Source organism: Pedobacter sp. AK017 (genome assembly GCF_014200825.1).
In the GTDB taxonomy this organism is placed as follows: domain Bacteria; phylum Bacteroidota; class Bacteroidia; order Sphingobacteriales; family Sphingobacteriaceae; genus Pedobacter; species Pedobacter heparinus.
In genome coordinates this window covers 1-57,671 of the sequence record NZ_JACHCW010000009.1, presented here as the reverse complement: position 1 = coordinate 57,671, position 57,671 = coordinate 1, and the positions used below count along the sequence as shown (strand labels likewise).

At 41.8% G+C, this 57,671-nt stretch carries 62 protein-coding genes and 1 pseudogene (1 of these 63 running past the window's edge); 31 read left to right on the top strand and 32 right to left on the bottom strand.

Annotated features, from left to right (window positions below; genetic code table 11):
* The 6 genes from HDC92_RS14090 to HDC92_RS14065 form a co-directional block, all read right to left on the bottom strand.
* Positions 1-1,919: the 5' portion of an efflux RND transporter permease subunit gene (locus tag HDC92_RS14090; protein WP_183875407.1), read on the bottom strand. The gene continues 19 nt to the left of window position 1, outside the view; the window shows 1,919 of its 1,938 coding nt (coding positions 1-1,919); its start codon is at positions 1,917-1,919; the stop codon falls past the left edge of the window.
* Positions 1,916-3,214 (bottom strand): efflux RND transporter permease subunit, encoded by a 1,299-nt coding sequence (locus tag HDC92_RS14085; RefSeq protein ID WP_015808861.1) that lies wholly within the window; start codon positions 3,212-3,214, stop codon positions 1,916-1,918. The genes HDC92_RS14090 and HDC92_RS14085 overlap by 4 nt, the downstream gene beginning before the upstream one ends.
* 37 nt (positions 3,215-3,251) lie before the next feature.
* Positions 3,252-3,602 (bottom strand): heavy-metal-associated domain-containing protein, encoded by a 351-nt coding sequence (locus HDC92_RS14080; protein ID WP_183875405.1) that lies wholly within the window; start codon positions 3,600-3,602, stop codon positions 3,252-3,254.
* Positions 3,603-3,700: 98 nt separating this feature from the next.
* The gene (locus HDC92_RS14075) at positions 3,701-4,099 is read right to left on the bottom strand and encodes an HYC_CC_PP family protein (protein WP_015808863.1); all 399 of its coding nucleotides are present in this window, start codon (positions 4,097-4,099) and stop codon (positions 3,701-3,703) included.
* A 98-nt stretch (positions 4,100-4,197) separates the two neighbouring features.
* A complete protein-coding gene (locus HDC92_RS14070) occupies positions 4,198-4,410 on the bottom strand; it encodes a heavy-metal-associated domain-containing protein (protein WP_015808864.1) in 213 nt (70 codons plus the stop codon).
* A 103-nt stretch (positions 4,411-4,513) separates the two neighbouring features.
* Positions 4,514-6,736 (bottom strand): heavy metal translocating P-type ATPase, encoded by a 2,223-nt coding sequence (locus HDC92_RS14065; protein ID WP_183875403.1) that lies wholly within the window; start codon positions 6,734-6,736, stop codon positions 4,514-4,516.
* 152 nt (positions 6,737-6,888) lie between these two features.
* On the opposite strand from HDC92_RS14065, the gene HDC92_RS14060 reads away from it, so the two are divergent.
* Positions 6,889-7,656: a methyltransferase domain-containing protein gene (locus tag HDC92_RS14060; RefSeq protein ID WP_183875400.1), complete on the top strand. Its 768-nt coding sequence runs from the start codon at positions 6,889-6,891 to the stop codon at positions 7,654-7,656.
* A gap of 138 nt (positions 7,657-7,794) precedes the next feature.
* Here HDC92_RS14060 and HDC92_RS14055 read toward each other — a convergent pair whose 3' ends face one another.
* Both HDC92_RS14055 and HDC92_RS14050 read right to left on the bottom strand, forming a co-directional pair.
* Positions 7,795-8,496 carry a LytR/AlgR family response regulator transcription factor gene (locus tag HDC92_RS14055; protein WP_183875398.1) on the bottom strand — a complete coding sequence of 234 codons (702 nt, stop codon included), beginning with the start codon at positions 8,494-8,496 and terminating at the stop codon, positions 7,795-7,797.
* Positions 8,483-9,235, bottom strand: coding sequence for a sensor histidine kinase (locus HDC92_RS14050; RefSeq protein WP_183875396.1), 753 nt, complete (start codon positions 9,233-9,235; stop codon positions 8,483-8,485). Before HDC92_RS14050 ends, HDC92_RS14055 begins: the two co-directional genes overlap by 14 nt.
* Before the next feature lie 479 nt (positions 9,236-9,714).
* On the opposite strand from HDC92_RS14050, the gene HDC92_RS14045 reads away from it, so the two are divergent.
* The 22 genes from HDC92_RS14045 (at position 9,715) to HDC92_RS13940 (ending at position 25,589) form a co-directional block, all read left to right on the top strand.
* Positions 9,715-11,559: a serine hydrolase domain-containing protein gene (locus HDC92_RS14045; protein WP_183875394.1), complete on the top strand. Its 1,845-nt coding sequence runs from the start codon at positions 9,715-9,717 to the stop codon at positions 11,557-11,559.
* Positions 11,560-11,639: 80 nt separating this feature from the next.
* A complete protein-coding gene (locus HDC92_RS14040) occupies positions 11,640-11,882 on the top strand; it encodes a hypothetical protein (protein WP_183875392.1) in 243 nt (80 codons plus the stop codon).
* Between the two features lie 292 nt (positions 11,883-12,174).
* Entirely contained in the window at positions 12,175-12,807 is a 633-nt protein-coding gene (locus HDC92_RS14035; RefSeq protein ID WP_183875390.1) for a Crp/Fnr family transcriptional regulator, read from the top strand.
* Positions 12,808-12,873: 66 nt separating this feature from the next.
* Positions 12,874-13,671, top strand: a complete 798-nt coding sequence (locus HDC92_RS14030) for a sulfite exporter TauE/SafE family protein (RefSeq protein ID WP_183875388.1) — start codon at positions 12,874-12,876, stop codon at positions 13,669-13,671.
* Between the two features lie 11 nt (positions 13,672-13,682).
* A complete protein-coding gene (locus tag HDC92_RS14025; protein WP_183875386.1) occupies positions 13,683-14,141 on the top strand; it encodes a methyltransferase family protein in 459 nt (152 codons plus the stop codon).
* A 41-nt stretch (positions 14,142-14,182) separates the two neighbouring features.
* Positions 14,183-14,758, top strand: coding sequence for a YeeE/YedE family protein (locus HDC92_RS14020; protein WP_255484531.1), 576 nt, complete (start codon positions 14,183-14,185; stop codon positions 14,756-14,758).
* Between the two features lie 2 nt (positions 14,759-14,760).
* Entirely contained in the window at positions 14,761-15,174 is a 414-nt protein-coding gene (locus HDC92_RS14015; protein ID WP_183875384.1) for a DUF6691 family protein, read from the top strand.
* Between the two features lie 9 nt (positions 15,175-15,183).
* The gene (locus tag HDC92_RS14010) at positions 15,184-15,657 is read left to right on the top strand and encodes a rhodanese-like domain-containing protein (RefSeq protein ID WP_183875382.1); all 474 of its coding nucleotides are present in this window, start codon (positions 15,184-15,186) and stop codon (positions 15,655-15,657) included.
* Positions 15,654-16,031 (top strand): DUF983 domain-containing protein, encoded by a 378-nt coding sequence (locus tag HDC92_RS14005; protein ID WP_183875380.1) that lies wholly within the window; start codon positions 15,654-15,656, stop codon positions 16,029-16,031. The genes HDC92_RS14010 and HDC92_RS14005 overlap by 4 nt, the downstream gene beginning before the upstream one ends.
* Positions 16,032-16,113: 82 nt before the next feature.
* Positions 16,114-16,326: a DUF2892 domain-containing protein gene (locus tag HDC92_RS14000; RefSeq protein ID WP_183875378.1), complete on the top strand. Its 213-nt coding sequence runs from the start codon at positions 16,114-16,116 to the stop codon at positions 16,324-16,326.
* 13 nt (positions 16,327-16,339) lie between these two features.
* Entirely contained in the window at positions 16,340-17,677 is a 1,338-nt protein-coding gene (locus HDC92_RS13995; RefSeq protein WP_183875376.1) for an MBL fold metallo-hydrolase, read from the top strand.
* Between the two features lie 87 nt (positions 17,678-17,764).
* Positions 17,765-18,226 (top strand): DsrE family protein, encoded by a 462-nt coding sequence (locus HDC92_RS13990; RefSeq protein WP_183875374.1) that lies wholly within the window; start codon positions 17,765-17,767, stop codon positions 18,224-18,226.
* Positions 18,227-18,236: 10 nt separating this feature from the next.
* On the top strand, positions 18,237-19,664 hold the full coding sequence (locus tag HDC92_RS13985; protein ID WP_183875372.1) for a bifunctional metallophosphatase/5'-nucleotidase: 1,428 nt from the start codon (positions 18,237-18,239) through the stop codon (positions 19,662-19,664).
* A 36-nt stretch (positions 19,665-19,700) separates the two neighbouring features.
* Positions 19,701-20,339, top strand: a complete 639-nt coding sequence (locus HDC92_RS13980) for a TlpA family protein disulfide reductase (RefSeq protein WP_183875370.1) — start codon at positions 19,701-19,703, stop codon at positions 20,337-20,339.
* Between the two features lie 43 nt (positions 20,340-20,382).
* On the top strand, positions 20,383-20,553 hold the full coding sequence (locus tag HDC92_RS25375) for a DUF202 domain-containing protein (protein WP_221270965.1): 171 nt from the start codon (positions 20,383-20,385) through the stop codon (positions 20,551-20,553).
* Between the two features lie 556 nt (positions 20,554-21,109).
* Positions 21,110-21,439 carry an ArsR/SmtB family transcription factor gene (locus HDC92_RS13970; protein WP_183875368.1) on the top strand — a complete coding sequence of 110 codons (330 nt, stop codon included), beginning with the start codon at positions 21,110-21,112 and terminating at the stop codon, positions 21,437-21,439.
* 38 nt (positions 21,440-21,477) lie between these two features.
* On the top strand, positions 21,478-22,047 hold the full coding sequence (locus HDC92_RS13965; RefSeq protein ID WP_183875366.1) for a DUF6428 family protein: 570 nt from the start codon (positions 21,478-21,480) through the stop codon (positions 22,045-22,047).
* 7 nt (positions 22,048-22,054) lie between these two features.
* On the top strand, positions 22,055-22,546 hold the full coding sequence (locus HDC92_RS13960) for a GNAT family N-acetyltransferase (protein ID WP_183875364.1): 492 nt from the start codon (positions 22,055-22,057) through the stop codon (positions 22,544-22,546).
* A gap of 9 nt (positions 22,547-22,555) precedes the next feature.
* Positions 22,556-22,975, top strand: coding sequence for an arsenate reductase ArsC (locus tag HDC92_RS13955; RefSeq protein ID WP_183875362.1), 420 nt, complete (start codon positions 22,556-22,558; stop codon positions 22,973-22,975).
* A 3-nt stretch (positions 22,976-22,978) separates the two neighbouring features.
* Positions 22,979-24,058 (top strand): ACR3 family arsenite efflux transporter, encoded by a 1,080-nt coding sequence (arsB, locus tag HDC92_RS13950; protein ID WP_183875361.1) that lies wholly within the window; start codon positions 22,979-22,981, stop codon positions 24,056-24,058.
* Positions 24,059-24,084: 26 nt separating this feature from the next.
* The gene (locus tag HDC92_RS13945) at positions 24,085-24,822 is read left to right on the top strand and encodes a metallophosphoesterase family protein (RefSeq protein WP_183875359.1); all 738 of its coding nucleotides are present in this window, start codon (positions 24,085-24,087) and stop codon (positions 24,820-24,822) included.
* Positions 24,823-25,418: 596 nt separating this feature from the next.
* Complete coding sequence (locus HDC92_RS13940) at positions 25,419-25,589, top strand: hypothetical protein (protein ID WP_183875357.1); 171 nt, start codon at positions 25,419-25,421, stop codon at positions 25,587-25,589.
* A gap of 83 nt (positions 25,590-25,672) precedes the next feature.
* Here HDC92_RS13940 and HDC92_RS13935 read toward each other — a convergent pair whose 3' ends face one another.
* From HDC92_RS13935 to HDC92_RS13920, 4 genes are read right to left on the bottom strand one after another with little or no spacing between them, the layout of a single operon-like run.
* Complete coding sequence (locus tag HDC92_RS13935) at positions 25,673-26,098, bottom strand: hypothetical protein (protein ID WP_183875355.1); 426 nt, start codon at positions 26,096-26,098, stop codon at positions 25,673-25,675.
* 27 nt (positions 26,099-26,125) lie between these two features.
* Positions 26,126-27,211 (bottom strand): tetratricopeptide repeat protein, encoded by a 1,086-nt coding sequence (locus HDC92_RS13930; protein ID WP_221270970.1) that lies wholly within the window; start codon positions 27,209-27,211, stop codon positions 26,126-26,128.
* A complete protein-coding gene (locus tag HDC92_RS13925; RefSeq protein ID WP_183875353.1) occupies positions 27,148-28,098 on the bottom strand; it encodes a DUF4365 domain-containing protein in 951 nt (316 codons plus the stop codon). Before HDC92_RS13925 ends, HDC92_RS13930 begins: the two co-directional genes overlap by 64 nt.
* Positions 28,099-28,113: 15 nt before the next feature.
* Positions 28,114-28,896: a DUF2971 domain-containing protein gene (locus HDC92_RS13920; protein ID WP_183875351.1), complete on the bottom strand. Its 783-nt coding sequence runs from the start codon at positions 28,894-28,896 to the stop codon at positions 28,114-28,116.
* Positions 28,897-29,472: 576 nt separating this feature from the next.
* On the opposite strand from HDC92_RS13920, the gene HDC92_RS13915 reads away from it, so the two are divergent.
* Entirely contained in the window at positions 29,473-31,188 is a 1,716-nt protein-coding gene (locus HDC92_RS13915; RefSeq protein ID WP_183875349.1) for a recombinase family protein, read from the top strand.
* 507 nt (positions 31,189-31,695) lie between these two features.
* Positions 31,696-32,394, top strand: a complete 699-nt coding sequence (locus tag HDC92_RS25165; RefSeq protein WP_255484530.1) for an HNH endonuclease — start codon at positions 31,696-31,698, stop codon at positions 32,392-32,394.
* A 355-nt stretch (positions 32,395-32,749) separates the two neighbouring features.
* On the opposite strand, the gene HDC92_RS13905 is transcribed toward HDC92_RS25165, so the two are convergent.
* Positions 32,750-33,781 (bottom strand): DUF932 domain-containing protein, encoded by a 1,032-nt coding sequence (locus HDC92_RS13905; RefSeq protein ID WP_183875347.1) that lies wholly within the window; start codon positions 33,779-33,781, stop codon positions 32,750-32,752.
* Positions 33,782-34,156: 375 nt separating this feature from the next.
* Entirely contained in the window at positions 34,157-34,672 is a 516-nt protein-coding gene (locus HDC92_RS13900) for a hypothetical protein (protein WP_183875345.1), read from the bottom strand.
* A gap of 482 nt (positions 34,673-35,154) precedes the next feature.
* Between HDC92_RS13900 and HDC92_RS13895 the strand changes: the two genes are divergently transcribed.
* From HDC92_RS13895 to HDC92_RS13870, 6 genes are read left to right on the top strand one after another with little or no spacing between them, the layout of a single operon-like run.
* Positions 35,155-36,009: a toll/interleukin-1 receptor domain-containing protein gene (locus tag HDC92_RS13895; protein ID WP_183875343.1), complete on the top strand. Its 855-nt coding sequence runs from the start codon at positions 35,155-35,157 to the stop codon at positions 36,007-36,009.
* A 7-nt stretch (positions 36,010-36,016) separates the two neighbouring features.
* The gene (locus HDC92_RS13890; RefSeq protein ID WP_183875341.1) at positions 36,017-37,057 is read left to right on the top strand and encodes a GTPase-associated system all-helical protein GASH; all 1,041 of its coding nucleotides are present in this window, start codon (positions 36,017-36,019) and stop codon (positions 37,055-37,057) included.
* A 1-nt stretch (position 37,058) separates the two neighbouring features.
* Positions 37,059-38,078, top strand: a complete 1,020-nt coding sequence (locus HDC92_RS13885) for a TRAFAC clade GTPase domain-containing protein (protein ID WP_183875339.1) — start codon at positions 37,059-37,061, stop codon at positions 38,076-38,078.
* 1 nt (position 38,079) lies between these two features.
* Positions 38,080-39,024, top strand: a complete 945-nt coding sequence (locus tag HDC92_RS13880) for a TRAFAC clade GTPase domain-containing protein (RefSeq protein WP_183875337.1) — start codon at positions 38,080-38,082, stop codon at positions 39,022-39,024.
* Positions 39,021-41,156 (top strand): hypothetical protein, encoded by a 2,136-nt coding sequence (locus HDC92_RS13875; RefSeq protein ID WP_183875335.1) that lies wholly within the window; start codon positions 39,021-39,023, stop codon positions 41,154-41,156. Before HDC92_RS13880 ends, HDC92_RS13875 begins: the two co-directional genes overlap by 4 nt.
* Positions 41,156-41,929 (top strand): DUF2971 domain-containing protein, encoded by a 774-nt coding sequence (locus HDC92_RS13870; protein ID WP_183875333.1) that lies wholly within the window; start codon positions 41,156-41,158, stop codon positions 41,927-41,929. The genes HDC92_RS13875 and HDC92_RS13870 overlap by 1 nt, the downstream gene beginning before the upstream one ends.
* A gap of 169 nt (positions 41,930-42,098) precedes the next feature.
* On the opposite strand, the gene HDC92_RS13865 is transcribed toward HDC92_RS13870, so the two are convergent.
* From HDC92_RS13865 to HDC92_RS13780, 18 genes and pseudogenes are all read right to left on the bottom strand, one after another.
* On the bottom strand, positions 42,099-43,094 hold the full coding sequence (locus tag HDC92_RS13865) for a hypothetical protein (protein ID WP_183875330.1): 996 nt from the start codon (positions 43,092-43,094) through the stop codon (positions 42,099-42,101).
* A 29-nt stretch (positions 43,095-43,123) separates the two neighbouring features.
* Positions 43,124-44,227 carry a conjugative transposon protein TraM gene (gene traM / locus HDC92_RS13860; RefSeq protein WP_183875328.1) on the bottom strand — a complete coding sequence of 368 codons (1,104 nt, stop codon included), beginning with the start codon at positions 44,225-44,227 and terminating at the stop codon, positions 43,124-43,126.
* A gap of 28 nt (positions 44,228-44,255) precedes the next feature.
* Positions 44,256-44,477, bottom strand: a complete 222-nt coding sequence (locus HDC92_RS13855; protein ID WP_183875326.1) for a hypothetical protein — start codon at positions 44,475-44,477, stop codon at positions 44,256-44,258.
* Positions 44,474-45,094: a conjugative transposon protein TraK gene (gene traK, locus HDC92_RS13850; protein WP_183875324.1), complete on the bottom strand. Its 621-nt coding sequence runs from the start codon at positions 45,092-45,094 to the stop codon at positions 44,474-44,476. The genes HDC92_RS13855 and traK overlap by 4 nt, the downstream gene beginning before the upstream one ends.
* Positions 45,095-45,096: 2 nt before the next feature.
* Positions 45,097-46,278 carry a conjugative transposon protein TraJ gene (gene traJ / locus HDC92_RS13845; protein WP_183875322.1) on the bottom strand — a complete coding sequence of 394 codons (1,182 nt, stop codon included), beginning with the start codon at positions 46,276-46,278 and terminating at the stop codon, positions 45,097-45,099.
* Between the two features lie 4 nt (positions 46,279-46,282).
* Positions 46,283-46,918, bottom strand: a complete 636-nt coding sequence (locus HDC92_RS13840; protein ID WP_183875320.1) for a TerB family tellurite resistance protein — start codon at positions 46,916-46,918, stop codon at positions 46,283-46,285.
* Positions 46,905-47,591, bottom strand: coding sequence for a hypothetical protein (locus tag HDC92_RS13835; protein ID WP_183875317.1), 687 nt, complete (start codon positions 47,589-47,591; stop codon positions 46,905-46,907). The genes HDC92_RS13840 and HDC92_RS13835 overlap by 14 nt, the downstream gene beginning before the upstream one ends.
* Positions 47,578-48,291 carry a conjugal transfer protein TraI gene (locus HDC92_RS13830; RefSeq protein ID WP_317618094.1) on the bottom strand — a complete coding sequence of 238 codons (714 nt, stop codon included), beginning with the start codon at positions 48,289-48,291 and terminating at the stop codon, positions 47,578-47,580. The genes HDC92_RS13835 and HDC92_RS13830 overlap by 14 nt, the downstream gene beginning before the upstream one ends.
* A gap of 8 nt (positions 48,292-48,299) precedes the next feature.
* The gene (locus HDC92_RS13825; RefSeq protein ID WP_183875315.1) at positions 48,300-48,683 is read right to left on the bottom strand and encodes a hypothetical protein; all 384 of its coding nucleotides are present in this window, start codon (positions 48,681-48,683) and stop codon (positions 48,300-48,302) included.
* An 86-nt stretch (positions 48,684-48,769) separates the two neighbouring features.
* Positions 48,770-51,244 carry a TraG family conjugative transposon ATPase gene (locus HDC92_RS13820; RefSeq protein ID WP_183875313.1) on the bottom strand — a complete coding sequence of 825 codons (2,475 nt, stop codon included), beginning with the start codon at positions 51,242-51,244 and terminating at the stop codon, positions 48,770-48,772.
* Positions 51,241-51,588: a DUF4133 domain-containing protein gene (locus tag HDC92_RS13815; RefSeq protein WP_183875311.1), complete on the bottom strand. Its 348-nt coding sequence runs from the start codon at positions 51,586-51,588 to the stop codon at positions 51,241-51,243. Before HDC92_RS13815 ends, HDC92_RS13820 begins: the two co-directional genes overlap by 4 nt.
* A gap of 147 nt (positions 51,589-51,735) precedes the next feature.
* A pseudogene (locus tag HDC92_RS13810) lies at positions 51,736-51,846 on the bottom strand (DUF4134 family protein); the annotation flags it as partial.
* Between the two features lie 68 nt (positions 51,847-51,914).
* The gene (ltrA, locus tag HDC92_RS13805) at positions 51,915-53,210 is read right to left on the bottom strand and encodes a group II intron reverse transcriptase/maturase (RefSeq protein WP_183875309.1); all 1,296 of its coding nucleotides are present in this window, start codon (positions 53,208-53,210) and stop codon (positions 51,915-51,917) included.
* Between the two features lie 519 nt (positions 53,211-53,729).
* On the bottom strand, positions 53,730-54,005 hold the full coding sequence (locus HDC92_RS13800; protein WP_183875307.1) for a DUF4134 family protein: 276 nt from the start codon (positions 54,003-54,005) through the stop codon (positions 53,730-53,732).
* A gap of 45 nt (positions 54,006-54,050) precedes the next feature.
* Complete coding sequence (locus tag HDC92_RS13795) at positions 54,051-54,527, bottom strand: hypothetical protein (protein WP_183875305.1); 477 nt, start codon at positions 54,525-54,527, stop codon at positions 54,051-54,053.
* A gap of 115 nt (positions 54,528-54,642) precedes the next feature.
* On the bottom strand, positions 54,643-55,536 hold the full coding sequence (locus HDC92_RS13790) for an RteC domain-containing protein (protein WP_183875303.1): 894 nt from the start codon (positions 55,534-55,536) through the stop codon (positions 54,643-54,645).
* Between the two features lie 234 nt (positions 55,537-55,770).
* Positions 55,771-56,352 carry a response regulator transcription factor gene (locus HDC92_RS13785; RefSeq protein ID WP_183875301.1) on the bottom strand — a complete coding sequence of 194 codons (582 nt, stop codon included), beginning with the start codon at positions 56,350-56,352 and terminating at the stop codon, positions 55,771-55,773.
* A gap of 538 nt (positions 56,353-56,890) precedes the next feature.
* Entirely contained in the window at positions 56,891-57,490 is a 600-nt protein-coding gene (locus tag HDC92_RS13780; protein WP_183875299.1) for a Crp/Fnr family transcriptional regulator, read from the bottom strand.
* Positions 57,491-57,671: the final 181 nt, after the last annotated feature.

The following is a 57,671-nucleotide window of genomic DNA, read 5'->3' as shown; positions in this document are numbered from 1 at the left end:
ACCTCCAGTTTTCCATATTTCCTCAATTCATACTCTTTTGACATTAAAAAGATGAGCGGGGTAACCAGTAAAATGTGTGTTGAAGAAGTAAGCACCCCACCTATCATTGGCAAAACAATAGGCTGCATGACATCTACCCCTACACCGGTTGCCCAAAGCACAGGCACCAGGCCAAATAGTGATACACAAACCGTCATCAGCTTTGGCCTTAACCTTTTTGCAGCACCATGGATCACATATTCCCTCAGATCTTCTTTAGTAATCGTTTCACCCGAGTTACCTTTGAGTTTGATCAGCTGCTGCATGGCATCATTCAGATAAATTACCATCACAATCCCGGTTTCCACAGCAATCCCAAACAGGGCAATAAAACCAACCGCCACACCAACGGATAAGTTTACACCCCAGAAATAGATCATATATGCCCCGCCTATCAGGGCAAAAGGGACAGTGATCAGACTTAAAAAAGCTTCTCTCACAGAGTGGAAAGCAAAATACAGTGAGAAAAAGATGATCACCAGCACTACAGGTGCAATCCACATCAGCGTTTGTTTCCCTCTGATCAGATTTTCATACTGCCCACTCCACTCCAGAAAATAACCTTCAGGCAGTACCCCTTTTTCTTTATTCAGCTTTTCCATGGCATCCTGAACGGTACTACCCAAATCCCTGTCACGCACATTAAACATCACTGCACCACGCAAAATTGCATTATCAGAGCTGATCATCGGTGGGCCATCCTCAAATTTCACCTCTGCTACGGCAGACAAAGGAACTTCGCCAAAACTGGGCGAAGTTATAGGGATACGCTGAATGCGTTCTACGCTGTTTCGGTATTCCTGTGCCAGGCGCACACTGATAGAAAAACGCTGCCTGCCCTCAATGGTATTGCCAATGGTCGCACCACCCAAAGCACTCTCTACCACCTGGTTTACATCATCTGCATTTAAGCCATAACGCGCCAGCTCATCTCTTTTAATATTGATAGACAAGTATTTACCTCCGGTGATTGGCTCTACAAAAAGATCGCTTACCCCGGGTGTACCTTCCAATGCAGTCTTTACCTTTTCAGATACTGCAGCTATGGTATCCAGGTTCTGGCCAAACACTTTGATCCCCACATCTGTACGGATGCCTGTAGCCAGCATATTGATACGGTTAATGATGGGCTGTGTCCAGCCATTTACCACGCCGGGTATCTGCAATTTGGCATCCAGTTCTGTAACGATGTCTTTTTTGGTAATACCTTTGCGCCATTCACTTTTTGGTTTCAGTGTAATAATGGTTTCAATCATGCTGATAGGCGAGTTATCCGTAGCAGTATTTGCCCGGCCGGCCTTTCCCAATACCTTATCTACCTCGGGTACCGATTTAATGATCTTATCCTGCACCTGCAAAATCCGCTTTGCTTCAGCATTGGATACATCCGGCAAGGTTACCGGCATAAACAGGATACTCTGCTCATCCAGTGGCGGAATAAACTCTGTACCCAGGTTTTTAAGTAGTGGGATGGTAATCAATAAAGCAATGACATTTACAGCTATGGTTGTTTTTCTCCATTTCAATACTGTTCTGATGATGGGTTCGTAGATCTTTTCCAGAAACCGGTTTACCGGATTAGCACTGTCTGGTTTAAATTTCCCCTTCATAAAGAAAGAAATGAGTACCGGTGCCAGGGTAATCACCAGCAGGGCATCCACAATCATGATAAATGTTTTGGTATAAGCCAGCGGATGAAACAGTTTACCTTCCTGCCCGGTTAACATAAAAACCGGTAAAAAAGAGGTAATGATGATGACGGTTGCAAAGAACACGCCCCTTGAAACCTGCTTGCTGGATTTCGTGATCACCGCAAGACGGTCTTCTTCAGTAATCCAGTCGGGCGATTTCTTAAATATATTTTTAAACCAGGTTATCATAATGTTGTCGTTTTATTTTGGTCCTTTTCCCACAATTCATATCGCTCTGCCAGATGTTTATACGCATTTTCACTCATGATAATGCCATTGTCAACAATTACCCCGATGGCCAGCGCAATACCTGTGAGTGACATGATGTTCGACGAAATACCGAAAGCATTGAGCAGAATAAAACTGGCTGCTATAGTAATCGGGATCTGTATAATGATACTCAAAGCACTGCGCCAGTGGAACAAAAAGATAAATACAATGAGCGATACAACGATCATCTCCTCTATCAGCGTATTTTTAATAGAGGCTACCGATTCCTTAATCAGCTCACCTCTGTCGTACACAATATCAAACTTTACCCCTTTAGGCAGCCCTTTTGCCACCTCATTCATTTTTGCCTTTACACGGTCTATCACCTCGGCAGCATTTTCGCCATAGCGCATCACCACAATACCACCGGCCCGCTCCCCTTCCCCATCCTGGTCAAATATGCCCAGCCGGGTTTCACCGGTCATCTGTACCGTAGCCAGATCAGCGATCTTTATGGGTGTACCATTCTGGTTCTTAACCGGAATATTGGCTATTTCATCCAATGATTTAAGATAGCCAGAGGTTTTGATGATATAGCCCATATCGCTCATCTCAAACTTCCGTCCTCCCGATTCATTGTTATTACTCCTTACAGCAGCAATTACCTGAGGTACAGAAAGTTTATAATACAAAAGCTTATTGGGATCTATGCTGATCTGGTACTGTTTCTGAAAACCGCCAAATGAAGCAATTTCACTTACACCAGGCACATTTTGCAGGGCAAATTTTACGTACCAGTCCTGTATGGCACGTTGTTCGCCCAAGTCCGTACCCGGAGCATCGAGGGTGTACCACAATACATGTCCTACACCTGTTCCATCAGGCCCCAGCTGTGGAGCAACCCCTTCCGGCAATGTTTTTGAGATTGTACTGATCCGCTCCATCACCCGCTCACGGGCCCAGTATACATCTACATCATCTTCAAAGATGACATAGATAAAGCTCATCCCAAACATGGAAGATCCTCTGACATATTTGATTTTAGGGATACCCTGCAGGTTGGTAACCAGCGGATAAGTAACCTGGTCTTCTATCAGCTGTGGCGACCGCCCCATCCATTCGGTAAACACAATGACCTGGTTTTCCGAAAGATCGGGAATGGCATCTATCGGGTTCTTTTGTACAGAGAATAGCCCCCATATAAACAGGCCTGCCGACAGCACCAACACAATAAAGCGATTACGCATCGACCATTCTATAATTTTATGTACCATTTATAATAATGTTATATAAATAACCCTCTTTCTTTTGTTAATGTGTTTCGCCTGCTTTACCTGTACGGTCGTACTGGCAGCAGTCGTCAAGCTTTTCGTAAGCTTCTTTTGGCGCTTTAAACTTAGGGGTATCGTAACCTGCTGCTGCAACTTTCTGCTGGATCTGATCGTTACTGATTTTTGTAGAGTCGTAACTTACTGTCAGCACTTTTGTAGTTTTGTTCCAGTCTGCCGTACTTATACCATTTACTTTAAGTGCAGTTTCGATCTTTTTTTTGCACATACCACAGTTACCTGCTACTTTGATTTTTTCTGTTTTAGATTGTGCAAATACAGCACTGCCAAGGAAAGTCAACACGACTACCGAAAGAATTCTAAATGAGTTCATAAGGATTGTTTTTAAGAAAAATTGTAAATAAATTTTGAGATTATGGCAAACCATAATCAGGACACGAACGTGTCATGCATTAACAAAGAAAGAGGGTATTATATTCTGTAGGTACAGTTTTTTAGGTAAACAGGGATACGCTCTCCCTCAGGCGGAGCATTGCTTAATGCTTCCCTGGTAATTTTTACAGGTACGGGCGCCTGTTGAACAGCAAACAATTCAGGCAGGGTGACTGCTGTTGAAAGCTGATCAAATTTATAAACGGTCTGGCTTACTTTTTGGGATTTTTCAACCTTAACCTGTTGTTCAACATCTTTGCAGCAGGATTTCTTTTTAGCTGCCGATTTTGGCATTCCACAAAAATCGCAAACCTTGCGGGATTGCTTTTCCAGTCCCCAGCTTACCAGTTCGCCCATGCAATAATGAAAGTGCACACTTGCCCCGCTGGATACACCCAGGTAAAAAATGGCAAGTATGGTAAGCAGTGTCCTTTTCATTATTCATCAAAGATTGAAAAAAGTACGGATATATTTTTATATAATTCCGTACTTTTTTTATATCGTCTTATAAGTTCTATTTTCGTTATAAGCGCAACTTACGCTTCTTTTGCTACGTAGCCTGCCTTTTTCAATGTATTTACCACGGTTTCGGCATCCAGGTTGTCACTTGCTTCAACAGTAAGGATCTTCTCCGGATTATCGGTATCAACTTCCCATTTGGCAATCTCCGGAATGTCGTTTAAAAAAGGGGTCACGGTTGCAATACATCCGCTGCATTTGATATTTGTTTTAAATTTTAGTGTTTCCATGATGTTTATTATTCTTAATTTATGTTATTGTAGTTGTTTGATATTCTTGTTAAGCACCATTTTTTTATCATTCCAGTAAGGTGCTCATCATCCTGAGTATAAATTATATCAGTTTTGCCAGCTTCAGCCGCAGGCTGTTTCCTACCACCGATACTGAACTAAGTGCCATTGCCGCACCGGCTATCATGGGGTTCAATAAGAACCCATTGATCGGATACAACAGTCCCGCAGCAATCGGAATGCCGATCAGGTTGTAAATAAATGCCCAGAATAAGTTCTGACGGATGGTTTTAACGGTAAGTTTTGATAAGCGTAAAGCTTTAGGTACCTGCTGCAGATCGGAAGATACCAATGTCATCTTAGCCACATCAATGGCAATATCCGAGCCTCTACCCATCGCAATCGAAACATCGGCCTGGGCCAATGCCTGGCTGTCGTTGATCCCATCCCCTATCATTGCGACTACTTTTCCTTTCGCCTGCAGCTCCTTTACGAAATCAGCTTTGTCCGATGGCAATACTTCGGCCTTAAAATGATCAATTCCCGACTGCCCGGCGACCGATGCCGCAGTTTGCTGGTTATCACCGGTAAGCATATATATTTCAATACCTGCGTCCTTTAAAGCTTTCACTGCTTTGGCTGAACCTGATTTGATCTGATCGGCAATAGCTACCATGGCCAGTACTTGTGTTGTATTGGTAAAATAAATGACCGTTTGTGCCAGCTGCTGCAGCTCATCAACTTTTGTCTGCAATGCTTCCGGCACCTGTATCTGCTGATCTTTTAAAATCTTATGGCTTCCTGCCCAGTATTTTTCTCCTTCAAATACTGCGCTAACACCTTTACCTGTCAGGCTTTCAAAATCAGTTACCGCAGACCCTTTTACACCATCTGTTTTCAGCTTACGCACAATGGCTTCGGCCAATGGATGTTCTGAAGCCTGTTCTAAAGCAATCAATACACTTTGCAACAGTTCTTTATCCTTTCCGTCTGCCCATTCCAAATGCGTTACTTCCGGCTTGCCTTCAGTAATGGTCCCTGTTTTATCTAAAATAATGGCATTTACTTTATGGCCCAGTTCCAGTGCTTCAGCATCTTTAATTAATATCCCGTGCTCTGCACCCTTGCCAATACCCACCATAATTGCCGTAGGTGTTGCCAGGCCCAACGCACAAGGGCAGGCAATAACCAATACGGTAACCATGGCAAGTAAGCCCTGTGTAAAAGCATGTTCGCCACCAAACAACAGCCATGCACCTAAGCTAATAATGGCAATTAAAATAACTATAGGTACAAATATGCCTGCAATTTTATCTACCAGCTTCTGTACGGGTGCTTTAGAACCCTGTGCATCCTGTACCAGTTTTATGATCTGGGCCAGCATGGTTTCACCACCTACTTTTTCTGCCTTAAATTTAAAACTACCTTTCTGATTAATGGTTCCGGAAAACACCTTATCGCCCACTTTTTTAGCTACTGCAACAGGTTCACCGGTAATCATGCTTTCATCAACATAAGAGCCTCCTTCATATACCTCGCCGTCTACAGGGATCTTTTCTCCCGCACGTACCAGTATCTGATCAGTAACATGTACATCGGCAACAGCAATTTCCTTTTCCCCGTCTTTTGTAATTACAATAACTGTTTTAGGCTGCAGGCCTATCAGCTTTTTAATCGCCGAAGAGGTATTTGATTTTGCCTTTTCTTCCAGCAGTTTTCCCAGCATGATGAATACAATTACCACTGCCGCAGCCTCAAAATATACATGTGGGTGTAAGCCCCTGCTGTGCCAGAATTCGGGATAGAAAGTGTTAAAAACGCTAAAAAGATAGGCAATACCGGTACTTAGGGCCACCAGGGTATCCATATTCGCTTTTCCGTATTTTGCCTGTTTCCAGGCATTAATAAAGAAATTTCTGCCAAAAATGAACAGCACCGGTGTGGTTAAGGCCAGCATATAATAATTACCATTAGGCATATCCATAAAGAACATACCGATGATCACCACAGGAATGGTAAGGATAAGCGACCAGACCATTCTTTTTTTAAGTGTGGTGTAATTGTTCTTTTGTGCCTCTTCCTGTAATGCTGCAGCACCTTCCTGCGCTACAATTAAATCGTAACCAATAGACTGAACTGCTTTTTGCATAGCATCCGGCTGTATCACATCAGGATGATAGCTCACCTGTACCGTTTGTGTAGCGTAATTAACAGCAGCTTTATCTACCCCTTCCTGGGCGGCTATCATAGATTCAATACTAACGGCACAGGCTGCACAGGTCATTCCAAGCACCGGCATCGAAATTGTTTCTACATTCTTGTTCATGTCGTATTTATTTAACTATACAAAGATAGTTCACATGGCGTGCGATATTTTTACAGGATTATGCGAATAGTTTACATAATTCTGCCTGGCATCATTAAATTACCATAGATTCTTTTTACTTTGTATTTCATACTGCCTTTAAAAGCAAGATTATGCCCTGGAACCCGGAAGTATACAACAAGTTTAAGCAGGAACGTTTTGCGCCATTTTACGACTTGCTGGCATTGATAAATGTAAGGCCAGGTCTAAATGTAATTGACTTGGGTTGTGGAACAGGTGAACTGACCCGTCAGCTTACAGATCACTTGCCAACTGCACAAGTACTGGGCATTGATGCTTCTTCAGAAATGCTGAAAGAAGCCAAAACCTTTAAAACTAACCAATTGAATTTTGAGCAGCGCAGTATTGAACAGCAGATTAAAGAGGGTCTAAAATACGATCTTGTTTTCTCCAATGCAGCTTTACAATGGCTGGAAAATCATGAGACCCTGATACCAACCATTATAACTATGCTGCAGCCAGGTGGACAGCTGGTGGTTCAGGTTCCTTCCAATCAGGATCATTTTACACATCGGTTTATACGTACACTGGCCCAACAGGAACCATACTGCTCTGCATTGAACGGCTGGATAAGAAGTGTTCCTGTCCTAAACATCGAATCCTACGCAAACCTACTCTTTGATCATGGCGGTTCAGAAATTATTGTTTTTGAAAAAGTATACCCCCATATTTTGAAGGATACTGCGGCATTGTTCGACTGGGTTTCGGGCACCGCACTCATTCCATACCTGGAAAAGTTACCTGAAAAGTTAAAAACAGATTTTATAGCAACATACAAAATAGGATTAGCCCATAATTTCCAGGAAGCACCAGTATTTTATCCATTTAAACGCATTTTAATGGTGGCTACTTTTAATTAACTATTATGTCCAATCCGGAGGCTGAGTTATGCAAACCATGCAAAATCTGACGGGCATAACCGTACAGGATGTTAAAGTGTAGCTTTTAACGCAACGAAATAGACAGAGATACAGTATTTTATGACTTTTCCAATGAAATTAATCTATTGCCCCAATTTTTTTTAAAAAACCTTCCCTAAAACTCCCACCCAGCGGGATTACATGTTTATCAACATAAATGCTGTTACCATCGATATGTTTAATTTTCTCTTTATTAATAATGAAAGAGCGGTGCACACGAATAAATTGTGCCGGCGGAAGTAACTTTTCAACTTCCGACAGGGCAAGCTTTGGTTTAACTACCCTGGAATCTCCGAATAGATGGGTATAGTTCTTCTTAGCTTCAGCAAAAATTATTTCTTCCAATTTCACTTGATAGGTTATGCCTTCTGCTCTAACCAAAATATACCCAATATCGTTAGGCATTTCTTGCTTTTCGGGCGTCAAATCCATTTTTACTCTATCAACCGCCTGAATAAACCGGTCTAACGAAAATGGTTTAACAAGATAGTCGCAGGCCGCGAGATCGAAAGCTGCTACGGCAAACTTCCGGTATGCTGTAGTAAAAATAACCCGTGGCACATTTTTAATGGTTTTTAAGAAACCGATCCCATCTAGCAAAGGCATATTGATGTCAAGGAAAATAAGGTCAATTTTTCGGTTCATTAAACATTCACGTGCCTCGAAAGCATTTTCACATACCGCAACAACCTCAAGCACACTTAAATAGCTACAATAATCTATCAGCAGATTCCTGGCAATGGGCTCATCATCAACAATTAAACATTTAATAGGCTGCATTTACAGGAGTCTTTAATTTCACAAAATAACGGCTATCCTTCCCACCATGTTCCAGATGATAAGCTTTGCCGTACAACAAATCTAATCTTTTTATCGTTGTAGCCAGCCCAATACCGGAAGGTTTATCTTCTGAAATTTCTGACTGGCCTGTCATTGTATTCTCAATCTCAAAATGAAGAAAGTCCACATCGGTCCATAGTTTCAAAAATATATTTATTGGACCATAGACCGCGCTTTTGGCATGTTTAAACGCATTTTCAACAAAAACAATCAACACCATGGGTACAATGTTGATGGTTGGATCATACGTTCCAATATTGACCTCCAGAACCAATCTACTCCCTATTCTTATCTTTTCCAGTGCAATAAAATTCTGGATACAATCTACTTCCTCCTTCAATTTAACAAATGGCTCATCCGAACTATATAAGGTGTAACTGAGTAAGTTAGAAAGCTTAAGCAGTAATTCCGGTACCTTCGTATGCTCTTCCCGCGACAAACCATACAGGTTATTTAACGTATTGAATAGGAAATGAGGACTAAGTTTACTGGTCAGTAAATTCAATTCTGTTTCTGCCTGATACTGAAGTATTCTGCTCTCATTAATTTGCTGTCGTGTCAGCATCCTGATGATCGCAATGATCGCACCTGCAAATAGATGAAGAATGACCAATAAGGTCGTAATGACCACGTATCCTGATACATCTGCCCCATCTTTATACCCAAGGAGATAAGCCATCCCAAATATACCTATCAAAGAAAAAAAGCTTGTTAGGAGACAAAAAAGTAGTACCAAAAACACCCATCTTATTTTCTTCGGAGACTGCTTTCCAAGCCACCTACCCGAATACAAACAAGCCACCATGAGCAGGTACACCAGAATTGCCTTTGGAGCCACCTGTTTATAATCCGGACTTTGTATTGTGATGACAGCTAGTATCAAAAACAAACCTGATAAAAACATCACATGTATCTTTATTCCCCGTTTAAAGATATTTGAGAATGTGTGTTTTCCTATTTCCATAGATCAAATATCCAACATTTAAATTAACTATTAGATCAACGAAGTTCAATGACCTTTAAAAAGTGATCAAAATAGTTATTCGGTGGACAAACGTTTCGTCCCATTTTTTTTATCATCTGCATCCCCTTTGGTCATATCCGTCCCCGTCTTCTCTTGATATAAGCCAATTAATTGATATTCGGATAAAAACAGCAATGAAAACTTTCTTCACCCTATTGATCTGCGTACTGAGCTGTATAAGCTCAAGCAGCCAGCCCAGACTCAGGCCCAATTCCATAGCCCAACTAACAGATTCCATTCGGAATATTGTTCGTAAACGGAACATCCCCGGTCTTATGCTGGGTATCGTTACCAAAGATAGTGTACTGTTCTCAGGTGGTTTTGGCTATGCAGACCTGAAAAACAAGAGGGCTGTAAACAGCAAAACCTTGTTTCGTATGGGTTCCATTACCAAGTCGTTCGTAGCCATAGCGATACTAAAGTTAGTAGAGCAAGGCAAGCTAAATCTCACCGACCGGCTAAGATATCTTGCCCCAGAGGTCCCATTTACAAACAACTGGGAAAACACGTACCCCGTAAGGTTGGTGAATCTACTCGAACATACCACAGGCTTTGATGATTTCAAATTCAATAAAATGTATACCCTTGAACGCCGGCAGTATAGCTCTGAAGAAATGATGTTAGAACAAAAGGCATCAATGGTCTGCCGCTGGAGACCTTCAGAGCGCTATACTTACAGCAATGTAAATTATGCTATCCTTGGCTATATCATTAGCAAGTTCAGTGGGACGGAATACGATCAATACCTAAAAGAAAGCATTCTACTCCCTTTAGGTATGACTGTATCCAATTTTAACACCTGGAGCAGGATGCCCTTTCTCGACACTAGGGAATATTCAAGTGCTTCAGGTCAGCTCAAAGAAGTGCCCTCAGTAACGTTATTGCCCGGTGCCGCAGCCTCCTTATGGTCTTCGGCAGATGAGATGAATATATTCCTGCAATCCCTGATCAACCTTGACAGTCGCTTACTATCAAAAAAAAACTTTGAACTTATGGAAAGTCCAACCAGTTCTATAGGAGCGACTGCCGGGTTAATGACGGGATATGCGTTGGGAAATGAAGATTTTGGGACAAACAGGGGGCATGATGGCACCATAGGCACCTGCAAATCCAGCTACAGATATAATAGGAAGTTGGGATATGGTTTCGTACTTTCATCGAATGCCAACGGTCTGGGAAGTATCGAAACCCTAATCAACCAGTATCTAATTGACAAATATTCCAACATTAAAAAATCAGAACCATTAACTAGCATCCCCTTAAATAAAAAAGAGCTTAGACCATACCTAGGTTATTACCAAAAAGAGGATCCTAGGTATAATTTACTGGCTTTTGCAGATCGACTGTTGCTGCTTAAGGTTGAGATCAAGAACGATACCTTACAATACAATATTTTAGGGCGAACGCACCAACTGATACAAACTGCTCCTTTGGTTTTCCGAGAAAGATGGGGGACACAGGCCGAGATCGCTTTTGCCATTAATGCCGAAGGTAAAAAAGTCATGATCGTCAATAAACATTACACCGAAAAGGTACCTCTATCAAAAGCATTTAGCTGGCTTATTATGATCATCCTGGCTCTGGTTTTTGGGTTATACGCTGTTTTTTCTGGGATAATTGCTATAGGTTATATCCTCATTAAAAGGCAAAAGCCTAAGTCACTACATTTTTTCATTCTACCCATGCTCAGCTTGGTTTTATTAAGTTGGGGCATTTATGCATTTATGCATATCTATAACAACAGTTACCTACTTTTTCAGCTTGGTGTACCCTCTGCAACATCAATTTCAATTTTTATGGGGTTAACCTTGTTTGGCATCTCTACCTTAATAAATGCCTTGGTACTTATTAAAAAATTAAAAACTATAACGAGCCGGTATAAACAAGGTATTCTTATCCTGACTGCCTTATCTTTACTGCTGATAGCTGGCATTTTGTTAGCAAATGGTTGGATAGGGCTTAGATTCTGGAAGTTATAATAAGGTTAATACCTATCCACTTCATAAATTCATGAAAAGTTTTGAGAAAATGAAAAATAATTCAGCCTTTAACAATCAATATGTTAAAGGCTGAATTGTATCAAAGTGTACCCTTCGAAAACCTTCTGTCACACAGTTTCTTGAAGGATTTGGAACGTTTAGCCAACATTGCAGGCGGTTCTGTAGCAGACCCCCTTAGTAGGGATTTCAAGAAAAAATATCAACGTAGGTTTACCCAAAAAGAAAGCCCAGAACTTCCGTTATCAAAGATTTACGAGATGTATGGCTGTGTTTACCTGAACAAGAAGAAGCCGAAAGAATAACCGAGAAGTCAACATGTGTATATGTTTTGGTGTGTATATTTTCACCAAAACATATACACTGGTGATTTAATAATATGTTACAGCTTGCTGGACCAGATTGTTTGATAGCGGATGACATGGCGATCCGATATGAAGATCACATCGGTTACCATACTGCCATCTTAAAATAATATCACCCGTTCGGACCTTAATTAGGTTTCCGTTTTTTTATCATGATTAACTAAGGCACACTAAAGAATATCAAGCATTCATATTTCTTCGTTATCTTTACAGAAACCTCAAATTCTTACCAATGACCGCAAGCGATTTTCTCGAAAAGCTCTTTCCCAATTTTGAACCGGCACTGAAAAAGGTGTTGGCGGAAAATGCCGTGATCCGTGATTTCCAGGCCGGCGATATGCTGATGACAACGGGCCAGAATATGCGTTCAACTGTGTTGATCGTGGAGGGAATGGTCAAGCTTTATAGAGAGGGAGAGGAAGGGAAGGAGTTCTTTATGTACTATCTCCAGCCAGGAAATGCCTGTGCACTGTCGATGATCTGTGCCACCAAGCAGGAGACCAGTCAGGTGATGGCCACGGCCGTGGAAGACACCAAGGTTCTGATGATCCCCATAGCGCTGATGGACACGCTGATGAAAGAGTACAGGACCTGGTATTATTTCGTCATGGAGACCTACAGGATGCGCTTTGAGGAACTGCTCGTGGTGATTGACCACATCGCATTCAAAGGTATGGATGAACGCCTGGAATTCTATCTGGATAAACAGTACCGGGATCTAGGGACAAGGGAACTGGTGATTACCCATAGTGAAATTGCATCTGATTTGAGTTCTTCGCGGGAGGTGATCTCAAGGCTACTCAAAAAAATGGAACAGCGGGGCGATGTGGTGCTTCACCGCAATTTTATTGAATATCTAAAATAAGCCTGTGTGACTTAGGTCACCGTCCCATGATTTTAATGCCTGCATCTTTGTTATACAGATCAGACCATGGAAATCTTTGCATACTTTGCCAGCGCACTAATTGGGATTTCCCTAGGACTCATTGGAGGTGGCGGATCAATCTTGACCGTTCCGGTAATGGTGTATCTTTTCGGCGTCAGCCCTTTACTGGCTACTTCCTATTCCCTTTTCATAGTAGGTTCAACAAGTTTGGTCGGCGCCATCCAGAATTTCAGGAATGGCTTTGTCAAGGTGAAGACGGCTTTAATGTTTGGCGCCGCGTCAATCAGTACAGTCTTTTTAACCAGAAAATTCCTCATACCGTCAATTCCAAAACACCTTTTTTACATCGGCAGTTTTGAGGTTACCGAAAACATCATGACCATGGTGCTTTTTGCTATCCTGATGCTAACAGCAGCCGTTGCAATGATCAGGGACAACGATTCATTGGAAAAGGAACCTGTCCCTGCTAAACCCGCTGGTCTGTTCACCCTTTTGCTTTACGGGGTGGCAATTGGTCTGGCTACGGGACTTCTCGGTGCGGGCGGCGGTTTTCTGCTGATCCCAACCCTGGTGCTGCTGGTTGGCTTGCCCATGAAGGAGGCGGTTGGCACTTCGCTTTTGATTATTGCGCTGAACTCATTGATTGGTTTTACCGGTGATCTGGGACATTTTACCATCAACTGGTTTTTCCTTTTAAAAATTACTGGTATTGCAATTGCTGGGATCATTATTGGGGGACTGATCAATAAGAAAATACCTGGAGCCAGTCTTAAAAAAGGATTCGGATGGTTTGTGATGCTGATGGGTCTGTATATACTGACCAAAGAATTATTTCTTAATTAACTAACTAATCAATGTTTGAACGCACAAAAGTAAAAGACTTGATATATGTAGCCGCCCAGCTCTGCCTACTGGTCGCTTTTATCTTAGTGCCGCCCCTGATTGAGATCGGCATTGCCGGGTCTTACCGCAAACTTGCGTTGATCCCCGCAATTGCAGGGGTGCTCATATCCTTAGTAGCTATCCTGCAACTCAAAAGTAACCTCACGCCGTTTCCTTCCCCAAGCCAAAATGGTACCCTCATACAAACTGGTCTTTACAAGTACGCCCGCCATCCAATTTACACTGGTATAATCGTCTTTATTTTTTCTTATTCCCTGTTCTCTGACAGTTTATCCAGGTTGACCATTTCCATTGTGCTGCTGTTATTGTTTTATTTTAAGTCGCGTTATGAGGAAGGGCTGCTGACGCAGAGGTTCGCAGAATACTCTGCCTATAAAATCAGAACGGGAAGGTTTTTTCCATTTGTCTAGGTGACTTTAGTCACAGAGTACCAGATCTTGAATGCGGATATTTGAACAAAGATAAACTTATGCTTGAAATCATTAAACAACCCTGGCCCTGGTACACCTCGGGCGCTATCATTGCCCTTATTATGGTGATTCTGCTGTACTTCGGAAAATCGTTCGGCTTCTCGTCAAACCTTCGTACCCTATGCAGCATGGCCGGCGCGGGTAAAAAAGTGAAATTTTTTGATTTCCACTGGAAAGCCCAGCGATGGAACCTGCTTTTTTTAGCCGGTGCTGTTATAGGTGGATTTATATCCGCCACTTTACTTAAAAGTGATGAGCCGCTACAGCTTTCAGCTTCAACCGTTAGTGATCTCGCTAAGCTGGGCATCGGTTTTGATGGCGGGCTGAATCCTGAGACGCTGTTCTCGATCAATTCACTTGCCTCTCCAAAAGTGATTTTATTGTTGTTGTTTGGAGGCGTGATGGTCGGTTTTGGATCTCGCTATGCTGGCGGATGTACATCCGGCCATGCAATCAGTGGCCTTTCTAATCTTCAGGTGCCCTCGCTGATTGCGGTAATCGGCTTTTTTATCGGCGGGCTTGCCATGACCCACCTTTTATTCCCCTTATTTTTTTAACCATGAAGTTTTTAAAATATATACTCACCGGGATTTTGTTCGGTATTGTGATGGCAAAGTCCGAGGCCATATCCTGGTTCAGGATACAGGAGATGTTCCGCTTCCAATCCTTCCATATGTTTGGGATCATTGGTACAGCCGTCATCCTGGGTGTGGTTGCTGTTTACCTGATTAAGAAATTCCGTTTAAAGGATCTTAGTGGCGAAGAGATCAAATTTCAGGATAAGGATATGGCCTGGAAGAAATACCTGATCGGCGGGACAATTTTTGGTTTGGGCTGGGCGCTCACAGGTGCATGCCCAGGGCCGATTTTCGTAAACATTGGCTACGGTTATCTCGGAATGGTTGTTGTAGCTTTCGGTGCGGTTGCCGGTACTTACCTGTACGGACTGATCAAAAATAAATTACCACATTGATAAAGACCTATGAGAAAGATCCTGATTAAAATATTTGCTGCCTCCGCGCTATTGATATCTACTGGACTGAGCAGCCAGGCTCAGGTGAGCCCGACCCCAACTTTACAATCCAACCCCTGGACGAATGCCCAGTTGATGCAGCCTGCCCAGCTCGCCTCGATGATTAAAGAAGGCAGGAAAGTTCGTATCTATAACATCGGCGTAGTGGACGATATCCCCGGAGCAATCAACATGGGAGCGGCAAGTGAAAAGGAAAACCTTGCCAGGTTTGGCCAGATCGTTAAGACCCTGCCTAAAAATGAACTGATCGTAGTGTATTGCGGCTGCTGTCCGTTTGATCGCTGTCCCAATATACGGCCGGCATTCAACCTATTGAAAGCACAAAAATTTTCCAAGGCAATGCTTTTGAATTTGCCGACCAACCTAAGAACTGACTGGGTGAGCAAGGGGTATCCGCTTAAGTCATCAACGAAAAAGATATGACCAAGCTTCTGGCAGTAATCAATCACAAATGCTCCAGGTGTCGTCATGGAGATATCTATGAAACTTCTATGTTCAGCTATAAGTATTCAAGAATGCACAGCCATTTTTCCAATTGCAACCTGGAGTACGAGATCGAGCCAGGCTTTTTCTGGGCGGCAATGTATGTTAGCTATGTACTGATCATAGCTGAACTGGTGACAGCGGGCATTATAGCTTTTATGGTATTTGACAGCAGCCAGCAGTGGAGTATAATCGGCTTAACAGTATCTCCGGTGATATCGCTTTTTGCTTTCAATTTTCGGTACGCAAGGACTTTACTGCTTCACTTCTTATCTCCCATAAACTTTGATCCGAACTACGAAAAATCTTTATAGCAGGTAATGGCTGTGTGACCAAAGTCACCGACGTTCAATCCCTGATGTGGTAAATTTGTTTGTAACCAAAAAATTAAGCAATATGAGAAACAACATGGGCACCCTCGACCGGTCAATAAGAATAGTAATTGCCATGGCAATCATCGTGCTTTATTTTACACACCTTATTTCTGGCACAACGGCCATCATTCTATTGGTGATTTCCGGGATTTTTATCCTTACAAGTTTTATGAGCTTTTGTCCGCTCTATGTGTTATTAGGCATCAATACCTGTGTAGTAAAAAATAAAAAATAAAAATTTCAGAATTATGAAGATAAAGCAGTTTGAAGACAAATTTTTATCCCATTATAGTTACGCTATTTTAAGCGAATGTGAAAACAAAGTGATTTTAATTGATCCCGCACGAAATCCACAGCCTTATTATGATTACGCAAAGGAAAACAATGCGGAGATCATAGGTACAATTGAAACCCATCCGCACGCGGATTTTGTGAGTTCGCACCTTGAAATTCACAAACAGACCAGTTCACCCATCTACGCGAGCAAGCTGACTCAGCCTGCCTATCCGTTCTTGTCGTTTGACCAGGGCGATGTGCTGGAAATCGGGAAGATCAAGCTCAGGGCACTAAATACTCCCGGCCATTCGCCAGACAGTATCTGTATCGTGCTGGAACATGAGGGCATTGACAAGGCGCTGTTCTCTGGAGATACGCTTTTCATCGGTGATTGCGGCAGGCCTGACCTGCGCGAAAGTGGTGGTGATGTAAATGCTGAGCGAATGCACCTGGCATCCCACATGTACCATTCTTTAAGGGATCAGCTGATGAAACTGTCCGATGATGTGGTGCTCTATCCAGCGCACGGGGCAGGAACGCTTTGCGGCAAGGCGCTTAGGGAGGCCAACAGCAGCACTATGGGTGAAGAAAAGAAAACCAATTGGTCATTGAAAGAGATGACCGAACAGGAATTTGTCAAAGAGCTGACTTCCAACCAGCCATTTATACCAGCCTATTTTCCTTATGATGTAGCGTTGAACAAAAAAGGTGCGGCTGATTTCCAGCCTTCGGTAGCTCAGGTAGCGATAAGCGAAGGCAATCCCGAAGAGCAGGAGAATACCTGGATCATTGACAGCAGGAAGGACACGGAGTTCAAAGCCGCTCACCAGCAGCATTCGGTCAATATCATGGAAGGTACCAAGTTTGAGACCTGGCTGGGGAGTATCATCAGCCCGGAAGAACCCTTTTACCTGAAGGCTAAGGATGAGGCGACACTAAAGGAATTGATTGCCCGTACTGCTTCCATCGGTTACGAGGGACAGATCAAGGGCGCATATTTTGCCGGAGGTGGCGAGCTCAAAATGGAAGCGCTGGATCTCCAGGACTTCCGAAATGATACCGGGAAATACACTATTGTCGATGTCAGAAATGAATCCGAGGTCAAGGAACACAAGATATTCAAGGACAGCATTCCCATTCCGCTTGGTGAGCTAAGAGACCGGATTGATGAGATCCCGAACGGTAAGCCCATCGCGGTACATTGCGCAGGTGGATACCGGAGTGCGGCAGCCAGTTCGATGATCGAGGCTGAAAAGAAAGGTAAAGTGCCGGTATTTGATATTGGTGAGGCGATCAAACAATTCAGTTGATCATCAAATAACGATGAAATTTTGACCGTTCCAACAAAACGGTCTTTTTATGGTTTATCTATACATTAGAATTAGTCCAACGCAAAAATGAAATGTTTTAAAGCCCTTTTGTTCAGCATTGCCCTGTTATGGGTGTCAAATCCCCTTTCCGCACAAACAGCTGCTCCGGTGGACAGCTTTAAGGGTGCAAAAGCAACTAAAAAGCATTATAAGGCATTGTATGTGCTCAATAGCGGCGAAGAAAAGAAGATCGCCGGAATCATCAGGAACATCAACAATGCCCTGAATGATCCGCGCCTGAAAGGCAAGCTGGAAATTGAACTCATCGTATTCGGTGAAGGGGTTGCAGCATATTACAAAACAGGTAAGTATCAGGAGCCGCTAAAAGACCTTTCCCAGAAGGGTGTAATCCTCGCCCAGTGTGAAAATACGCTCAGAGAGCGAAAGATCGATAAGAAAGACCTTTTTGATTTTATCAGTTATGTGCCCAGTGGAAATGGGGAGATTATTATAAGGTCTGCACAGGGCTGGGTAATTGTTCATCCTTAATCAGCAATCTATGAAACTATCAATAGGTTATTTGAACGATGTACACGGATACCTGGAACCCCATCCAGAACTTTTTTTTGAGGGGAAAGAGAAACTGATCAGAACTGCAGGCGGATACGCCAGGATCATGACGCTGGTTAAACAGATGAAAGCCGAAAATCCGCATACGCTCGTCTTTGACGGTGGGGATACTTTTCATGGTACACTCCCATTGATCCAGAGCAAGGGTGAGGCCATAATGCCGCTGCTCAAAGCATTTGGATTCAGTGCGATGGTGGGGCATTGGGACTTTGCCTATGGAGCTGAACAATTGCTGAAACTTCAGGCCGGGATGGGCTATCCGGTTCTGGGCATCAACGTTTATAAAAAGGATGCTGGGCTACTGCTCGATCCATACAGGATTATTGAAACAGGTGGCCTAAAGATCGGGGTGATTGGGATCTGTTCAAACATCATCGACAAGACCATGCCCAAAGAATTCAGCGATGGGATCACCGTTACAGATGGGATGAAAGAACTTCCCGATGCGACTCAGGTCGTGAAGAAAGAGGGTGCCGATCTGATAATTCTCTTATCGCATAACGGCTATCCCCAGGATATCAAAATGCTCAGCGAAATTCCTGGAATCGATGTGTGCTTGAGCGCCCACACCCATAACAGGTTATTTGAACCGACGTTGGTCGGAGAATCTATCATCATCCAGTGCGGATGCCATGGTGCGTTTCTTGGAAAACTTGATCTTTTCATTGATAAAGGGAAGATCAGCGACTACAAGTATCAGCTGGTGCCGGTAACCGATGCCATAGAAGAAGATATGCAGACTAAAGAGATGATCGAGGAAATTATGAAGCCTTATCAGCACCTGAAAGGCGAAATTGTTGGTGAAACAACAGGGCTGTTGCATAGGTATAATACACTTGGTTCGTCGATGGACGATCTTTTACTTCGATCGATTTGTGGTGCCGCTAAAACCAGCGTCGCGTTTTCAAATGGCTGGAGGTATGGTATTCCGGTTGCTCCTGGCAAGCTGACCAATTGGGATCTCTATAACATAGTTCCAATGAACCCGCCGGTGTCTGTAGTGGAACTGACCGGATCGGAGATCATCAAAATGCTGGAAGAAAACCTGGAAAGGACGTTTTCATCAGAACCCATGTTACAGATGGGCGGTTATGTAAAGCGTGCAGTTGGGCTGCATGTTTATTTGAGAATCGAGAATCCAAAGGGGCACCGTATACAACAGGTATTTATTGGTGATCAGGCACTCGATAAACAACAAACTTATAAGGTAGCGTTTATAACCAGCCAGGGCGTACCGGAGAATATTGGTCACAACAGAAGAGACCTGGACATTGATGTGATAAAAGCGGTTACCGACTACTTGCAGCAGCATCATCCTTATCGGCCACATAAGGAAGCATCTTTCACACTTGTTTAGCCTGCGTAACAGTTAAAACATGATATTAATAGCAATATGGAACAAAAAACGGAAACTACTAATCCTTCAATAAATCCTCCCAAAAAAAAGTGGTACTCTTTCTCGAATTTAAGTACGGCAGTGCTTGGGGTGTTTTTGATTGCGATGTTTTTCAGTCCCGATCTGAAAGGAACAGTAATTCAAGGATTAATGAAGATAGGGCTTTTTCAACCTGACATTCCGAAAGAAGTGGCAGGCAAGGTTTCGAATGCTGCTCAGGCGGCTCAACCTCCGGAGGTCTCCTTTACGGATGTTACCGGTAAAACCATCAACCTTTCAAGACTTAAAGGCAAAGTAGTCTTTCTGAATTTTTGGGCGACCTGGTGTCCACCTTGTATTGCAGAAATGCCCTCGATCAATAAATTACGTGCTAAATATAAGAGTAATGAGAAGGTAGTTTTTCTTTTGGTGGATGTGGATAGTAAAATTGATGCTTCAACTGCGTTTATGAAGAAACGTAAATTTGATTTACCTGTGTATGTGCCAGCTAGTGAGGTTCCGCAGGAGTATTTCTCAGGCTCAATGCCTACTACAGTCATTTTAGATCGCGCAGGAGGCATTGCATTCCATCATGTGGGTGGTGCAGATTATGGAAACCCTGAAGTTTCTGCTTTTATTGACAAGCTCAGCAAATAGCTGTTTTAAACTTTCAACCGTTGAACTTGTTTAATGAGTAATTATGGATGCTAATAATAAACCACTTCGAGGAAATGCTGGTGATCATTTGGCCAATGAAAGGACATTTCTGGCATGGATACGAACAAGCATAGGCATAATGGGCTTTGGCTTCGTAGTCGTGAAATTTTCACTCTTTGTCAGGCAGATCGGCATTGCCCTTGGGCACCAATAGTTGCGCCACAACCTGGCTACTCACACTGATAGGCATTATGCTTGTCTGACTTGGCGGGGTAACAATCGCGTTTTCTTATTTGAGATATCACAGTACAAGAAAGCAACTTGACAGCAGACAGTATTATCATTCCACTGTTCTTGTTGAGATTTTGACCGGGCTTATTATCTTGATGTGCATTGTGTTATTGATGCATCTGATGAAAACAAAGTAAACAATCTTCACGGCTAATAGTGTAATAAATATGGCTTCCAAGAGAAAATTGATGAAGTCCATGACGTTTAAACCTTGCTATAAAAGCAAAAGTAATTTCTACTAGCCAGTTGATAGAATAAGTTTTTGCCAGATTTTATTGAATACTTTAGTAATGTTGGTTTGATACTTGTCTCTTGATCATGGTCGCATTTATGACTTATAGTGGTCTGTAAATCATATGCTTCATTTCCACAGCGTTCGATAAAATTTGCCTAGTTGGTAAGTAGAGTGATATGAGGAAAATAAATGAAACAAAATTTTGCATTCTTAAATATCTATCGTAATATTGCAATATAAAATTATGGGACTTACAAAATCAGAAATATTCACCGACGAGCAGAACCAGCTTTCTACATTGCTGAAAGCGATTGCGCATCCTGCGCGTATTGCCATCCTGCAAAGGATCATCATATCGAATACCTGTATTTGCGGGGACTTGGTAGGTGAACTTGGCCTTGCGCAAGCAACCATTTCACAACATTTGAAAGAACTTAAAACATCAGGAATTATTCAGGGTACCATTGAAGGCGTAAGCGTTTGTTACTGCATCAATCCTAAAACCTGGAAATTACTGGAAGAACAATTGGGTGCTTTCTTGGGCTCTTACAAGGGCGAGACTACCTGCTGTTAACCTTTTTTTAATCACATCAATCGTTAAATTGCAATATTATGGAGCCTACAGAATTGACAAACTGGCAAACATTTAAAGCCACATTAGAACAACATCCGGATTTAACCCTTCAATTCCAATATGCGGAAGGCAAATGGGTTGACGCATCTTATCACATTACCGAGATCAAGCAGGCACCGATTGTATCTGTTGATTGTGGCGGAAAAATGAACACCTGGACAGAAATTATCGTACAGCTTTGGGAACCATCTGTACAAGATAGTGAAAGGGCAATGCAGGTCAGCAAAGCACTGTCAATTGTAAAGCTTGTTGAAAAGTCATTGCCGCTTAATCCGCTAGGAACAGTCAAAATCGAATTTGGGAATTCACAATTCGATACCAGACAGATGTATCCGGGTGAATTTCTGATAGAAGGCGACAACTTAATCGTTAACCTCATCCCTGATTTTACCCAGTGTAAAGCCATCGGCCGGGGCGGAAGTTGCGGAACAACCGAATCAGGCGAAGAATGTTGTGCGCCAGCTGTGAAAACAGAAAAACCAAAATTACAAATGGTGAATCTTGCAGGTGCCGGACAGACTTGTGAACCAGGTTCGGGTTGCTGCTAAAAAGAGTATGGAGATCGTAGAACTACGCCCAGACCATTGGGAAGAGGTAAGAACCATATACCTGCATGGCATTACGACGAAGCAGGCTACATTCCAAACTGATGCACCTTGCTGGGAAGATTGGGATAAGGGACACCTTTCAGCACTTAGATATATTGCGATAATTGACGGCATTGTTGCTGGCTGGGCAGCGCTATCGCCCGTCTCATCAAGATGTGTTTATGCGGGTGTAGCTGAAGTCAGTGTTTACATACACGAAGGTTATCGGGGTAAAGGAGTCGGTAAAGCACTACTACAAAAGCTGATCACTGAAAGCGAGACCAGTGATATATGGACATTGCAGTCTGGCATCTTTCCGGAAAATCTGGCGAGTATTGCCTTACATGAAAAAATGGGCTTCCGCACAATTGGGTATCGGGAAAAGGTAGCAAAAATGGACGGGATATGGCGAGATACAATGCTGATGGAAAGAAGAAGTAAAATAACAGGACAAGATTAAAATTTAAGAATGAAAAAAGTATTAGTACTCTGCACGGGAAACAGTTGCAGAAGCCAGTTGGCAGAAGGTTATTTGAGGCATTTTGCCGGGGATCAGGCAGAAATCTACAGCGCCGGGATAGAAACTCATGGTGTAAATCCGAAAGCCATTCAGGTTATGTCAGAAGACCACATTGACATCTCCGGGCATACCTCGAACAATGTAGATGAATATGTAGGAATCGATTTTGATGCGGTGATTACCGTATGCGATAACGCCAATGAAGCCTGCCCTTTCTTTCCTGGCAAGGTGGAGCGTTTCCACTACAATTTCCCTGATCCTGCAAAGGCTACCGGAACGCCAGAGGAAATCATCAATGAATTCAGAAGGGTGCGTGACATGATCAAAACCTATTCAGCTGATTTTGTGAACCAGCATATCAAATCATAAATAATGAGTGCAAACAACTGTGCCCCCGTGGCAGAAAGAAAAAAGCTTGGCTTCTTAGATCGTTATTTAACATTATGGATCTTTATAGCAATGGCCATTGGAGTAGGTATCGGCTTCTTTATCCCATCTTCATCCGGTTTCATCAATTCATTTTCAAGTGGAACAACTAATATTCCTTTGGCAATCGGGCTAATATTGATGATGTATCCGCCACTAGCTAAAGTGAGGTATGAAAAGATGGGAGAAGTATTCAAAGACACCAAAGTGCTCAGTGTTTCCTTGGTGCTGAATTGGGTGATCGGCCCGCTTTTAATGTTCTTTTTAGCCATAACTTTTCTTAGAGATTATCCTGAATATATGGTTGGGCTGATCCTGATTGGTCTTGCACGTTGCATAGCTATGGTGGTAGTATGGAACGAACTAGCCGAGGGTAACCGTGAATATGCCGCTGGCCTGATCGCCTTGAACAGTATTTTTCAGGTTTTACTTTACAGCGTGTTTGCCTATGTTTTCATTACGGTATTGCCTCCGTTTTTTGGTCTTAAAAGCCTGGAAGTAAATATTACCATTGGCGAGATCGCAAAAAGCGTCGGCATTTATCTGGGTCTTCCATTTGCAATGGGCATTATTTCCCGATATGCACTCATTAAGCTTAAAGGCGAAGAATGGTTCAGTAGCAAATTTGTGCCATTTATATCACCTATTACGTTAATCGCTTTGCTGTTTACAATTGTAATTATGTTCAGCTTGAAAGGTAATTTAATTGTGCAGATACCGATGGACGTAGTTCGTATTGCTATACCACTGGTGATTTACTTCTCCATCATGTTTGTCATCAGCTTTTTTGCAGGCAAATACTTTGGAGCAGATTATTCCAGAAGTACTTCTATTGCCTTTACTGCTACAGGTAATAACTTTGAACTGGCAATTGCAGTGGCAATAGGTGTATTCGGTATTAATTCGGGTCAGGCATTTGCAGGTGTTATAGGGCCACTTGTGGAGGTACCTGCATTGATTGCACTTGTCAACCTTGCCTTCTGGTTCCGTAAAAAGTATTATAAAGTTGCAGAAACCACAAACTAAAGACCATTCTAAACACTTTCTCAAATATGAAAATTGCACTATTTTCAGACATACATGCCAATATTCTGGCATTTGACGCAATGCTAAAAGACCTGGACACCCAAAAACCGGATGCAATCTATTGCCTGGGTGATTTAGTTGGTTATCATATCTATCCAAATGAAGTGATAGACGAAATCCGCAGGCGGGGAATTGCAACATTAAAAGGTAATCACGATGAAAAGGTTGAAAAAATTACTACCACTACTGAAAGTCTAAATGAAGCGGGTAAAAAATATGCCTATCATTTAATCCGCGAGGACAACAGGGAATATCTGAAAACACTTCCGGCGCACTTCAGGTTAGAATTTAGGCTTAACGAAGAAAAACTCAATCTTGTATTTGCGCATGGCAGTACTAGAACCATAGACGAATATGTGTTGATAGACACTGATGAGAACTATGTTTTGAAAATGCTTGAAGAAGCAGGTGCAGATATGTTATTTATCGGGCACTCCCACAAGCCCTACCACCGGATCTTAGAAAACGCTGAGGGAAAATTCAAACACGTGATCAACCTGGGTTCAGTTGGAAAACCAAAAGATGGTGATCCAAGAGGTTGCTATGTAATCATTTCATTAAAGCCGACAAGTTCCACGAATGACAAGGACAGCATTTATGTTGAATTTAGAAGAGTAGAATATGATGTAGATGCCTCGGCAAAATCAATTGAAGATAGCCTATTGCCAGACGAGTTTGCCCAGGGCTTAAGAACCGCCAAATAATCGCCTTTCCTACGCTTCTGCCACGCTAGGATTTCAGATTTTTAATGTGTAACAGCCGCGCATCAACAGTTATCAGTAAATATTTCGATTGCATACACATTCCAATTACTAAAGCAAGCTATGACTGTAGGCTAAAAATCAGATTACTAGCAGTTTAAATTCGAATTAGGTAAAAAAGATACACATCATTGGTATACGAGCATTATATAAAAGTCGGTATGTAAATATGCATAGTTTGACTGTATTCAACGCCTATTTTGCTCTTTTATACAGGGGTGAAAAATCAAATTTTGGACCTCTGCCAAGGATCTGCGAAAATCTAGATTTATACAAAAAAAGCTTAGGAGACAATCGCCTGTTATTGAGCAAGACACCAAACAGACAAACCACTTATAATCAGCTTATTAAATGATAAATTTACAATAACATAAGTGGAAAGGTGTGATTTTAGGGTGAGATGGATAAAAAATAAGGCTTTTTAAGCAAATTTACTAAATAACTGATTTACAAATATTTAACTATAAAAATTATCTTTACTGTTTTACCCATATATTCTACTCCTTGACAACCTGCTCTCACTGGATTTTGTGAAGGATATGGAGAAATTAGCCAACATTGCAGGAGGAACAGTTGCAGAACCCCTTAGTAGGGACTTTAAGAAAAAGTACCAGCGTAGATTTACCGAGAAAGAAGGCCCAAATATGCCTTTATCTAAGATTTACGAGATGTATGGATGTGGTTATCTGAATAAGAAGGATCGCAAATAACAATAATTTTATTCACCAGTGTATAGAGGATGTGTGTATGTTTTCACTAAAAACTATACACTGGTGATTTTTGAATCGATGGCTTAGGATAGTAAATATCTCAAAAACAAAAGTAACACAATTGACGTGGATATGATAGCGAGTAAAGAATACTGATTCGTCCTCACGATCTTCTTACCCCATAATTCTATTTCATGTGGCGGCTTTTTTGTGATTTCCGATTCAAACCGATTCTTTTCCATCATTTTATATTCGATGTAGAGCAATACCACAAGATTTGCGATGGGAATAAGAATTGTTGCTAGGGAAATTTCCTTTTCTAACTTGGAAAGTGCAAAATATCCTGCGATTAGTATATTATTAAAGTTGAATAGCTTATCATGGATTCTGTCAAAATGCTTCAACATATTTTTCAGAGCTTCCTCTTCGGTTTTTTTCCATCTCTGATCCATATCTGCCAGTTCTTTGTCAGTCATTAAGCCGTGCTCCTTTGCAAATTCGTCGTCCATTCTAATTATTTATTTTAATAAATTTAACTATTCCACAATACCGCCAGTGAGGCGATCTACAAATGAATTATAAATTCGCTCACCTAGTTCATCATTATACTCATCTGTAATATATTCAGAAGGGTCAATATTTCTAAGTTCCAGATTTACTGTAATATGACCGCTCTGCGCACCAATTTCCCGAAAGGTTAAATCAATATATCCCTGTAACGCTTTTAACATAGTTTCCGCGATAGCGATGTCACTATATTCATCTTCCGGAATTAAAAAGTGGACTAATTTTGGCATATAAGCTAGCATTACTTCTAATATTGTCTTTGGTACTGCTAGGTCTTCATTAGTCTTTCCGTAAGCTACAATGGCTCTGTTAAAAGCGATACCGAAAATCAAATCTAATAAATTGAAGAAACTGGAGCCGATTGAGAAATGCTGCGAGATAATATGGTCCAAATATCGTGTGGTTGGATATTTGACACGAAAATCCATATAGTAATCCAGTTGCAAAAGCGTAACCAATAAACCATCGAGCGTAATACCGATGATCTGCAGTTCCTCGTACACCAGTCCTTTATATAAATTTGACTTATCCTTTACCAGATTCAAAGCCGCTGCTAAGTCATGTTCCTGAATAATAATCAAATGATATAAACTTCGGAAATCATTCTGTAGTTCGATCCGGTACTCAAAGAACTCTATTGCCTTTTCTTTTAATTCAGGATTGAGGCGCCAGTTCTTTCCTAATAAATTAGATTTAAAATTCAAAAAATACGGATTTGAGCCCTCGTGATTTAATCCCCTGTCTACCCAAAATAAAGCTTTGTTCAAATCACCAATTTGTTCATAGCAGTATGCAACCCAAAACAGACCATTTACATATTCAGCAGACAAACTATTGTCTACATCCAAAACACGATGAAACAAAGCAAGTGACTCCTGATATTTTTTATAGTGTTGTGCCAGTGTGATGCCTTTGCTAAATAGTGCTTGCGGTAAGTCCGGATCGATTTCAAGCGCCTTATCATAGCAACAAATTTCCTGGTCATGCTGACCTAAGTTATAATAGGTTGTTCCCAAATTCTTCCAACACTGCGCATGGTTCGGTTCCTTAGCCAAACTAAATTTATACTGCTCAATCGCTTCATTAAAGTTGCCAAGTGCATTAGTGTATTTCCGTAATTAAAAAGCATCAAAGCACTATCTCCGCCCGTCGAAAATCTTTTGAAGAGATTTCGGGCCTGAATAATTTTTCCTTTGTCATTCTCTCTGAAACCTGCCTCAGCAAGTATGCAGGCTTTTGTTTTTAAACCATTGTCTGTTTCTCGAAAATCAAGCAACAGATTGATTGTATTTAACGCTTCATTATACTGATAAGTCTGATATAAACTCCAGGTTAACGCCTGATAGAGATTGTATTCGGTATTTCCACTGCTAATTAACCTCCTGAAAAGATAGATTGCTTGTTCATAATCGCCTTCGTAATATGTTTTCCAAGCGGCCAGTTCTATGTTGTCTTCAATTTTCAAAATATCAAAGTCACTTATAAAAGACTTTGCATTGAAAATGCGCTGTATATGGCCGGTTACCTCCGCCCAGTTTATTTCACTTAGTTTATTGGTTTTTGAAATCGAAAACTGAAATGTTTTATTGTTCTTGGCATAGTCTATATCATGATCATTAATCCACGACCAATATGCCTCATTAGCATCTGCATCGTAGATAATCAACATCACGGGCTCCAAACGAACCCTATAATAATTTAGCGTTGTTCTCTTCAGGGCGACTTTAGCAAAGTTACCTACCTCTGTATTTTCTGTACTCTTTAATTGGATTGAAAAATTTAGACCCGTTACCTGCTCATTTAAGGAAATTTCAACCTGATAATCAATTCCGTAATCATTATTAGGTACATTATAATGCCAATCATTCGGGATATGTCCTTCCAGAAATTTTGAAGATTTTGTAGCTAGAACATGACTTACTGGGCGTTTTGGATTATTCATTCAGAAAGGGCTTAATCAATATTTTAGGGGTATTTTTTTCAGTTGCATTGTCTTGCCATCGATAGTCATCTGAGAAAGCAGTATACCTTTATATCGCAATTTCTTTAATGCTTTAATAGTTACTACTATTTCTGACTGCTTAACATTACATCCGAAAATCACTTCTCTTACCGCATCCTTCGGATAGACTATTATGGATTTTCCATTTTTAGAAACTGCTCTTATTTCTCTTTCATATGACCAGCGGGCTGCTTTAAACGTAGCCCAATAATAAAAGACATATGGTGTGTTCGCCATACCATCAATCTTTTGAACTTCATCAATATAATTTACGGGATACAGTACATAATCAGGACAAATGAGATTTAAATCAAACCCGATACACATTCCTTTATGTTTATCAGCATAATGTGACCACATCAAAACATCATCAGAAATTTCCGAAAAACAGCTAACCTTGAAGTCCTTCTTTTTCTCCTTAAGTATCTTATGATAATGAGAATTACCACCAATCTTATTGAAATGTTTACGGATTTCCTTTCTTGGAAGTCCATGTTTTGCGCCTGCTTCTAGAATAAATTGTTTTTCAATTTGCGGTGAAATGACCACATCTATCATCTTTTCATTACAGTCAAAAGGATCATTAAATTCGCCCGGATGGGTAAATTTAAAGGTGTTTGTCTTTAACACGTATTCTAAGCCATCGTGCAAATTGACGTATTTGAAATGACGGTCAGCTGATAACACTTTTTTCAGACCCTCATCCCCTAACTGTTTAAATTCAGTATCAGTTAGCATCTTTATTTTTTTCTTTTATTGAATAGCTATACCCCATCTTTTATAAGCTTCATCGCTATAAATGCCGACTGATCCATAAGAACGCGTCTTGATGGATTGCCAGAAATAATTCATATTAATTCCAAGTGTTTGATTTTAGAAAATGCCCGTTAACAATTGGAATATATCACTTCGATAGATAGAAATCACGATACCAACAGTACAAATATACTAAGTATTTCGCTTAACAACATGTTGTATCGTGCACTTACAAAACACTTAACGCCCCGTATCGATAAAATACATTACCTCTTTCAAGTCCAAAATATCTGCGTACCGAGCGTCAGCAAAAAAAATACTTAAAACAGCACTTTCAGCTATTGCAAATCGCGCGGTAACACTAGCAATAATGCCTGAATTGGCAACAAAACCCACCAAGAACTTCTGAGGCTGAGTAACATTATCACGCATCCTTCAAATAATCAAACTCTATCCCTATCCTACTATTCAAAATTATTTAAGGATATTTTTTACCGAAAGAAACCGTTAAGTATAACAATAACTCATAATATTTGGAAAAACAAGGGAAGCGTTCGAATGACAAGAGCTTATTTATATATCCGCGTAAGTACGGATGAACAAAAAAGAAAAGGATACTCCCTTCCTGAGCAGGAAGACCATTTGCTAAAGCACTGTAAGTTTAATAACATTGAGGTTGCTGGCATCTATCAGGAAGATTTTTCAGCGAAGAATTTCAACCGCCCAGAGTGGAAAAAATTATTGACAGCAGTTAAGAAAGATTCAAAAAAGAAAGAGACCAACATTCTTTTCGTAAAATGGGACCGATTTAGCAGGAATATTGAATATGCCTACGAAATGATCGGCATACTCCGGAATTTCAATACAACTGCAATGGCAATCGACCAACCTATAGATTTCACTGTACCTGAGAGTACCGTAATGCTTGCCATATATCTGTCAATTCCTGAAGCTGAAAATAACAGAAGATCGTTGAATACATCAAATGGCATTAAAAGGGCAAAAATGATGGGAAGATACCCAAATAAGGCACCTTTGGGGTTCATAAACTGCACTGCTTTTGACGGAAAAAAAGAAATTGTACATATCCAACCTGCAGCTGATATCATAAAATGGGCTTTTAAACAACTGGCAAAAAATTCCTTCACTATAGAAACTGTCAGAAGAATGGCCTTTGCAAAAGGATTGAAATCTTCAAGATCTGCCTTCTGGAAGCTGGTACGAAACCCCGTGTACTGTGGCCTAATCCCCATATCAGCAAAAGATCGGTCACAGGAACTGATTAAGGGAATACATGAACCTTTGATTTCCGAATCGTTATTTAATGAGGTTCAGGCAATCATCAATACCAGAAGGAAAATCACATGCAAATCCGACGAGCTGAACAATTTCTTCTTCCTAAAGGGTTTCCTCGTTTGTCCATCCTGCGGTAGAAAATTACGCGCTAGTTTTTCAAGAGGTTCAACAAAGGCATATCCATACTATCATTGCTCGGACGACTGTAAAATGAGGATAAAAGCGGAACTTTTAAATGATAGCTATTGCAAGAGACTGCAAGAACTACAGCTTTCAGATGAGACAAAAGAGTTGTTTGGGCTTATTATGGAAGATTTAAATATCCGTGTACAGAAGATCGAGTATTTAAACAGCAGAAGATTATTAACCAGGCAGCTTGAAGAGCAGCAGTCAGCACTCTCAAAGGTTCGGAAATTGTTCGCCGAAGACAGGCTAGATTTTGATGACTTTAAAGAATTAAAAAAAGAGTATCAGACAATCAGCAATAATATTGGAATAGAGTTAAATAGTAATTCGGGGAAGCTAAGGTTACTTGAAAAACAATTCCAAGTAGCAGATAGATCCTTCACTAAGATATTCCACAGCTATTCTGAACTCGATATCGTTGACAAAAAATATATTCTAAGTCTGATTACTCCCACTATCAGCGATTTCAGGAAGGGTACAGTTTCTATACAGTTAAACAGAGCATTATTAAACATACTATCTTTCAAAATGCCGGTGAACACATTTGAGGCACTAAACTTAAATACTGAAATAAAGAGCTTTACAGAGAAAAAAGTTCCGGTAAAACTCGCAATTGCAACAATGGCAAAGAACAATATCAAGATAAGTGAAACATACGCTGTAATAATTTTGGACTTTCTTTATCGTATGGCAAAAACATACGATTTTAGAAGTACGGAAAACAGCAGAACCATAAGTAGAGATCGAACTAATACAAAACTTCGCAGAGACCACCGTAAACCTACATTCTAGACCATATCTAAAAAAATCTTAGTCTTTTCCGCAGTAAAAATCGAACTAATAATTGCCAGACACTAATAATCTGTCTTACAAATGTTTATTGCCATAAAAAAAGGAAACGACCCATTAGAGTTGTTTCCTTAAGTACCCTTGACAACCTGTTATCACTGGATTTCGTGAAGGATATGGAGAAATTAGCCAACATTGCGGGCGGTACAGTTGCAGAACCCCTTAGTAGGGATTTTAAGAAAAAGTATCAGCGAAGATTTACTGAGAAAGAAGGGCCAAATCTTCCGTTATCTAAGATTTACGAGATGTATGGGTGTGGCTACCTGAATAAGAAGGATCGCAAATAATAATAATTTTATTCACCAGTGTATAGTTGAGGTGTGTATGTTTTCGCCGAAAGCTATACACTGGTGTATTGCGAAAGATTGCGAAATGAAGGCAGGATCTCAAAGTGTAGCACTCTGTTAGTTTACAAAATTTTATACCTTTAGAGTGACCAAACATGATCCTATGGACAAAAAAGAATATTTTGAAATAAGCAGGCAACAAAAAGTGACACCAAGATGCCCTATTCTAAATATTTGCCAGAGACGAGCAATGACTATATACTTCTTTTCATATGCAGATATGAAAAAAGGCCAAGATTTTGAAAAAGTATTGAATAATGCAGGTGAATTGTCATCCGATTATTTAAAAAATAAAATTGAAGTTCAAGGAGAATCCCCAACGATAATTAAAGGTGGATCTAGTATGTATTTTTCTAACATGTGTCCCGAAATTTGTTTATTTGAGGGAGCACATTCCCCTATGGGATTTTCGACTAACTGTACAAGTGGAGATTGGGATAAATATCGCACTTCTAATCCGAACAGGGTTATCGAAGAAGGGCATTATTCTCAATGTCCTGAATACTCAAAATATATTTTCAACAGAAAAATAAAATCTGGAAAGCCACAACGGACAAGTATTCCAAACCTATCGAAAGTAAGGGCGGAACTACAACAGGAAATAAATTCAAAGTGTCCTTTTTGCCTAGGAACTGATGTCGGACATTTTCAAATTCATCATATAGATGAAGATCCTTCAAATAACGGAATGGACAATCTATTCTTACTTTGTCCAACATGTCATTCAAAAATAACCAAAGGTGATATTTCTTTAGGGCAAGTAATCTCTGTAAAGGCCAAGATTACTAAAACGAATTCGTAAACCCTTCACTACTGAAATGGTCTTAGAACGATAACTCATTCTTTTAAATGGTCGAGGGGGCGTTGCCTCATCGGCTAGCCCCCTCTCTGATCTCATTATTAATACGATCTATCTACACTTGCGAAGTAATTTACCTTTACTTCTTCCTCTCCGAACTGATTTTACTCAGCGCCAGTATCAATTGTGTGACGTCGCATAACGCACTGATACCAGCTAAAATTAACACTATAATCATTGCTTCAAAGGTAGCAAACACCTGATAATTCTTTTAACATTATTTTCGCCCCGTAAGGGGCCGCGGGCAAATTTTCGCCCTATACCAGTTGGTACGGGGCGAAATCCTGTAGGAACATTTTTAATTCAATGCAGTTGCACCGATTTTAACAAAGTCTGTACATAACCCAAATGCAGTTTGTGTACGTGCCAAAGCCGTACCCGATAAGATAGATTTGAATTTGCTTTCATCGTCTTTGTAGTTGCGGACATTTTGAAAATAGCCTGTAACGGCATTGTATGCACCAAAAAGTGTTCCCTTAGTGGTTGTTTCCTGCTGTGATGGACTTTCAAGGGCATACTGTAAAACATCATCAATCAGATTACTAAAATGGCTTGATAGCTCTTCATCATGACCAGTCCGCAATTTTTCCAATACCTCACGATTGGGTACCATTGCCATTTGCACCAGCCGTTTTAATTCAGGGTCGGTAATCTTCACCCTTGACAATCTGTTATAAATCAATTCCATTTCCTCCGCCAACCGGCTGGAAATGCCCAGCATTTTGTGCGCCTGTTTCAATTTGTCCGATGCGCTGGCGGTGTGTCTTATTTTGATGCAGTTTGTATGGTTTTTTAAAGCTGCGTTTAACGTGTTCTGACAGACTACCCGTACGGGGGTAAAAGCTACGGTAATGCTACCTGTACCATCATGAGAGGAAGTCAGCATTAAATACTGCTCGATTAAATCATCTCGCCCCACACGGATATACTCGGGCAATTTTGCCGTTACGAATATAATTTGACCATCATACAAACAGCCAGCAGTTTCATATTTAATATTTGTGGCATTTCCTACGATGTCATCAAAAAAACCAAATACTTCGGTATTCTGTACCACCTGGTAATCACTGCCGACTTTATCACCCAAAACCTGCTCGGTATCGGTTCGAAATGTAAAGTAGCTGTTTTCAGAAATCAGGTTTATACCGCTGGGTAACTGGTGGACATTCGGGCGTTTAACCACTTCAAAATCCAGTCCTGCAAATTTGATTGCTTCCGCACTGGTTGGATAATCGGTAATAATTTGGCCTAGTCCATGCCATGCTTTTTGCTTGACAGACATAAAACTTACTTTGCCTGTTTGTTCGTTATAATTTAGGTTGTGTGCCATGATTGATATTTTTAATGTTGCGTACTCTTGATAGTAAAATTTCGGTTTCCAGTATATTGACGTTTGCCGTATCGGTCAAAATCAATTTTGATTGTGTTTCTACCTCGTTCACGATCTCGGCTAAACTGTTATGGTCGGCGTGGACTGCCACACGAACCATAATAAAAAGGGTTTCGTATTTCATATTGATAATTCGTGGTTAATTTTAAATTCCCTGAACTGACAATAAAAGGCGGTAGGGTTATCGGTTTCAAATTCCTCTGCGTAGCCTTCCCAGTATATTTTGTCCAAAAATTCTTTAAATGCATCTAACATGATTGTTGGTTTTAAATGAGAAATAACCTCCCGAGCATTTGTTCGGGAGGTATTAAGAATTTACAAGGTCAAAGAAATTTGTCCCTCAACTTCTGCCAGTTTATCAGTGCAAAGTTTTTTTATACTGCTAGCCACCTCGTTAATGATAAAAGGGTTTTTTGTGCTGAACGTATTCCCGTTATCATCGGTGATTTTAAGCTCGCAACGCTGAAAGTGGTTAAGGTTGGTTTCTTCTGCTTCGTCCTCCTGTTTAATTTCAAAGCTTTCCAAGTTGTCGATCGTACCGATCAGCTTCTCCCGTTGATTGGATAACCTGCTTAAATCTTTGATTTTTTTAAGGGTCTGCTCTAAGTTCAAGGCAGGCTGCTCCAACTGGAAATGACTTTTAATCTCTGCTTTTGTCGGCTCGGCTTTTGGGGCTTCGGGTGTTGCCTGTGGCTTTGTGTCCATTGCTTTGGCTTCTTCACCTTTTTTAGACACCTCATTTACAGGGTTTCCTGCTACAAATTTTGGGGTTTTGTCGGCTTTAACGTTGTTTACTTTTGCTTGTCCGTTTTCTGTTACTTTAGTTTCCATTGTATTAAAAATTTTAAGTTTCCAACCTGCGTACTACCTTTCGGCAGGAGCCATTCCTGGCTTTTTGATAATCACCCTCGCCTGATTTAGCAGGAAGCACGGGCAAGACTTTGCCGGAAAAAAAACCTCGTGAGCTTAGCGAGCAGGGAAGATTTTTTCCGAGCAAACCCTTTAGGGCTTGGTCTTGACCAGGTGCTAACTGCGAATCAGAAATTTGTGTGTCAAACAGCCTATAAATGATACTAGAACATCATATACCCGATGGTTGGAAACATTAAAACATAAATTACAAGGGATAAAAGTGAAAGCAGGCGAACCGTCAGTCATGCGCTGGTTCAATTAAAGTTTGCTTGAACTTTGCCAATCTCGTTTAAATATTAGCTATTAAATTGAGACGCACATCAGACACGTTTCTGATAGGTTTAATGCGAACAACTTTTATCACTATATTTACACTTAATATTAACCTAATATAAAATCACTTGTCTGTAATCAACGTTTTTATCAGTTACGCATGGGAGAGCGAAAAATTAAAGAAGGAGGTCGCAGATCTTGCCCAATGGATCACTACTAATGCAAATGGAAAAGTATTGGTTACGACTGATCACTTATTTGCTAACAGACCACCGAAAAAGGGATGGCCAACATGGATGGCAGATCAAATTGAATCCAGTGACGTGGTTTTGATTGTTTGTACTCCCGCTTATCTAAATAGATTTAGAAAGAAAGAGGAGCCGGGAAAAGGCCGCGGAGCGATTTATGAAGGTGGAATTATTACTCAGGAATTAATTAACAATCAAACAATTAACGAAAAGTTTTTCCCGATCATACCCGACGATGGAGACATAGAAAATATTCCCGTTATTTTACAGCAGTATTTCAACGGTCATTTTTTTCCATCAGGTAATGAGGGAATACTAAAGATGATATTAAATGATAATCCCACATTTGACCATGTTAGACAATTTTTTGAAGCTTCCTCTGTTGATGACTCAGTAAAAGAATCAATTGCAAATGACATTCAAGAAAAAATTAATACCGAAATTGCTAAAGAAATTCTGAGTCAGTTTACATCTACGTTACAAAAAAAGGAGACAAATATGCTGTCACCAATTCAAAATACAATAAGAGCCTATCTAAGTTTAAACGACTTTGATAAATTAAAAATCATTAATTCTATCGGAATTGATATTGGCGCTCTGAATCATGAAAATATCATTGAACGAGATAAGGAAGTATTTAAACTCGTAAAGGAAAAAGAGTTAATTGCCTCTTTATGGAATGGCATAAACGAAATTAAATCATTTGGTAATCTTAAAAATCCATTCATAAAATAAAAAATTAATGAGTTCAACAGCAGAATATAACTTCGCAGATTGGTATAGACCCGTAGACAGTCAATTAACCGCAGAAACCCAGGCGTTCAGAATTACTGCCATAAGGGAATTATTGGACACCGACGACATGGACTTTTGGCTCGATGTCATTAGGATGTATTGGGGATTACCGGTAGTCAGTGAAGATTCAAGAACGGAATTTATAAAAGCATTCAAAGACGCAGACCCTGTATTCCCTGTTAGCGGAAATGACCATCTTTTGCAAGTTCTTGCCGGGATCTTGATTTGTTTCCAACTTGAAGAAGATTTTCGTTTGAATATTTCAATTGGTTTGGCCATAAAATCTATTAACTTTTTGGGGCAATATGAAATAGCTTCCAGTATTCCTGTTTTGAGCAATGCTACAACGTTTCTAAGGGAACAATCGGCAATTTTGCGCGAAACTAATCTTGAAGAACAACAGACAGTGATAACCGGCCTTACAAATCGTAGCGAAGTGGCGGGTTATGCATTTGTAGCTGCGGATCATTCCGTTTTAACAACGGCGGTCAATTCTTTGCTCCAGTCTCAGAAAGTATTTTCCGAGGAAACTAATATACTATGGTGGTTGTTTGGTGAAGCCAGTCAAACTTATGACCAGCCGTTAAAAGCTATAGGATTGCCTAAGGCGATACCAATTATTGCTAAAGAGATATTTGATATTATTGAATTTTCATTGAGCAACAGAAAAATAGACGCAATAATAAATAAAGCAATTTCAAACTGTATTCAATCAAAGGGCTCAGACAAGGCGTATTCGCCTTTTGATATGATTAGCAAATTTGATGGCTCCGAAATAACACCTATTTTCACTGGATTTAAACCTGAAACCGAGTTTACCCCTATTCTTACAGCATTTTCAAGATTTATCACCACAGGAAAATCATCTGATTGGGCCAATATTTACGCTTCTGAGTTTAACGGTGGTGATTTAAAGAAAACTTTCCAACCATCTGCCTTGGCATCACAGATTCTCCAAGAACTTTTTCTTCTACATAACCTTGACTAGTATGCCCGGACTTAAGAAATGCGATCAGGAGGATTGTACAGTAAAAAAAGATGGCAAGTGTTTAGAAGGGATTGAAGACCTTACGCAATGTCCACATTTTTATTTGGATGAGAATATTGCAGGACTTGATGATGACAGTGCAATCGAGGATAACGGCCAGAGCCCATCGACCTCTCTAAAACCGGTTATCACCAACACTTTTAAACTTTTCAAAGGCGAAGAGTTTAAACTTAATGAACTGACGCAGGTGTCTTACAGGTACCCAGTAGATAAGATTTTTATTCTGGGTGAACAGGACAGTGGCAAAACAACTATTCTCGCTACATTATTTGAGATGTTTCAAGTAGGTGTATTTAACAAATTGCATTTTGCAGGGTCATTGACTCAAATTGGGTTTGAAAAACGATGCTTTTATTCACGATTAGCGTCAGGCAACAGCGATTACGACACAGAGAGAACTAAGAGTGACGAATTTCGATTTTTGCATCTCGCTTTAAAGCATGATCCTAACTCGAAAAAGGCGTTGCACTTACTGATTTCAGATATAGCAGGAGAAAAGGTACAACGAGCAAAGGGTAATACGAATGATATGAAAGATTTGGAGGTCATCACGGATTCCGTGCATATTAGCTATATCATTGATGGTGAAAAACTGCTAAATGCTAGAACAGTCCAATCAGTTTTAACACAAGCAAAAACTTTTATAAGGAAGGCTATCGACGAACAGATTTTCACTAAATCCATAAGACTTTCCATAATCGTTTCTAAATGGGATGTGCTTGATGAAATCAATTTTGATTTTGAATCTCTAATTGTTGCCCCCTTCACTAGGGATTTTAACGATAATTTCATGGATTTAAGCTTTTTACAAATCGCCGTGAGGCCACGGACTTTTGTTAAATATAAACTTGGTCATGGTCTTTCCAAGTTAATGGATTTATGGACAGTTAAAGCTCAGGATTTACCTAATCCAATTGTTTTGGAAAAATCTGCCAGAATGATTGATAACCTTCTATTTTAATATGCCAGGAAAAAACATTTCAATTATTGGCTTGCCGGCGTCTGGGAAGACCACCTATATTGCAGCATTGTGGGCGCTAATGCTTAACAATAGTCCTCATTGTTCTTTACGCCTTCACTCACTAAAATCTGGCAATCAGCAATATTTAAACAAGATCAGTGAGGCTTGGTTATCATTTTCCGAAATCGGCCGTACTTTTTTAGCGAAAGATGTTGGTGAAGTTGTAATGAACCTACAATTTAAGGATTCACAAGAAGTTGCAGTGCTCAATATTCCAGATTTCTTTGGAGAACTTTTCGATGCTCATTTCAAAGATCGGGAATGGACTGAAGACTATTTCGATTTAATGAAAACTTCTCATCAATTAATCTTATTTGTAGATCCCTACCATGAGAATAATATCGCTAGAACAATTATGGATGAGCGACAGATATTGGAGCAATATGGTGATTTGGAAGACGTTATGGAAGAGTCAGCCGAGCAAAAACAGCGTGGTAAGGAAGAGAATAAAGAAAGTGGCAAAGTAGATACCAAGGAAAGTAAGTCTCCTTTGGCAAATGCAAAGATTTATCAGCACATCAATAGCTCTAATCAAGTAAAACTAGTAGAAATATTACAATACCTTTTATTTAGCTTAAGTAGAGCAGAACCATTTAAAGTAGCTATTGTCGTCTCCAAATGGGATAAGGTAATGGAAAATTTCCCAAATAAGAGGCCTGATGAAGTTGTGAAAAGTAATTTACCTTTACTGTATCAATTTTTAAATTGTAATGCTAGTGATTTGATTTTTAAGTTTTTTGGTGTAAGTGCACAAGGTGTTGACTATGATAATTCGGACGGATTAGATGAGTTTGTTAAGATGCTTCCTGAGGATAGAGTAAATATTTTTGATGGTGCGAATTATTCTAAAAATATAGCAACACCCATAACCTGGTTAATTGAATGATCATCACACTACAACAAACTTTGCATGGTTATCAAAACGGGCATCAGGTACTTGCCAGTTCTATTCCCATTGGTGAAGAAGGTAATAAAGTATTACTCTTCCAGTCTGATCTTTCCGGAACGTTGATTAATGCAAATTTTGAAAGTTATGTTACAGGCTATCCTCTGGCCTCTGAAAGCCTATATGCTTTTGCAAGGACTTGGTATGCAAGTGAAATGAGACGGCCAGGTTGTGTTTGGACGCAAACTTTGTTAATTAGATACCCAGATTTGGGCAAAATACCTGACTTACTCGCTCTTGTTAAGTTGTTCGAGCGACCAACTATAAACGAATATGATAAGTATAACTTAGAGATTGAAGTTGAATTCAATTTACTACTAAGAAGTTCAGAGACTATTTCTAACAGAGAAATCGACGACTCAATTTATCAAATGGTATACGAAAATTCGGGTGTGCCCATAATTGTACCCGCAGGCTCACCGAATGAATATGAAAGTGAAATTATTAATCTTTGGAGTAATCAGTGGCCCCGTCTAAGAAGAAACTTCTTTTTCTGTAGCGGAGCCTTAAATTTAAAATCCCTGAACAATCGTCTGTTTGATTTGCAGATAATTCCTGAAGAAAGTCTAAAGTCTGTTAGCCGATCTGAGGCAGAAATTTTAATATATCACAAAAATGATCCGGTTGACAATTGGGTTAAGATACTACATACTAGTAGAAAGAACGACTTACGTAAATTCTTGTGGAATTTTGGCTCTGACATTGACGGTTTTAGAAAAAATTATATTCCTCTAATCAAATTGTATCATTTAATTTATTTTGAAAAAGATTTTCATGAGGTTAACAGTCTTATTCAGAATAATTTCCCTAACCCGAAGCAGGGAAAAAATCTTAAATCAAAAATTTATACAGAAGATAGCTTAATAGACTACCCGGAATCAGAGAAAGAAATAGTTAAATTTCTCCTATTTGCGTCTGATTTGGACTATTTGGACGGCATAACTTTGAATATTGAACGTCGGCTTATCAATTTGTTACAGAATGGAAAAATTCAACTGGAAGAACTCCTATCTATGATCTCTGATTGTCCAAGTGGAAGGATTTCCGACCATCTGTGGGATGAAATTGAGCTTCCAGATAATCTAATATTAGATTTGCTTTCAAGGAACTATGCCACCGCCTTACCTCTGATATTACGTTCTGAAAATATCGTTTACAGTGAAACCATCTGGCGGTTACCACATCAGCAGCAAAGAGAATTATTTTTTCAGTTTCTTAAACATAATTTAATTCGTGATTGGCCGCGTCTTATCAAGGTCATACTTGAGGTAGGAAGTGAAATAATTTTTGAATTATACTGGAAGAATAATGATTTGGTATTTAACTCTTCATTAGAATGGTATAACCAGGGTAAAACAACACAACAATTTACTGCTGGTTGGAAAGATTTTATTACAAAAGAAAAAGATCAACAGTTTATCAAGTGGTTAAGATCTAACGAAAGAAGAATACATTCCAAAATGTTTGCGTTAATCTTCGATAATCTCGCCAGTAGAAAGATTCTCACGCTTGGTTTCAGCCATAATACATGGTTAACAGCTTACAAAAAACTTAAGCTTACCGAGTACCGAGGTAACGTTGAATATATTGCCTCTCTTTTATTAACGATAGGCTTCAACAATGATATTGCCAATTCAGAATGGCTAGTATCTGTCACTTTTCAAGATGTTTATGTTTTTGCAGAAAATTTGCAACTTGGCCAGCATAATTGGAACATAATTCCGAAAGATTTCGAAGAGAATATGGATAATGATGATTGGGGAATTATAGAAACACTAGTAAACATATTAAAATTCAAACCTAAAAAGCAATATCAAGTTGAATCATGGGACTACTGCGAGAACTTGATTCGAACATTTTGTAATAAAACAATAAAAAACAATTGGAATCCAGGGGCATTTTTAAGCACATTGAAAGAGCCTAAAGTGTTTTATCGTGCAGCCGCATATTGCGTAACGTTTAAAAAAGGACGGCAACTAATAATGAAAATTATAAGGCATATTGAAAATAGACAAATCCAGTTCGAGCCATTTCAATATCAATATTTGCGGAAAATTAAAAAACTTAGTTAATGCCAGCTCTTACCGAGATTATAAAAAGAGATGTACTAAATGGAACTCTACCTAGATTCCTTTATAAATACAGACAGATAGATACTACTTTGGAAAGAATCATTAGTGATTCTAGTTTATGGTTTGCCGATCCTTTATCATTTAATGATCCGTTTGACTGTCAAATTCAACCGGACACGCAGAATACTATAAAGGAGATTAAAGATTACATTAGCAAAGCTTCGCCTGGTATCTCCGAGCCTGAAATTAATAAAATTGTAAAAAGTATTAGCGACGATCCCGACTACTGGCCTTCAACCCTGGAAAAAATCATTAAAAAAAGTATCAGTTCCAAAGGAATATGCTGTTTTGCAAGTCATAACCTAAGTGTACTCATGTGGTCACACTACGCAAATTGTCACAAAGGTATTTCGATGAAATTTGATGTTACTCTAGATCTTGATTTTTTTGTGCATCCAATAAAGGTGAATTATAGTAATGACTACCCAGTATACAACCACATTCGCGACAACAAAAATCTGATTAAGCTTCTAATACAAAATAAATCCAGCATTTGGAATTACGAAGAAGAAGTCAGAATACTCAAGGATAAAGTAGGTGCAAATTATTTCAAGAAAGAGGCGCTAGTTGAAATCACTTTCGGTTCTAATTGTCCCGATGATGATATGAAAAGAATCCGAAAATTAATGTTATCGAATGGCTATGACAACACTATTTTCATGCGAGCAAAAACTTCAAAAGTCAAATATTCGTTAGAGTTTGAAAAATTCTGATGATCTGAATAATTGCAAGAGACAGTGACCTGACCTAGATTTTATTATTTCATTTTTAATATAATAAAAATAAAAATCCCTGCCTTTCGCAGGGATCTTTCTCAAAACATTTTTTGTTTCTTATTTTCAATGATTTTCAGTTCCTATCACCGAACTAGGGATTAAAGCATTACAAAGCCAGTTCGTTCTCCTGTTCCTGGTTTTTGGATTTGTCTTTGCCTTTGTTCTTATCCAAAAGCTGGCTTAGTTGATGCTCTTTTTTATAGTCCTCTCGGATTGCCGGTTTGCCATTGGTCTGAAAGAAATTCAGGTTGCTATATCTTGGCATGGCCACAATGCGCAATTTCTGTTCCTGGCCATCAGGTCCCGGAACAGTGACCAGCGGGCGGTTACCTTCTTTAAGTTCAGATAAGATCAGCTCAGTCTTTTTAGTATCGGCCAGTTCCTTGATCTGGTAAGATTCGAGTTCCTTTTTCAAATCGAAGCCGTACCCCTCGCTAAACTGCCGGGTCTTATAATTACCGAAATTGTCTTTCTTCTGGTCAAAGTCCAGCTGTACCCAAGCACTGTACTGCTCACCGCCACGGTTCAGCAAATCATCACGGAATACCGCGCGGCCCTGTAACAGGTTCACGCCCTGCTCCACATTAAAGGTCGCATCGTTTTTCAGGTAAAAAGTATTGGTAACCAGCGGGGTGCGAAAGGTACCATAGAATTCTTTGGCGACATAATCAACTTTGCCTTCCTTCATGGTGGCTACCGTATTGCGGAATTGCAAATCATCTTTGTTTCCTTTGCCAATGGCCAGTTCAGAATTACCCTTTTGCCCGTTAAAGAACTCCATTGCCTGAAGGGCGCTATCAAACTTCCGCATCATATTCTTACCCTCGGTCTCGCTGATCACCAGGTACTGGTGTTCCTTTTCTAGCGGCTTGGCCTTTGTCAGTTCCAGCTTGTAGTTGTTAAAATAATAATAATCTGATTTGGCGGATTGACGGAAGTTCATGGACAAGTCCATTTGTCCCTTTTCGGTGTGGAGCGTATCCCTTAACTGGAAGGCTGGCAAGTCCTTTGCCATATTAGCCTCCATCTGCTGGATCAGGTGCTCACCAAATTTGTGCGCTTTAAGTATTTCTTTAAGCTGTTCAAGATTGTTGCGGTTCATATCAAATGTTTTAAATGAATAATTGATTGTTATCTTTTTGTTTTCAACGTATTGTCCCGGATCAGCAAAGGATAACCACCTTTCAGGGGCTGTTTAATTCGTTTGATCTTTTTGCTGAGCAGCGATTTCGCAGCGTCAATACCGGCACCGGCAAGTTGGGTCGTCAGGTCAAATCCCGATATCCCCAAACTGCTGATGGCGCTTGAGCTGCCCGAAGCAATAGCTTCGCTTAATAAAGCTTCCGGCGCAAATATCCCAACCATCGCGTCCCGCCTGTCATAAACCGTTAGGTTCACGGGGATCACCTGGTTGCCCAGCCTGACATTTTTGATCTCTAAGTTCATGCGCTGATTACTAAAAGAAGCCAGACCAAAAAGGGTGTGCCCTTTTGGGATACGCTGGCCGTTCAATACGACCGTATCCACTAGACGAATTTCGACCACCGATCCCTGCGTTACTTTTTGCGGTGCAGCAATCTCGGCAGGGATGGCCTTGAACAAAGTATCACTAGCTTCCACCACATCGGATTTTTGATAAAGCTGTTTAGCGAGTTCCGGATTTTGCAGGGCAAGGAGCTTATCCATGACCGAACCCATCTGCGCCATTTCATCCTCACCGGAACCATTATGCTCCTGCATGTTCTTCATTAATGTTTCCAGCCTGTCCACATCCTTTGAAATCGGGGCATAGGTGGTTGGAGGGATACTTGGCGTGTAGCTTTTTGGAGCAACATAAGGCGTATTCAACTCCTTATTCAAGTCCGCCAGCTTTTCGGTGATCTTACTGGTCTGGTCATCTGGTCTTTTGCCAAAGCCCATTTTTTCCGCGGCATAACTCAAACCAGCGGTATCGCTCTGCGCTGAATCCTGCCTGGCCTTATCATAATAGGCCATCTTTCCCTCCGGCTCCTTTTCACTAAAGGTGGCATCAGGCAGAGAAGTATTGATGCCCGCTTTTGGTGCCTGCTTAGCGGCTTTGTCCGCCTGCCACTGGTACACGCCGTAACCGAGCAGCCCAAATAAGGCCAGCACAATCGGTACGATAAAATAAAGCTTTTTGCGATCCAGTTGGATACGCAATCTTTTGTTACTGCCAGCCGTTTGTCCGGCCGGATTTTCTTTTTTTTCTGTCATAGAATTTTTATTAAAAAGTGAATAAATGTTAATCCCATACCTGCATCAGCAGGTAAAGCAAATAGCTACCAAAGGCCAAGCAAAAGGCGATTAGTAGCAGCAACCAGCTTTTACCGGACAATCCAGCAGTACGCCGGTTCAGGTAACCTGCCAATCGCCGTTGCCCTTGTACAATCCTGCCCGCTACTTTTTCGGCAACAGCCTCCTGCCGCTGGCTAAGCGGCTTTTTCCTACTACGCATCAATCTCATGGCTGAGAAGGATTAGTATTCTGATTGATCAGCGTTTCCCAGTGCTGGATCAAAAATCCATGCGGATTATTGTCCGTCTGGGTCTGCAATACCCTGATCTCTCCGCGGGTCACCAGTTTGCGCAATACTTTGCTGCTGGCACGGATCAATTGCTGCGTCGCGTAACAGGTAAAGCGGTAAGGGCTTGCATTCAGGTCAAGATGGATACTGTCTACTTCCAGCTGCTGGGAGATATTGGCCGAGATCAGGTTATTGTAATAACCAGCCTCTTTCAAATTTTCCCATTCCTGTTTGGCCGAACCGTCCGCCAGGTACAGCGCCTTACCGATACCAGCTGCAATCGCTTTCTCATCGGGTTCCAGCGAAAAAAATAGGGTGTGAAAGGTCCTAATATGGTCGCGCAGCTCCACCGCGATATTTTGTTTGCGCTCGGAGGCAAAGGCTTCCAGTACCTTCCCGTTATATAGGATCATCACCCTGTTACTGGCCTTGCCGATCTCCGCAAAGCAGAGGTAAACGACGCTGGCGGTCAGTAAACAGCAGGCGACCAGAAAGGCGATACTGAACTTTTTAATGTGCTGAAAAGCACGGTCAATGTTTTTGAGTTGTGTAAACATGGCTAACCCTTTAATTTGTCTTTTAAATAATCATTTTGATCCCCGCCTGCCCTATCGGTATTGATCCTGCGCCAAAGGTCACCCATCGCGTCAGCAGCCATGCCGCCTGCGGCAATGCCCGTATTGGCAGCGGTAGAGCTGCCACCGGCTACCAGTGAGTTGACCTTTTGCAGCATGGCATTCCCGCCACCAGCATGTACAATGTAATTGGCCACATTAGGCACCGTGAAATAACCGACAATGCCAATGCAGAGAAACACCAAATACGCGGTATCTGCCGCAGAAAAGAAGGTATCGCCCTGCTGACCGATCTGGGAAATGTCGATTTTCAGCATGTTCTGCTGGATCTGACCCAGGATACTGCCGAAGATATTGGCCACCGGCAGCCACATAAAAATGTTGACATAACGGGCGATCCACACCGTAAGGGTATGCTGAAAACCGTCAAATACCGCAAAGCCGAATACCAGCGGGCCAAGGATCGCCAGCACGATCAAATAAAACGTGCGGATGGTATTGATACAAAGGGCTGCCGCTGCAAACAATACATGCAAGACCTCGGACATCCATTGCTTGATGCTGTTGCGGAAATTATAAGAATTCTTATCCAACCAGAACTTAATGTCATTGCCGACCCCTTCAAAAATGCCTTCACTTTCCCGGTCAGGATCTTTCGGATGCGTGTACCTATACCATTTATTGGAATCACCGGAACCGGTTTCACCGACATACATCTGCCATTGTTTGGTGTGCTTAATAGCAGCTTCCTTTTGCTTCAACAGCGCCACAATAGCCGCATCACTGTTTTTGACCATCGCACCGGTTGCCGAAACTACCGGCTGCAAAACGCCGTTCATCACCGAAATGACCATTGGGAAAAGCACAATGGCAAGGCCAAGGGCAAAAGGGCGCAATAGCGGGTAGAAATCCACCGGCTCTGCATTGGCAATGTGCCGCCATACCCGCGAGGCGATATACCAGAGGGCTCCGAACCCTGCTAGGCCACGGGCAACACCGATCAGCTTGCCGCAAAGCGGCAGCATATCCGAATACACGTTATCCAGTACAGGTTGCAGGCCATTAATGCTGCCAGCGAGGCCATTACCGTTCTGGGCAAAGGAAAATAATGGCAAAAGCATAGCTAAGACTGCAAGAAATGCAGTCGTAAAAAACTGTTTCATCATAAGCTTAGTTGGGTTTAAAGTAATTACCTAGACCTTGCAGATCGGACTTTTCCCGCTGCCTTTGGATATTCAGGATACTGTTCTGCTGGTTAAACGAGCGCAGAAAAATCAGCTTGTCGCGGGTATCCGCATCGATCCGGTCAATCGCCTGCATCCGCTCATCATCGCTCATGCGCAGGTTATTTGCTGTGATGACCATCGCCAGCTGATCCAGGTTATCCAGGCTTTCGTCAAACAGTTTCTTATAGACTTTAGAAAGGTAGGACAGTTCTGAAGCACTGAAATTTCCGCTGCTGTTAAATCGCTTAAAAGCAGATTTATACTCGGACACCAATGCCGCCTGCGCTGAAATGATGTCTGCGATCTTGTGGTATTTTTTCACTTCGGGACTGACCAGCCAAAGACCGTTCAGGAATACATCATGCAAAGAGAAATTCCCCTGGGCAATATTCTTCACGCTATTGTAGCCAGACGAGATAATGGTATAGCCGCGTTTCATATCGGTCAGAATGTTCTTGAGCTGGGACAGCTTCTCTACGTTCAGCAGCAACTGCTGGATTTCGGCACTTTGCGCGTGACCACGAAAGGATGCCATAAACAGCAATCCCAAAAGCACTAATTTTAAGTTACTCGATCTCATAAAACCTCCTTAAATCAGTTATCGTACCCTGTTCCTTTCGCTTTTGCAGAATCAATAGGCTGACATTCCCGCAAAAATCACGGGTAAATGCTGACTTATCCTCCATCCGCTCGTACACTTCATTCAGCCTTGCTAAGCGCTCATCGTCACCCATCTCCAGTTTGCCTGAGGTGATCACTAGTAGCAGTTCCTCCAAATCATTATAGCATTCCGCGATCACTTTTTCACCAACCGAAGCGATATAAGCCGCATGATCCGCAGAAAGTACATCAGCTCGTTTCAATCCATTAAAAGATTTGATGATGGACAATTGCAGGCCAATGATCTCCGCGACGCGCACATCATTTTTAACAGCCGGGCTTACTTTTTTCAGCCCCGAAACGAAGGCCTCATGCAAATTGAACTCCCCATTGGTGATACTTTGAACCGTCTGCAAGCCGCCATCTACGATTTGGTAGCCGTCCCTTGCAAAACCGATGTACACTTGAAGGGCGGCGATTTGCTGCAAGAGGTATTTCTTTTGCGTGCTTTTCTGCTTGAACCACTCGCTGAAACTTTGCGCATTACAGGTTGGGGCGGTTGCGGTCGCCAGTAACAGTATCGCTAGTAACACCGTAAAGGATTTTTGCTTGAATGAAAAAGCACTGATCCAATCCCATTTAATTGATATCATAAACCTCCTTTAGTTGTTTGGTTTCAAAAATGGACTTTGACCTGCCGATAGAAAGCGTAATGTTCTGATCGTTAAACTGTTTCAGGTCATCAAAATTCTGCTCCATTGCCTGCTGCGCGGCATTAATCATCTCCAGGCGTTTGGCGTCAGACATCTGGGTCTTAAAGGAACCAATCACCACAAATACCTGGTCGAGGTTCTTCAGGCTCGCTTTCAGTATACCTTCATAGACCTCTTCCATGTAAACCAGTTCTTCCGCTGAAAAATGCTTGTCCTTACGGAACAGCCCACTGGCCCATTTATATTCCTGAACGATCGCGGCTTGAGTGGTTGCGAGGCTTTTTACCTTTTTGTAAGCGGTAATCACCGACTTTACCTTGACCAGCTCATCATAATAGCCGGCGTATAAATTTCGTTGGCGTTCTGTCCAATCCGATATTTCTCCCAGCTTTAGTTTGTTCAATTGGTTCTCGATTACCTTCTGCGCATTTTGCAGCCAGATCGTTTCATTTTGCAGCCGCTGCACCTTCAGGTCAACAGCTTTGATCACTTTTTTTACGCCCGCTTTGATCACCTCGGCAATGGCCAGCTGGGCATTTGCTCCAGAGGGCAAACTCACCAGCAAGACCGTCGCCGTTAGCGGCAGCACTACCATATAGGTTTTGAGTAGTTTGCTCATATAGTTTAATAAATTCATCATTCTGTTAGTTAAATCCGTTTGTATTTCCTTTTTCCGGCAGTCAGGATGCTCCGGTCAGCATTGAAGGTGATCATTATCCCGTTCCGGCTTTCGGTCATTACCTCAGTACCCCGATCATAGACCGCCTTCCATTCTTCCTTTTCATATTGTTTTTTGCCTGGCCTGCCCTGATCATCCAGTAAGCTGAATCCCGTCCTGCGGTGAATCAGGAACTGGTTACCCTCGCCCTGTTCCACCACAAGGGTGTCATCCGCAATACTGAATTCGCTGCCAGCGGTGTTGACGAAAGTACCGTCAAAGGTTTCCCCCTGTACACAGCCAACTAATAATCCCAAAAGGAATAGTAGCGCCATCAGGCATTTTCCGGTGTTTAATTTTTGATTTTTTTCCATAGTATTTGATTTGTTTTTTAATGGCTGGAAAGCTTGCTTCGCAGGTCCATGGTAATTGATCTTGTTTTTAATTGATAAATAATGATTTAAAAAACTTTTACTCCCGAAAGGAGGTCTGCCGCAAGTGCGGCGATGCCACGGGCAACCGAGCCGTACTTGACGGCATATTCCTGCACTTTCAGCTTCTCGCTTTCCTCGGTGGTGTAGCACAGATACTCCTGCAAACTAACCTCTGTACGGTAGACTTTTGAGTGTCCGCCCAGGGAGATAAAGACCTCCTTATACTTCAGCTTGGGATCATTGGCCTTGTTCATCGACATGATCAAGGTCTTGTCTTTATCGGTCAAGCCCAGCAGCAGCTGGATCTGGTCAAACTTGTTCTGGTACTTGCTCTGGTCCAGCAGGATCTTACAATCCGAGTTATTGATGATGGCCTGCTTGACAATCGGCGAGGAAATAATATCCTCGATTTCCTGGGTCACCACGATGGCCTCACCAAAGAATTTCCTAACTGTTTTGAACAAAAATTGCAGGTAGGAAGCCATTCCGGCGGTCGCAATGGCCTTCCAGCACTCTTCGATCATAATGACCTTTCTCACCCCTTTCAGCTTGCGCATCTTGGAAATGAACATTTCCATAATGATGAGCGTAACCACTGGAAAAAGAATGGGATGACTCTTCAAATTATCAATTTCAAAGATAATGAAGCGCTCATGCAACAGATCCAGGTTCTGTTTGGCATTCAACAAATAATCAAATTCGCCCCCTTTATAATAAGGGTTCAGCACATACAAAAAGTTGTCGATATTGAAGTCGCTAGGCTGAACCTTACCGTCTTTCAGCACCACAAGATATTCCTGCATCAAAAACTCATAGAAAGAATTAAAGCAGGGAAAAATCGAAGGATCAGCCGCCAAATGCTCATAGTACAAGGTGAGGGCATTAGACACCGCCACATATTCCGAGCGCTTATAACTTTCATCCTCCCGTTTCCAAAGCGCCAACAGCAAAGTTTTGATGCTCTCTTTTTTTTCGGTATCCAGTACATCCGTTTCCCCGATATAAAAGGGATTGAAACAGATCGGATTTTCTTCGGAGTAGGTAAAATAATAACCATCGACCAGCTCACACAGCCCTTTATAACTGTGACCGATATCCACGATTACTACGTGCGCCTCCTGCTCAAAGTACGCCCTGGCCAAATGGTTGGTAAAAAAAGACTTGCCCGAGCCTGATGGCCCGATAATAAATTTATTACGCGCGGTGATCCAGCCCCGCTTCATCGGTTCATCCGAAATGTCCACATGCACCGGAACGCCCGATATGCGCTCACCCAGCCGAAGGCCAAAAGGTGACAGCGAACTGCGATACGAAGTCTCCATATTCAAAAAACAGCAGGCCTGCTCAGCAAAGGTATCAAAGGTCTCATTCATCGGAAAATCCCCTTCATTGCCCGGCATACAGGCATACCATACCTGCGGGGCACCATCAGTTTCCTGCTTGCAGACCGCATCCATTTTGGCCATCGCCGAACTCACCTTGTTTTTCAGCTCTGGCAGCTCCAAGGGATCATCCGTCCAGCATAGCACATTGAAATGCGCCTTTACCGGCAGCTTCTGCGTAGAAATCGCTTCATTTAAAAAGTCGTTGCAGGCATCACGGGAAATCGCATTTTCACGCGAATAGGCCGATAGTGATTGCAATCGCAATTTTTTGGCCTCCAATCCTTTCATAGTCTTCTGCGCATCGCCCACCACAATCACCTGGTTATACATGTGGTTACAGTCCAGGAACAAGCCCAAAGGTGAAGCGAAACCAATGCTGTATTTGCTGCGCTCAGTCGAATACGCATCATAGTCTACGCGGCTGCCGCAAAACGCAGGCAAATCGGCCGCATCAGCAAGGGTAAACAGCTGGCAATGCTGATCACCCACACGCAAGCCGTCTTTTAAGTGAATGTCACGGATGATCGGCTGCTGATCTTTTCCCAGCAGAAACATATACCGCTCAATGACACCAGGCCTATTCGCTGTACCGGCCAATTTATCATCACCCAAACGCTCCAATGAAAACAAGCCACTATCATTAACGATCCGCTCAAAGGAACTGGCGGCAGAAAGGAAATTCTTAAATACCGCCTCATCCCGCTGCTGAACTGGCGCAATAGACTTGCGCAGGATATTGGAATACGCCGAAGAAGACAACCTTCGCCCCGTAGGTGTCTGGGTCAGGATAACATAACTCTCATGCTCCAGGTACGGCCGCTCGTTAAAATGTTGCTCGGAGGCATGGGCCAAACTACTTCCGGATAGCGCGGCACGCTGGAAATCTGCCGCAACCTTCGCTTTGATAAAAATATCCATCTTGTGAAAGATCGACCCAGTGGTCAAGACCCGGATCGCTTTGCACAGCGCCTGTTGACCGGCATCAAAATTACCGGCCGATAAGGTTCCGGTCTCCGCGCCATGAAACCGGAAAGCAATACTCAGATCCCCCTGCATCGAAAGAATCGCATTATGTTCTACCTTCCAGATCGGAAAGATTTTTTCCAGGTTCATCATGCCGCCTGCCTTTCCGCATTGCTCTGCAATACCTTAAGTCCGGTAAACACCCGCCTGGAATTCACCCGCAGGTAACTTGGCAAGCCACGTTTTGCCAAATACTTTTCCAGCCCGTGTACACCAAAGCGTTTGGATAGCCTACCCACAGCCATAAACAGTCCGGTTCCCAAACCAAATACCAAAGGCAGGATGAAATACAAACTCACTCCCAGCAGGTACAGTGAAACAAAGGTCAATAACAGCAGCACTAAGCCTCCGGCCAGATAACCGATGTATTGCCCTTTCAGGCCCGAAAATTCGATAGGCTTATTTATGCCCTTATTGATCTGATAGATTAAACTCATAAACATATTTTTAGTATCAAGCGGATGGAGCCTCGCGGTGCCATCTTGTACAAGCTGTGCTACGCCCCGCCCGCCTGATAGGTGATTAATGATTTTTTCACAGGTCTCTTATGGTTTCAAAGGTGTTCAAGAGATCGCTGCGCTTAGTTATATGCCGAAGAAAGATTGCAGCACGGTAGCTACAACCACCAGAAAGATGCAGGAGCCAAACCAGGCGGCTGCCACTTTGCTTGTATCCGGCTCGCCGGCATTCCATTTTTGAATCGAGTAGGCCGAGGGAGTCTCACCCATCAGCCTCTCACAGAACCGTACGTGAAAGTCTCCTCTCATACGGCTCTTCTTATTCGGTCACCAGCAAGTTTCTTGCGATTTCGCAAGCTTGCAGTGGGCTTAACTCCCCAAGACCAGTGCGCAAACAAATCAGGTTTCGTCAATGCGATGTCCCCCAGTCTATGTACTGCCTGTGTCTTGAACTTTCTAAACCCTTTAAACTTGTTCCGAACCCAGCGAACTAGCTTCATGTTTACCCTCATTAGGACTTGCTTCAGCACTTTAATGTGAAATTTGCCGTAATAATTTATCCATCCCTGAATGATAGGATTGATTTGCTTTGCAATCTCTTCGAGCGTGATCTGTACCCAATAATGATGGTTCCACTTTCTGATGGTCTCCCATATCTTCGTCCTTGCTTTCTTACTGATTGCAGGCGCAAAGTTTAGGAACACCTCACCATGCGGGTCTATCGCCCTGCGTGGTTTGAAAGTGTAACCAAGAAAATCAAATGATACACAATCGTATTCGATCTCTCTGTGATTCTTCTTGCAGTAAACAATTTTAGTCTTAGCCTCGCTAAGTTCCAGCTTGCAGTCTGCCAACCTTTTCTTGATGCAACGTTTCACGAATTCTGCCTGTTTGAGGCTTACACAATGGCATATGATATCGTCTGCATACCGCTCGAATGAAATGTTGGATTGCTCCTTTTTCATCCACTCGTCGAATGCGTAGTGCAGGAACAGATTTGAAAGTATCGGTCCTATAACTGACCCTTGTGGTACTCCCTTCGTTCTTTCCACTAACGTTCCATCTTCCAACTGGTAAGGCACGGTCAACCAGCGTCTAATGTACATCATCGACCATGCGCATTGAATGTGCTTCTGCATGGCTTTGATCAGAAGTTCGTGATCTATGTTATCGAAGAAGCCTTTGATGTCTAAATCAACGACCCAATGGAACACTTGACATCTTTCTCTAGCTTTCGCTATAGCATCAAGTGCCGATTTCTTCTCCTGATAAGCAAAAGAATCCTCATGAAAATGTGGTGCTATTGATGGGTTTATCGTCATCACGACGACCATCTGTGCAACACGGTCTGCAACTGTTGGAATGCCAAGAGGTCTTAACCCGCCCCCAGTCTTTTGTATCTCTACAAATTTTACTGGTGGTGGTACATAGCTACCTGAACTCATGCGGTTCCAGATTTTGTACAGATTGTCCCCAAGCTTTTGCTCGAAGTCCAATAACGATACGTTGTCTACTCCCGCGGAGCCTTGGTTTGCTTTCACTCTTTTGTACGCTTCCATTACAAGCTGTTTTCTAATTTTAAATGACTTTGCGTCTTTCATTTTAAATCCTCCTAGTTTTACTTAGTTGTTCAAATTAATTCGCTGAATAAGCTGATCCCTTCGCTCCACTTCCATTACAGAAGTTTCATCACTACTACAGATCAGTCTGCCCCTGTATCTGGACATCGGTACTCTCATTCTCACAGGTTCTCTGCTTGAATTTCTCCCTTAGCATTCCAGAACAGGTTCCCATGTTCCTTGTAAACGCCTCTGTGCAGCTCGTGCCATCTCTATACCGGATGCCGTCAAAGCAGTAAGCAGGTTTCCCTTTGACTTATCCCGAGCCAAGTATAGGAGCTCGGTTTTGACATCAACTTCCATATTTCGGTACCTCATCAATGGTTCAATTTCGTTCACCTTCTGCACAGTTACCTGCCGGAATCTAGTCCGACTTTTCACGTATCGCTCACGACCAAAGCTCTTTACTAAAGCCGCATACGCTGGTTTGGAACCTCCTCCTGTAAGGCGGTTCCGAGGGGCCCACCCTCATCATCTACAAAGCATCGATCTAGCTGTTATTCAGACAACCAAATCGTTCATGGCACACAACACTTTTATAGCCCCTATGATGCCTAAAACTGCACCGATGGCGTACATCAGGTTACAACCCGCGTCAAAGTATCCTTTGACCTTGTTGGTCGCTTCATTGATCCCCGCCGCCCCATCTTGCGAAAAGGCAAGTGAGCTAAAAAGCAGGTTGGCGCACAGGATCGCAAAGCAGACCAGCAGGTATTTTCCAAGAAATTTTCGCCAGATTTTTCCCGTCTTTATAGATATATTTTTTGTGTTTATCATGTAATGAATTGAGGTGATTGAATAATTAATTGTCCCGGCAGATGCCTAGTTCCAGAGGTCTTCCAGTTCTTCCGGAGACAGCTGAAAGGGGACGCATTCACGGATGAAGGCATTCAGTTCCCCCACCAAAGTGCTTTTGGATGCCCAGGGATATTTCGCGCGGATCATCGGAAACATCACAAAGAAATCCTCCTTGCTGCCGTCCTTTTCGGCCAGCACCTTGCAGATGTCGCGGATGTCTTTTTGCATATCCGGCACCGCGCCCAGTTGCTTTGCCTTATCCACAAATCCGAAGTCCTCAGCTGAAACCACGCTCACCCCTTCTTCCAAAACCGGTTTGCCCATCAGCTCCTCTGCTTCGTCCGGAATATCATCTACTTCAGCTTGCCAGCGATGAGCCAGAGGCGGAGAAGCCTTATTTCTGCCACGAATCAAAAAGAACCAAATGAGCAGTCCGGCCAGCACCACAAAACCCACAGCTAGGGCCAGATGCAGTCCACAAAATGATTGAAATTGTATCATAATTACTTTGCTTTAGTCCCGCCGCACCATGCGACGGGATAACAAAAGCAAAGTTTCAAAGAAGCCGAAAAAGGATATCTACAGGGGTGACAAATAACTCATAACACCTTCATAATCAATCGCCAGAAACCAGATCACTCTCCGGTCTAGCTTCCAGGGAATTCTCGTGATCCATATAATTCAACAGCTCGGTGCGGCACAGATCCATGAAATGCGTCCGGCTCAAACGCTTACGCCGCTTGATCTCCCTGAAACGATTGGAAGGAACACCCAGCTCAACACCCAAGGTTTCCTCCAGCCAGCGAAAGATTTCCACCAGACTGGCTTTCCCGTTATTGAACTGCTTACCTAACCAAAGGCCATACCCTAGTTCGACCATATTGATCAGGTCGCCCGTATACTCAAAGTATTTCTTGACAGAACCTGACGGAATAACAGTACTACCCAAATCAACTTTTTCCAGCCCTTTCATTTCTTCCAAAATGTATTCCTGCAAAGACTCATAGGCAGAAAATAAGGCAAACAGGTATTCCCCGCAGGTTGAAAAATCTGGATCAATCTCTGGCAGTTCCAGCAAGACCGGCGAGGCGATCACTGCCCCACGCAAAAACAGGATGTCATCCATATCGGTGGCACCGGAACGGTAATACTCATAATATAAACGGTAACGTTTCAGCAAACTCGAAATGTGAGCCAGTTCCGCAAGGTAGAACTTGCGAATACTCTTACGATGGCCAGAAGGCTTACGATTCAGCAGGCCAAACAGCCCAGCATAATAAATCTTCAATGCAGTCCATTCCGCCTTTTCAAACTTAAAAAAATAAATCTCTTCCAGGTCATCATCAAAAGGAACCGATAGCACCTGAACCCTCGCGCGGTTAAAAAATTCCGCGATCTGCTCCATGATGCTGTTAAACTTTTCCACCATCGACAGTTCGTTTCGGCCAGCCATGAGTTTTACCCCAAGTTGCAAGTCACGAAAGCCTTGCTTAAAATTGTTTTTACGCATAGATATAGATTTTAAATAAATCCCGCCGACCGGCTCCCGCTCAAATCGGGACCCTAAGCAATCGGCAGAAATAAGTATCATCTCTTCATAGGCACATTTATTTTGGTCAACTCCAAAAGTGCAGCAAAAGATACCTGTCCGCCAATAGTGAAAACTCACGATTTCACACAAAAAAGCCTCACAGCAAGCTGTAAGGCAGGTAATTCAGGGATTGTCCCCACAAAAAAAAATCGTTTATTTTTCAGGTACGGTCAGAAATTTGTGAAGCAACGCGGTCTTGTTATTTACCCCTGCTTTTTTATAAGAATTCTGGGCATGCGAATCGACCGTCGAGGTAGAAATATGCAGCAGTTCTGCAATCTCTTTATAGGTTTTTCCTTTGGCAAGAAGCGAAACGACCTCAATTTCCCTGACCGTAAGTAAACATTTCCGGCAGTTGTCCAAAAAAGGATCAGTGGGTTCTTCCGGAATATTGGCAACATCCGGCAACTCAAGTGCCTCCGGAAAATCAGGCGAATCAGATAAACCACGCGAAGAATGCTCATCACCCTTATTCAAAAAAGTAAGGTACATCAACCCAACAGCAAGCAAAAGAACGGACAAGTTCACAATAACCAATCGATGCAGATCGGTCATCGAGCCCAACGTGCAGTTCCAGACCACCAGCAGCAGCAATACCAGTAGCGGAACCCAATCTTTTCGCTGAAAAGTAGGATAACACCGGAAAAGCTGATAACCCATCAGGGTCAGTTCAAACAATAAAAATAACCAGCAAACAACAGGGGACTGAATTTTAACAAAGGCAAAGGCACGCATCAATAAGGAATTAGATTAAAAATACCTGAAAGCGCCAGCGGGATCTATGCAAATGAAGGAAATCAATTAAGGGTATCGACACACGCTTGACCTGCCGGGCAGCAGGATGAACTATCACGATTTCTGTGATAGCGCGGGATGCAATGCCCCACACCGGAAGGGACTGGAACCCCACTAGAGTACAGAACAAAGCAAGCCCGCGCTTCCGCAGGCGTTGCACTTGTTCCCGACTCTAGTATAAAATTTCCAGTTTTTCCGGTCAGGACGCGTTTAACGCTATAAATATCTCAAGCAAACAATTATGTCTGTGTCGTAATTCGTATTTTAAAGTTGAACAAAGATAAAGAATCCTTCGGGTAATACCCTAAGATCCTCAGCCTATACAAAGGCGCAAATTTACATTGGTTAACAAACATAGTATAGAAGATTAATTGCATTAAATTTCGGTATAAAACGAAGTGCCTTAACCTCTAAAAAAGTAGCCCTTTGTATAAAAAAGGGCAAATACCTAATGCTTAGCACTTTAATTTCACAAGACCTAAGGCTTAAATAATTTCGCACGGACATTCCGCAACGTACTTTCACCGATCAGCACATAAGAGGCAATGTCAGCATCGATCATTAGGCCACCCGCTGGCAGAAACTCTGGGAATTCCATGTAAAAATCATACACCACCTTTTCCGCATCCCGCGTTAATAACCGAACCCGCTCAAGTTCTTTACGATTGGTGTCCGCCATGATCAATCTGGACAAATCCTGGGTACTGGGGAACCTGTCATAAATAATTTGCATATGTTCAAAGCTGATGCCCAGCACATAACTTCCTGCCAGACCCACCAGATCATAGTCAGAAGGTTCCTGAGCAGTAAAACTAAAATCAGCTAAAATCGCATGTTTTTTAGCAATGCTTAACACCTGATTATCACCTAAAACACTGCTGCCGTACGTGGCCACAAAACCACGGCCCACATACAGCGCATCCGTGATCGGCCTCTTCTTTCTAAACAAAACATCACGCTCCAAAAGATCTTTAACACTCATATTGGCTCGCAGGTATTCCCGCAACTCCAGCGGCTGACCCTTATAGCTACAAAGGTCTTTGTACAATTCATTAACGCATTCATCATATTCATTCATAGGGGATAGATTGTAATTTGTATAATGTGACTTAAAATAGATTACTAACCATAAAAAAAGGGCTAGGTGCAATCCTGCAACCTAACCCCTAACTATTATTATCCAAGACCTCCGAAAATCGGTTTAACAAAGTGAGTATAACTAGCATGATGCAAAAATGAGCTCGTCCGGCCTTACGCCC

Coding starts and splice junctions, on each gene's coding strand:
- HDC92_RS13800 (WP_183875307.1), bottom strand. CDS start 54,005: ATGATAAACACAAAAAATATATCTATAAAGACGGGAAAAATCTGGCGA.
- HDC92_RS14040 (WP_183875392.1), top strand. CDS start 11,640: ATGTTAAAGGCTGAATTGTATCAAAGTGTACCCTTCGAAAACCTTCTG.
- HDC92_RS13875 (WP_183875335.1), top strand. CDS start 39,021: ATGATCATCACACTACAACAAACTTTGCATGGTTATCAAAACGGGCAT.
- HDC92_RS14080 (WP_183875405.1), bottom strand. CDS start 3,602: ATGAACTCATTTAGAATTCTTTCGGTAGTCGTGTTGACTTTCCTTGGC.
- HDC92_RS13905 (WP_183875347.1), bottom strand. CDS start 33,781: ATGGCACACAACCTAAATTATAACGAACAAACAGGCAAAGTAAGTTTT.
- HDC92_RS13880 (WP_183875337.1), top strand. CDS start 38,080: ATGCCAGGAAAAAACATTTCAATTATTGGCTTGCCGGCGTCTGGGAAG.
- HDC92_RS13990 (WP_183875374.1), top strand. CDS start 17,765: ATGAAATGTTTTAAAGCCCTTTTGTTCAGCATTGCCCTGTTATGGGTG.
- HDC92_RS14050 (WP_183875396.1), bottom strand. CDS start 9,235: ATGGCTTATCTCCTTGGGTATAAAGATGGGGCAGATGTATCAGGATAC.
- HDC92_RS25375 (WP_221270965.1), top strand. CDS start 20,383: ATGGATGCTAATAATAAACCACTTCGAGGAAATGCTGGTGATCATTTG.
- HDC92_RS14065 (WP_183875403.1), bottom strand. CDS start 6,736: ATGAACAAGAATGTAGAAACAATTTCGATGCCGGTGCTTGGAATGACC.
- HDC92_RS13985 (WP_183875372.1), top strand. CDS start 18,237: ATGAAACTATCAATAGGTTATTTGAACGATGTACACGGATACCTGGAA.
- HDC92_RS14025 (WP_183875386.1), top strand. CDS start 13,683: ATGTTTGAACGCACAAAAGTAAAAGACTTGATATATGTAGCCGCCCAG.
- HDC92_RS13870 (WP_183875333.1), top strand. CDS start 41,156: ATGCCAGCTCTTACCGAGATTATAAAAAGAGATGTACTAAATGGAACT.
- HDC92_RS13920 (WP_183875351.1), bottom strand. CDS start 28,896: ATGCTAACTGATACTGAATTTAAACAGTTAGGGGATGAGGGTCTGAAA.
- HDC92_RS14075 (WP_015808863.1), bottom strand. CDS start 4,099: ATGAAAAGGACACTGCTTACCATACTTGCCATTTTTTACCTGGGTGTA.
- HDC92_RS14030 (WP_183875388.1), top strand. CDS start 12,874: ATGGAAATCTTTGCATACTTTGCCAGCGCACTAATTGGGATTTCCCTA.
- HDC92_RS13820 (WP_183875313.1), bottom strand. CDS start 51,244: ATGATGAACCTGGAAAAAATCTTTCCGATCTGGAAGGTAGAACATAAT.
- HDC92_RS14085 (WP_015808861.1), bottom strand. CDS start 3,214: ATGGTACATAAAATTATAGAATGGTCGATGCGTAATCGCTTTATTGTG.
- HDC92_RS13965 (WP_183875366.1), top strand. CDS start 21,478: ATGGAGCCTACAGAATTGACAAACTGGCAAACATTTAAAGCCACATTA.
- HDC92_RS14035 (WP_183875390.1), top strand. CDS start 12,175: ATGACCGCAAGCGATTTTCTCGAAAAGCTCTTTCCCAATTTTGAACCG.
- HDC92_RS13855 (WP_183875326.1), bottom strand. CDS start 44,477: ATGAGATTGATGCGTAGTAGGAAAAAGCCGCTTAGCCAGCGGCAGGAG.
- HDC92_RS13780 (WP_183875299.1), bottom strand. CDS start 57,490: ATGAATGAATATGATGAATGCGTTAATGAATTGTACAAAGACCTTTGT.
- HDC92_RS13890 (WP_183875341.1), top strand. CDS start 36,017: ATGAGTTCAACAGCAGAATATAACTTCGCAGATTGGTATAGACCCGTA.
- traM (WP_183875328.1), bottom strand. CDS start 44,227: ATGACAGAAAAAAAAGAAAATCCGGCCGGACAAACGGCTGGCAGTAAC.
- HDC92_RS14015 (WP_183875384.1), top strand. CDS start 14,761: ATGAAGTTTTTAAAATATATACTCACCGGGATTTTGTTCGGTATTGTG.
- HDC92_RS13885 (WP_183875339.1), top strand. CDS start 37,059: ATGCCCGGACTTAAGAAATGCGATCAGGAGGATTGTACAGTAAAAAAA.
- traK (WP_183875324.1), bottom strand. CDS start 45,094: ATGTTTACACAACTCAAAAACATTGACCGTGCTTTTCAGCACATTAAA.
- HDC92_RS13945 (WP_183875359.1), top strand. CDS start 24,085: ATGAAAATTGCACTATTTTCAGACATACATGCCAATATTCTGGCATTT.
- HDC92_RS13935 (WP_183875355.1), bottom strand. CDS start 26,098: ATGGACGACGAATTTGCAAAGGAGCACGGCTTAATGACTGACAAAGAA.
- HDC92_RS13970 (WP_183875368.1), top strand. CDS start 21,110: ATGGGACTTACAAAATCAGAAATATTCACCGACGAGCAGAACCAGCTT.
- HDC92_RS14045 (WP_183875394.1), top strand. CDS start 9,715: ATGAAAACTTTCTTCACCCTATTGATCTGCGTACTGAGCTGTATAAGC.
- HDC92_RS25165 (WP_255484530.1), top strand. CDS start 31,696: ATGGACAAAAAAGAATATTTTGAAATAAGCAGGCAACAAAAAGTGACA.
- HDC92_RS13795 (WP_183875305.1), bottom strand. CDS start 54,527: ATGATACAATTTCAATCATTTTGTGGACTGCATCTGGCCCTAGCTGTG.
- HDC92_RS14005 (WP_183875380.1), top strand. CDS start 15,654: ATGACCAAGCTTCTGGCAGTAATCAATCACAAATGCTCCAGGTGTCGT.
- HDC92_RS13830 (WP_317618094.1), bottom strand. CDS start 48,291: ATGATGAATTTATTAAACTATATGAGCAAACTACTCAAAACCTATATG.
- ltrA (WP_183875309.1), bottom strand. CDS start 53,210: ATGAAAGACGCAAAGTCATTTAAAATTAGAAAACAGCTTGTAATGGAA.
- HDC92_RS14070 (WP_015808864.1), bottom strand. CDS start 4,410: ATGGAAACACTAAAATTTAAAACAAATATCAAATGCAGCGGATGTATT.
- HDC92_RS14055 (WP_183875398.1), bottom strand. CDS start 8,496: ATGCAGCCTATTAAATGTTTAATTGTTGATGATGAGCCCATTGCCAGG.
- HDC92_RS13900 (WP_183875345.1), bottom strand. CDS start 34,672: ATGGAAACTAAAGTAACAGAAAACGGACAAGCAAAAGTAAACAACGTT.
- HDC92_RS13940 (WP_183875357.1), top strand. CDS start 25,419: ATGGAGAAATTAGCCAACATTGCAGGAGGAACAGTTGCAGAACCCCTT.
- HDC92_RS13925 (WP_183875353.1), bottom strand. CDS start 28,098: ATGAATAATCCAAAACGCCCAGTAAGTCATGTTCTAGCTACAAAATCT.
- HDC92_RS14060 (WP_183875400.1), top strand. CDS start 6,889: ATGCCCTGGAACCCGGAAGTATACAACAAGTTTAAGCAGGAACGTTTT.
- HDC92_RS13815 (WP_183875311.1), bottom strand. CDS start 51,588: ATGAGTTTAATCTATCAGATCAATAAGGGCATAAATAAGCCTATCGAA.
- HDC92_RS13980 (WP_183875370.1), top strand. CDS start 19,701: ATGGAACAAAAAACGGAAACTACTAATCCTTCAATAAATCCTCCCAAA.
- HDC92_RS13960 (WP_183875364.1), top strand. CDS start 22,055: ATGGAGATCGTAGAACTACGCCCAGACCATTGGGAAGAGGTAAGAACC.
- HDC92_RS13955 (WP_183875362.1), top strand. CDS start 22,556: ATGAAAAAAGTATTAGTACTCTGCACGGGAAACAGTTGCAGAAGCCAG.
- HDC92_RS13790 (WP_183875303.1), bottom strand. CDS start 55,536: ATGCGTAAAAACAATTTTAAGCAAGGCTTTCGTGACTTGCAACTTGGG.
- HDC92_RS13865 (WP_183875330.1), bottom strand. CDS start 43,094: ATGAACCGCAACAATCTTGAACAGCTTAAAGAAATACTTAAAGCGCAC.
- HDC92_RS13835 (WP_183875317.1), bottom strand. CDS start 47,591: ATGATATCAATTAAATGGGATTGGATCAGTGCTTTTTCATTCAAGCAA.
- HDC92_RS13995 (WP_183875376.1), top strand. CDS start 16,340: ATGAAGATAAAGCAGTTTGAAGACAAATTTTTATCCCATTATAGTTAC.
- traJ (WP_183875322.1), bottom strand. CDS start 46,278: ATGATGAAACAGTTTTTTACGACTGCATTTCTTGCAGTCTTAGCTATG.
- HDC92_RS14010 (WP_183875382.1), top strand. CDS start 15,184: ATGAGAAAGATCCTGATTAAAATATTTGCTGCCTCCGCGCTATTGATA.
- arsB (WP_183875361.1), top strand. CDS start 22,979: ATGAGTGCAAACAACTGTGCCCCCGTGGCAGAAAGAAAAAAGCTTGGC.
- HDC92_RS13915 (WP_183875349.1), top strand. CDS start 29,473: ATGACAAGAGCTTATTTATATATCCGCGTAAGTACGGATGAACAAAAA.
- HDC92_RS13825 (WP_183875315.1), bottom strand. CDS start 48,683: ATGGAAAAAAATCAAAAATTAAACACCGGAAAATGCCTGATGGCGCTA.
- HDC92_RS13840 (WP_183875320.1), bottom strand. CDS start 46,918: ATGAGATCGAGTAACTTAAAATTAGTGCTTTTGGGATTGCTGTTTATG.
- HDC92_RS13785 (WP_183875301.1), bottom strand. CDS start 56,352: ATGCGTGCCTTTGCCTTTGTTAAAATTCAGTCCCCTGTTGTTTGCTGG.
- HDC92_RS14000 (WP_183875378.1), top strand. CDS start 16,114: ATGAGAAACAACATGGGCACCCTCGACCGGTCAATAAGAATAGTAATT.